Genomic DNA, 57,671 nt, shown 5'->3' with positions numbered 1-57,671 from the left:
CAACAGGATTTCGCCGCCGTCCGGCACCTTTCCGGTGGCGCAGGTCAGGAGGGTGATATCGAGCCGCCGCTCCTCAATGCGCTTGATGAGGTTGGAACTCATGTCGATGACGACATCGACGGCGATCGAGGGATGCGTCTTGGCAAAACGCGTCAGCACGGTCGGCAGCAGCCGCTCGCCGACATCGTCGGGGGCGCCGAGCCGCACCACGCCGGAAATGTCGGGCGACACGAACTGCGAGACCGCCTCGCGGTTGAGCGACAGCAGGCGCCGCGCATAACCGAGCAGGACGACACCGTCATTGGTCAGCGTCACCGACCGCGCATCGCGCGCGAAGACCGGTCTGCCGAGCATTTCTTCGAGCTTCTTGATCTGCATGGAGACCGCCGATGGCGTGCGGAACACGATTGAGGCGGCCGCTGTGAAACTGCCCGTGTCGGCTATGGCGACGAAGGTACGCAGGATATCGAGCTCGAGAAGCGGTGCGGGGTGATTGATCGGAGCGTTCATGGTCTTCGTTCAATTTTTTTGAATGAAACGTTGATTACTTTTCGTTTGATTGAACCAAATAGAAGCCCCATAGTCAAGATCAAGGGTCGCGACCTTCTCTGAATTTTTCGGTCTTTCGGAAACGAATACCGGCAATCTGGAAGGAGCCTGAACATGTTGAACAATGCACGTATCGAAAACCGGAACCCGTACGGCGTCACCATTGTGCCGGCGAGGCACAGGGCAGGAACCCAGATCGTAACGCGTCTTGCGAACGAAATCCGGGCGCTATGGAAGCGCCACCAGTGCCGCAGACTGCACCGGCAGACGGAGAAGGAAATCGCCAAGCTCAGCGATCAGATGCTGCGCGACATCGGCTGGCCGGCACGCTACGACAAGCGTGATTCCTGCCGCCGCCTCGGCCTTTGAACACGACCGGCGCGCCCACTGGCGCGCCGGCCCGCCTAGTCTCGCCGACACATCGACCGCAGGGCGAAATTTTACTTATTTTCACATTAAAAAAATTCGCTTCACAGGACTTACCGACTGTGTAAAGGTCGCAGCCGCAAAGGCGTTTTTGCTTAGCGGGTGGAGAGATTTAACTGAAAAGTTTCTGGAATCTCAGCGCCATAGCGGCAATGGCGGCTAGCAGTATATTGATTGGGCGCCTGCGCCGTGACAGATTCTGTACCGGTACAGACACATGCAGGGCGCGATGTTCAGGGATTGATGGCGATGGATAACAACACGCCGACGGTAAAGCGATCCTTCGTTTTCTATCTGGTTCCGGATTTTTCGCTGATCGCGTTCGCCACGGCGATCGAGCCGCTGCGGCTCGCCAATCGCATGCTCGGTTACCAGGCCTACAGTTGGCGCATCGCATCGTTCGACGGTTCACCGGTCATGGCCTCGAACGGCATCGAGGTGTCGGCGACGGCGACACTCGAAGAGGAACGGCGCAACCTCGCCGGCGAAAAGCGCCCCTCCATGGTGTTCGTATGCTCCGGCGTCAATGTCGAGACCCACGCCCAGAAGTCGGTCCATGCCTGGCTGCGCGAAGTGCACAACAGGAACATATCCGTCGGCGGGCTGTGCACGGGAGCCTATGTCCTCGCCGCCGCCGGCCTGTTGTCGGGTCGGCGCTGTGCGATTCACTGGGAGGATCTGCCGGGCTTTTCGGAGAAGTTCCCGCTCGCCGAGGTCTATGCCGACCTCTACGAGACGGATGACAATATCTACACCTGCGCCGGCGGCACCGCATCGCTCGACATGATGCTGAACCTCATCGGAGAGGACCACGACGACAACCTGGTCAACCGGGTCTGCGAACAGGCACTGACGGACCGGGTCCGCAATCCGCACGATCGCCAGCGCCTGCCGCTTCGCGCGCGCCTCGGCGTGCAGAATTCCAAGGTGCTGTCGATCATCGAACTGATGGAAAGCAACCTATCCGAACCGCTGTCCCTCCTGGAAATCGCCGATTACGCGGGTCTGTCGCGCCGCCAGATCGAGCGCCTGTTCCGCCAGGAAATGGGCCGCTCCCCTGCCCGCTACTATCTGGAGATCAGGCTCGACCGGGCACGTCACCTCCTGATCCAGTCATCGATGCCCGTCGTGGAAGTGGCCGTCGCCTGCGGCTTCGTCTCGGCCTCGCATTTTTCCAAGTGCTACCGCGAACTCTACGGCCGCTCGCCCCAGCAGGAACGAGCCGACCGCAAGCAGCTTCTCACCTCTGCCGCCTGATCCGACACAAAGGCTTTCAGGCCGTTTTGATTCACCGCGCCGTTGATACAGAAATTGCAGCGGCCGCCCGATCGTGTCGTTTACCAAAAGAAGAACTTCCGGTTCATAGCAACCAGTGGTGGTGCTATGAATCGGGTGGGACATGCTTAACGCTTGTTTAACCGCATGTTCGGTTTCGCAATAAAAACAAACGGGTAACGCGTTCATGAAACTTACAGCGTTAAACCGAAAATCCGCCATGGTCGGCTGCATGGCATTTCTGCTTGCCGCCTGTACCACATCCTCATCGCCGCCGCCTCCCGGCGAGTCGCTCGCCGGCTGGAAGGGCAATGTCAGGCGGTCGCTGCCGCTCTCGCTGACCGTTGCCAAGGGCGACTGCCCGGGGGCTCTCAGGGAATATATCGCGGCCAGCGGACACTCTGCTTACGCCTCGACCGACCTGACGGCAGCCGCTTATGAGGGAAAGAACTTCATCTGCGGCGTCGCGCTGAACAGAAAGAGCGTCGAGGAAGCCGAGGCGCTGGCCCTGAGGGGCTGCCAGAACGGCGCGCGACGATGGACCCATGCCTATTCCGGCAAGTGCGAGATCCACGCTTCCAAGTAGACAGCAGGCCGTATAGGCCGTCGGATCGCCGACGGCCGGACCAACAGCTCTAGGCCCTGAGCACACCGTTTTCGGGATCGAACGGGCTCTCCTCGATCACCGTCGCCCGGTGCAATTGACCGAGGATCCTGATTTCGAGTTCCGTTCCCGCGGCACTGAGATCGGGCCGCACCATGGCCAGCGCCAGTGATTTTCCGAGCCGCCATCCATAGCTTCCATGGGTTGCCCGGCCGATGAGTTCGCCGTTCCTGTAAATGGCCTCGCTGCCGCGCGCATCGGCGTCTGTCACGTCATGCACCTCGAGGGTGACGAAATTCCATTTGAGACCCTCTTCGCGCGCCCGCACGACAGCCTCGCGGCCGATGAATTCGCCCTTGTTCGGTTTGACGAAGCGGTCGAGGCCCGATTCATAGGCGTTGTACTCGATGGATAGTTCGCGCGGGATCAGGCGGTAGGACTTTTCCACCGCCATCGCCGTCATGGCGCGAATGCCGAACGGCCTGATACCGAATTCCTCGCCCGCCTCCATGATCAGATCGAAGATCCTGTTCTGCTGCTCCATCGGGTGATGCAGTTCCCAGCCGAGCTCGCCGACGAAGTTCACCCTGAGCGCATGGGCGCTCGCCGGGCCGACGCTGATCTGCCTGCCCGAAAGCCACGGGAAGTCCGCGTTTTCGAGGCTGGTGCGCGTGAGCTTCTGAAGAACGTCCCTGGAACGCGGGCCGGCGAGGACGAGCACGCCCAGCCTTTCGGTGATGGCGTTCAGCCGCACCGAACCGTCGGTCGGCGCGAGCTTGCGCAGGTAATCGTGGTCATGCGCCTCGAACGCGCCCGCGGACACAAGGTAAAACCGATCCGGCGCCCATTCGTAGACGGTGAATTCGGACCGCACGCCGCCATTTTTGGTCAACAGGTGGGCGAGCGCGATGCGGCCGCGCCTCTTTGGGATCGCGTTGGCGAGGATCGAATCCAGCCAGTCGCGCGCGCCGGGTCCGCTGACTTCCATCTTGGCAAAGGCGGACATGTCGAGCAGCCCGACATTCTCGTGCACGTTTTTGACCTCGTTGCCGACATGCTCGAAATAGTTCGAGCGGCGGAACGACCAGATTTCCTTGACCTTGTTGTCCGCATCCGGATTGGGATGGTTGTGGTTGGTCAGCACGTCCGGCTTGCCGATGGTGTCGACGTCGATGCCGTAGCCTTGCGGCGCGAACCAGTTGGGCCGTTCCCAGCCGTAGACGGATCCGAAGACGGCGCCAAGTTCCTCCATGCGGCCGTAGCAGGGCGTACGCTTCAACGGCCGTGCCGCGACGCGCTCTTCGTCCGGATAGTGCACGGTAAAGACGTTGGCATAGGCCTCTTCGTTTTTCTCGCGCAGATAGCCCTCGGTCGCATAGGGCCCGAACCGGCGCGGATCGACGCCCATCATGTCGATGGTCGGCTCGCCGTCGACGATCCACTCGGCAAGCTGCCAGCCGGCACCGCCGGCCGCCGTGACGCCGAAGGAATGGCCTTCGTTTAGCCAAAAGTTCTTCTTGCCCGGCGCCGGGCCGATGATCGGCGATCCGTCGGGCGTATAGGCGATCGCGCCGTTGTAGACCTTCTTGATGCCCGCCTCGCCGAAATAGGGAACCCGTGCGATCGCCGTCTCGATATGCGGCATCAGGCGCTCGAGGTCTTCCTGGAAGAGTTCGTATTCCGATTCGTCCGACGGACCGTCCACATAGCAGCACGGGGCGCCCTTTTCATACGGGCCGAGCAGAAGACCGCCGGCCTCTTCGCGCATGTACCAGGAGGAATCGGATTCGCGCAGCACGCAAAGTTCCGCCCCGCCATCGGCGCGGAATTTCTGGATCTCGGGATGCGCCTCGGTGACAATATACTGGTGCTCGACCGGGATGACGGGAATGTCGAGGCCGACCATCGCGCCGGTCTTACGGGCGAAGTTGCCGCTGCACGACACGACATGCTCGCAGGTCACATCCCCCTTGTCGGTCCGGACCAGCCACCGGCCGTCCTCGAGCTGGTCGATGCCCTCGACAGTCGTGTTCCGGTAGATGGTGGCGCCGCGGTCGCGCGCGCCCTTGGCCAGCGCCTGCGTGAGATCCGCCGGCTGGATGTAGCCGTCCTCCGGGTGGCAGATCGCGCCGATCAGCCCGTCGGTGTCTACATAGGGCCATTTTTCCTTGATCTCCTCCGGGCTCATCCGGTTGACCTCGATGCCGATCGTCTCGGCGACGCCCATGTAGTATTCGTACTCGTCCAGTCGGTCCTGCGTGCGTGCGAGCCGCACGTTGGTCACCTTCCTGAAGCCGGTGTCCATGCCGGTTTCCTCGGCGAGTTCCTGGTAGAAGCGCACCGAGTATTTGTGGATCTGGCCGACCGAATAGCTCATGTTGAACAGCGGCAACAGGCCTGCGGCGTGCCAGGTCGAGCCCGAGGTCAGTTCCTTGCGCTCGATGAGGATGACATCGTCCCAGCCCTTTTTCGCCAGGTGATAGAGGGTCGAGACGCCGACCACGCCCCCGCCAATCACTACCGCACGCGCGCTGTTTTTCATCGTCCTAGCCCTTTCCGCGACCGTATTCTCAAGCCCGGCAAATGCGTATTCCGACACCGTCGACACGTGTCGGACCGGCATTCGCCCTCGCTGTTATAAGTCAAAAGCTCTTGGTTGGCCGCAAAGATGCGGATTTCGTCGAGCCGCGCGCAAATATGAACGTCGCACGTTGCAACGTATCGCCTGTTTGCGACATGCGAAAAACGCCGGACGACAGTGCCGCCGCGTCGCCTTAAGCGTCACTTGCGGGATTTGGCCAGGTCGAAACGGGGCTTCCAGCTTTCCAGGAGCAATACGGCCGCGAGCAGGAGATAGAGGAAATAGACCCGGTCATCCGGCAGCGGGAAAGTCACGAATTTACCGCCAACGCACAAAAGCTGCGCCAGGAGCAGCGTTGCGGCGATGCCGCGCGGCTCCCGGCCCGCCCTGCGCAACACCGCCCAGCCCAGCATCAGGATCGCGCCAAGGGCCAGCCAGACATTGTCGCGAATGGCGACGAAGACCCCGCGCACCAGCGCCTTCAGGTAGGTCGCGATGCTGAATTGCGGATCGAACCCGTTCATGTTGCTCTGCATCTCGACATTGGAAAATACGAAATGCGGCCACCAGCCGGGATGCCCGCCGCCCCGGGTGATCAGGACATAGCCGGCGAGCGACAGCGCAAAGGCGATCGCCAGTGGCAGCCACCGGCCGTCGAGAAACAGATAGGCCAGCAGCAGCGCGAAAATGAGGATGATGCCGTCCGGACGGATCGCGAAAGCGACCAGCAGGACAGGCACGGCCGGCCATTCGTGCCCGGTTCGCAACAGGAAGACGGCAACCAGGAACGCCGCGAAGGTCATCAGGTCCGGAACCGCGATCTGCGCCATGGTCAAAAAGCCCATGGCAAGCATGAAGGGCGCAAGCAGAAGCAAACCGTCGGCGGCATCGGAGCGGTAAAGCCACATAAGCAACACCAAACCGATCACCAGGACCGAAACGGCGTTGACCGCCTGCGTCGCCTCGACATAGCCCATGATCGGCCCGAGAAAGCGCAGATACGCCACATAACCGTATTTGACCCGGTACATGCCGAGCTGCGAATGGAAATTCTCGGGGTTCGTGTACTGTTCGATGTTGTACTGGCTGCCTTGCGTCAGCGTATGGAACTGATCGGCACTGGCGGCCGATTCCATGATGCCCCACACACGCTTGTGCAACGCCGCCGGATCCTGGATATCCCTTTCAAGGGCAACCGCGATATAGGGTGCCATGTCCCAGTTGTGTTCCGGCTCGACCAGTGCGCTGACGGCAACGGCAATAATCACAAGCAGAAACAGAAGCGGCGCGGTTACGCGAACCACGCCCGGCGTTATCCGGTTCTCCAGAGAATTTCCGATACGCCCGAACAGGCGCGAAGCCGGCACAACAGGACCGCCGTCCATCGTCCATCATCCCCATATGATGTCGGACAACGACCCGCACCGCCCTGCCCAGGAGCAACGCCGGCCGCTGATTCGCGGCTCTATTTTACCTGGCTTGCGACGAAATCCTTAACAATGCCGACGATGCCGCGGCCAAGCAGGTCGTCCATCGCGTCGGCGAACGCATCCACGTGCTCGCCCTGACAGATCAGCGGCGGCTCCAGGCGGATGACATTGCGGTTGTATTCGGTGAACGCGACCAGCGTATCGTAGTCGCGCAGCAGCAGCGCCCCGATGAAGCCGGAAAGCGAACCTTTCAGCTTTTCGTCGAGAACCGACACGACCGGACGCAGAACCATCGGTAGCGTCTGGCTGAAATCCTGGAACTCAAGCCCGACCATCAAGCCCTCGCCGCGCACATCCTTGATGATCTTCGGGTACTTGGCCTGCAATTCCGTCAGCCGCTTCAGGAGATAGGCCCCTTGCGCGGCCGAATTTGCGATCAGTTCTTCGTCGTAAAGGAGATTCAGACCTTCGATGGCCGTCACGCACGCTTCGCCGATGCCGCCGAAGGTGGCGGGCCCGTGGATCAGCGCCGTGTTCGGCTTGCCGTAGGCCTTCATATAGACATCGCGCCGCGCGATCATCGCCGCCATGGCGCATTTTCCGGCGCCCAGCGACTTGGCCAGCGCTGTGACGTCGGGAACGACCCCGGCGTGCTCGAAGGCATAGAAGCGTCCCGAACGGCCCATGCCGCACTGAACTTCGTCGGCGACCCACAGCACGTCGTGCTTGTCGCAAAGCGCCCGCAATTCCTGCCAGAAGGTCGCCGGCGCCTTGATGATGCCGCCGCCGCCCTGGATGGTTTCGAGAACAATGACGCCGATCTGCGGGTCGGCTTCGAAAGCGTTGCGGATGGCGTCGATGTCGCCGAACGGCACCCGCACCGTATCGTCCACCAGTTTGAACTGGCCCCGGTAAAGCGGTGAATCGGTCAGCGACAAAACACCCTTGGTCTTGCCGTGAAAGGAATTCTCGGCATAGACGATGCGGCCGCGCTCGGGACCGGCAGCCCGCTCGGCGACCTTGACGGCCGCTTCCATGGCTTCGGAACCGGAGGAGCCCAGGAACACCATGTCGAGATCGCCCGGAGAGATTTCGGCAAGGTTCCGCGCCAGCGCCGCCGCATATTGCGACAGGAACGCCATGGCGATCTCGTGGCGCCTTTCCTCCTGGAATTTGATGCGGGCCTCAATCACCTTCGGATGGTTGTGACCGAATGCGAGCGATCCGAAACCGCCGAAGAAATCGAGGATCTTGCGGCCGTTCTGGTCGACGTAATACATCCCCTCGGCACGTTCGATCTTTACCTTGTTGAAACCGAGCAACTTCATGAAATGGAGCTGGCCCGGGTTCAGGTGCTCCTTGAAATATTCCGTCATCGTCGGCAGGTCGAGCGCCTTGGCGTCCTCGACCGTCAGCAGATGCGGCTTGGTGATCTTGGGAACGATATTCATGATCCTGCCTCAGGCTGTGGCGTTTGGCTTGGGCGTCGCGTGCGACCCGCTTTCGCCGGCGGAGAGACCGTCGCGATATTCGTCATAGGCGGCGATCAGCATGTCCTCGTCGCGATAGTCGGCGCTCCAGCCGAGCTGCTGCTTCGCCTTGGTGCAGTCGAGAATGCACATCTCGTCGGCGATCAGATACTGCTCCGGATCCATGATCGGCAGGTTGACGAGATCGAAGAGGTCAAGCGTGCGCTTCACGGCCCAGCCGGGCGTCGGCAGCACGAACGAGCGCGAGCCGGCGTGCCTGATGAGGTCGCCGAGCAGCTTGCGCACCGGCGGCGGGTTGTCCGAACCGAGATTATAGGCCTCGTTGGGCACACCCGATTTCCACGCGAGGCGTGCCGCCTCGGCGCAGTCGAACACGGAAATGAACTGGTAGGGATTGCGCCCCGAGCCGATCATCGGCACCGGCAGATTGTAGTCCACCAGCTTGAACAGCTTGGAGAGAATGCCGCGGCGGCCCGGCCCGATGATCAGCCGCGGGCGGAACAGCGAGATGCGCATGCCCTTCTCGCGCCACCGGGCGGCGAGGTCCTCGGTCGCCAGTTTCGACAGGCCGTATTCCCCGAGCGGGTTGGCCGGATGCTCCTCGGTCTGCGGATAGGTGAAGGTGTGGCCGTAGATCATGTCCGTGGTGTAGTGCACCAGGCGGTAAGCCTCGCTCTCGGCCATCTTCTCGATGATGTTCTCCGTGCCGTAGTAATTGACCGGCCAGAAGAAGTCGTGCCGCCTGGCACGGATCTGCAGCGGCGACAGCATCTTGGCCGACAGGTTGTAGACCATGTCGTCGGCGCCGATTTCAACCTTGTCGAACTGCGCCCTGTCGGTCACATCGAGATGGATGAATCGGCAATTGGCGTAGTGCGGCAGGTCACCCTTGGCGATGTCGCAGACCACGACCTCCTCGCCGTCCTTGACAAGACGGGCTGAAAGCACCCGGCCGACGAAGCCGTCGCCGCCGAACAGAACATGTTTCATGTGTCGAACTCGCTGATGGTTTGGGGTTGTTTGCCGTGATTTGCGGCGATCTCGCGCGGGTCGTTGCGTCCGGACTGGGCGATCAGAACGGTTCCGACGCAGATGAATGCGATGCCCGCGATCCGCCAGGCATTGAGATCCTCCTTGAAGACGAGATAGGCGAAGACGGCGACGGCCACATAGGCCAGGCTCAAGAATGGATAGGCGAAGGAAAGCTCGACCTTGGACAGGACATAAAGATGCGAGGCCATTGAAATGACGAAGGTCACAAGGCCTGCGAACACCCACGGATGAAAGACGATCTGCAATGTCTTCAGGACAATGTTCTCGCCGGCGAACTCAAGCGGACCGAGGCTGAGCATGCCCTGTTTGAGCATCAGTTGCGCCGCCGCGTTGGTCAGCACCGTGAATAGGATAAAAGGGATGTAGTTCATGATGGCTCCCCGCTTCGCATCCTTGTTACGCGAAAAACCCGTATTTTCCGTGAATTCAAAGGGTTAAGAGACAATTGCAACAATAGTTAAAATTGAATCAAACGGCTGCGGCCGCCATCGCCGGACGGGTGCTTTGCCGCGGCAGCACCATCGCCGTGCGCTTCCAGAAATCGGACATCATGGCCGGATCGCGGTGCGCCTCCAGTTCCCGCCAGCCGGGAAACGACGCCTCGAATGTGGCGGCGCTCATGCGGGCGTCCTTGTAGGGGTTCACGGCGCCGCCCGCGGAAATGACGATATCGTCCAGCGCGTCAAGCAGCCTGACCGTCTCGGCGCCCTGGTTGGCAAAGTCCAGCGTCAGCGTGAAACCGGGACGCGGAAATGACAGAAGACCCGGCGACCGGTACGCGCCGAAGCGCTTGAGCACGGTCAGGAAGGACGCGTGTCCATGCACCTGCGCACACTCCATGAGCCGCACAGTGGTGTCGTGACCGTTCATCTCCGGATAGACGCTCTGGTGCTGGAGAAGGCCGCGCGGACCGTAGAGGCGATTCCAGTGCCCGATGGAGTCGAGCGGGTAGAAGTAACTCTGCCAGGACACCTTGCGCCATTGCTCCCCAGTCCGTTCCTTGCGGAAGAACAGCTCGTTGAAGACCTTCAGCGTCACCCGGTTCACCAGATTGACGGGCGGTACGAAGGGCACGGACAGCAACGGCTTCGACGCGGGTCTGGATGCCGGCGACTTGTCGGACGGATGATCGGCGCCCAGGAGCAGGCCGCGTCCGAATTTCCGGCCCCTGGCCATCTGGTCGATCCAGGCGACCGCATATTCGTGCATGTCGTCAAACTCGGCGCAGCGGGCGAAATAGTCGTCGATCCCGTCGAAGCGCAGCGTGCGCTGGCGTACGTCCGCCGAACCGACCCGCATGAGCCGGATCCGTGCCCGCGTGATCAGCCCGGTCAGCCCCATGCCGCCGATCGTCGCCGCGAACAGGTCGTTGTTCTCCGTCGGCGAGCAGGTCAGCAGGCCGCGATCGCTTCTGAGCAGGTGGAGACTGTCGACATGGGCGCCGAAGGTGCCGCGCACATGGTGGTTCTTGCCGTGGACGTCATTGGCGATCGCGCCGCCCACCGTGACATAGCGGGTGCCGGGCGTGACCGGCAGGAAAAACCCACGCGGAATGGCATGTTCCAGGACATCCGAGAGCAGCGTCCCGGCCTCGCAGGTCATCACGCCGCTGACTTCGTCGAAGGACAGGATGCGGTTCGCGCCGCGCATATCGATAAGACGGCCGCCGCTGTTGTGGCAGCTGTCGCCGTAGGAGCGGCCATTGCCGTAGGCCAGGAAACTGCCGCCTGCCAGGATGTCCGGGGTCAGCCGGTCGGGCGTGCGCGCCACGCGCGCAATGCTGTTGTTTCGGCCCCAGCTTTCGTAGCTCATAGCGGATTGACCGCCGCTGCCAGAACAAGGATCGCGCCGACGGCCGCGACCAGCTGGCTGCGCCAGTCGCTGATGATGAAGACGACGGGATCGTCATGCATCTGGCCGCGCCGCGCCAGCATCCAGATCCGCAACAGCATGTAGACAATCATCGGGCAGAGCGGCCACAGGAGCAGCGGCATGGCATACATCTGCTGGACTTCGTCGCTGTTGACATAGAGCGCCAGGACCAGGGCCGCGCCGAACGCGGACGATATCCCGGCCTGGCCGATCATCTCGAAATCGACGGCATAGTAGCCACGGCCCAGTTTCTTGGAGCCCTCCTCGGAGGTGATTTCGGACAGTTCCACGTAGCGCTTGACCAGCGCCAGCGACAGGAAGAAGAAGATCGAGAATGCCAGCAGCCAGAACGACAGGTCTGACGCGATCGCCGCCGCACCGGCGATAATACGCAAGGTGAAAAGACCCGCCAGCGTGAAAACATCAACCAGCAGCTTGCGCTTCAGCACAAAGGAATAGGCCGTCGTCGCGGCGATATAGATTAACAGAACGCCCATATAGACGAGCGGCAACAGCAGCGCCAGCGCCAGCGAAGCGGCCAGAAGCACACAGGCCAGCCCCATGCCGCTCGGAATCGCCAAACGGCCGCTGGCGAGCGGGCGCTCCTTTTTCCGGTGGTGCAGCCGGTCGTTTTCCAGATCGGCGAGATCATTCAGGATGTAGACGAACGAGGCGGCGAAGGAGAACGAGAAGAACGCCACGATGACGCTGGCGAGAAGGCTGATGTTCAGCAATTCGTGGTGCAGCACGAGCGGCACCGCGAGCAGCGCGTTCTTGAGCCACTGGTGCACCCGCATCGCCTTCAAGAGCAGCCGCGCATTGACCTCGCGCTCCACGGCAATCTCGGCGCCGTGTGCCGTGGCCCAGCGGTGGGCCGCGCGATCGGGGGCGACGACGATGGCCTTACGGGCCGATTCGAACACGGCGATGTCGTCGCCGCTGTCGCCGATATAGTCAAATCCCGCCTCGCCGAACCGTTCGACAAGGGCGCGTTTCTTCCGGCTCGCCGTAAGGTTGGTATCGGGCGTGGTGTGGAGGACTACGTCGAACAGGCCAAGCTGCTTTGCAACGCCGTCCGCGACCTTCTTTGGCGCACCGGTCGCAAGCACGATCCGGCGGCCATTCTGTTTTTCCCGGGTGAGAAGATCAACGATCTCGGCGCGGTAAGGCCACGAGGCCGGGTCGCGGTCGGTTCTCGCAGCCACTTCGTTCTTCAGTGCCGCCTTCCCCCGCAGCACCCACAGTGCGGCGGCGAAGACCAGCAACGGATTGCGCATGATCAACGCGACAAGGCTCTCCCAGAGCGTATCGGTCTTCAGCAGCGTTCCGTCGAGGTCGACACACAGCGGAACGTCCCGCTGTTCGCTGCGTGCCTTATTGTCGTCCACCCGGATATCCATGGGCGCGACGCTAGCGCAACAAACTTCAGATCGGGTGAACATGTGCCCGGATTCGCGGTCTGGCGCCGCCAAATTGGCGGGAAGGTAAACAAACCGCTAACAGACGGTTGCGAGATATTCGGCGCTATTCGTCCGGGTCCATGCGCGGTGCCGGTGGTTTTTTGTCGGCCGCGCGCGTCTCTGCTTTCGGACCTGTATTGTCCGTGTCTTCCTGCGCTGCACCGGCCGGTTGCGGTGCCTTGATATGCACGTCGGTCTGCGGGAAGGGAATCTCGATCCCCTCTTCCCTGAAACGCTCGAAGATCTTGGTGCGCAGGTCGGTCGCCACCGACAGGCCGGAAAGCACATCGCTCAGGTAGACGCGCAGCTCGAAATCGAGCGAAGAGGCGCCGAAATCGGTGAAAACGACAAACGGTGCCGGATTGCGCAGAACGATATCGTTGGTCGGGGCGATCTCCTCGAGGATCTCGATCACCCGCCGCGGATCGGAATCGTAGGACACGCCGACCGCGATCTGTACGCGGCCGAGGTGGTTGCGGTGGGTCCAGTTGCCGACCGGCGTATTGATGAATTCCGAATTCGGCACGATCACCGACTGCCGGTCGAATGTCTCGATTTCCGTGGCGCGCACCGAGATGTGGCGCACGAAGCCCTGGGTCGATCCGGTCACCACCCAGTCGCCGACCTTGAAGGGCCGCTCGGCCAGCAGGATCAGCCCGGAAACGAAATTGTTGACGATGTTCTGCAGCCCGAAACCGATGCCCAGAGACAGGGCGCCCGCAACCAGCGCGAGATTGGACAGGTTGAGCCCGGCGACCGATGCGCCGATGACGGCGGCGATGATGATGCCGGCATAGCCGACTGCGGTGCGCACCGAGTTGCGCAGACCGTCTTCCATGCGGCTGCGGCGCATCACATTGTCGTCGAGCCAGCGCTGGAACCAGCGCGTGATGAAATAGCCGATGGCGAAGGCGGCAAGTCCGATCAGGATGCCAGACAGCGAAATCGTCACGCTGCCGATGGTGACCTGGCTGAAACTGTCCGCCACCCAGCCCTGGATGTCGCGGATCTGGAATCCCCACACCAGGAAGATGATCGGCACGCCCACCACGATCACGAAGACATAGATCAGGATGCCGCAAAGCAGGCCGATCTGCTCAACCGCAATCTGTCCGAAGCCGTAGCGCTCCGACAGGATTTTTCCCAGCGCAGAGGCGGAAAACTCTGTCGGTTCGGAGACCGCCTTTGCCGAAAGGAAGCCGAGATACATCGTCACGATCAGCGCGCCGAGCACGACGACTTGCGTGGCGATGAAGCGCGCCAGGCCGACATAGCCGAAGAGCGGCAGCACGATAAGCGCAACGCCGAGAACCGTCAGCGGTACCGAAATGGAGCTTGGCCAGGCGCGGCCGCGGCCTTCGCGCTCCTGCATCGGGCGGATACGCGAAAGCACGACGAGCAGCACGCCGATGATGATGGCCGCCAGCATGCTGCGCGCGATGGTCAGGATGACGGGCGAATCGAGAACCTCGGCAATGCTGCCGGCCAGGTAGTCGGCGGCATTGACGAGGGTTGCCGCCATGATCAGCCACCACAACGTGTGCGCACCGCGGTCGGATACCGGCACCAGGCGCCAGTGGGGATGTCGCGGGGCCAGAACGGCGTCGGCGAGCCGGCCGACGAAGAAGAGGATAACGACAAACTGGAAGAACGGCGCCAGCATGCGCGAGATATCGCCGCGCAAGACATTGAAATTATTCAGGAAAAACCACGTCAGTGTACAAAAAATCGCAACGCCCACTGTCGGCAGGAATGTCGACCAGAACGCCGAGGTGTGCTTGCTGAATTCCGACGGGTCGGTTTCGCTCTTGTCGTGCTGGGTGTACCGCGAAAACAGCCGGTATTCGCCGATGATGAAAAGCACCCCGGTCAGCAGCGACAGCAGGAGCGCCGAAAGGAAGGCTCCGCGTTCATGCCTCCATGTAAACGACAGCCAACTGGATATACGCGTGACGATTTCCCGCGACTCCTCCGCCAGTGCAGCTTGCACGGCGTTCAGCCTCTCGGCGGAAAGGTCGGCCCTGCCAAGCAGGGACTGGCGGAAGAGCGTGCGCCGGTAGCCGGCAACCGAGTCGGCCAATTGGCGCGCTTCCTGGGCGATCGCCTGAACCAGTCCGATTTCCGAATTGATACTGGCCCGATCCTTGGCGAGCTGCGTGCGTTCGTCGATAAGCGACTGCGGTTCCGCCGGTTCGCCTTCGTCCGGCGGTTCCCCGATTTCCGTCTCGCGCGCCTTGATGGCCTCGAGCCGCGGCTGCAGGGTGTCATGGATCGACTGCATTGCGCTGGCGATGTCTTCCAGCCGCTGCTGCAATTCGACCAGCCGCTCGTCATCGTAGCGGGCGGTCTCATCGTCCTTTTTGAGTTCCTGAAGTTCCTCGCCGGCGCCGTCGATCGCCTTGCGTGCCGCTTTGACCTGATCCGAACCGGATGTCTCGAGCCCGCTGTCCGTTTGCGCAAGGGACAGTGCACCCGTGGCCAGAAACGCCCCGAGGCAGAGTGCGCCCAAAAGAACCAAACGCAACAGGATCGAATTCACCTGGATTCCCCGCACCGATTCGGTCACTGGTATACGACGGATTCACATCCGATAACAAACAGCGCCAAGGCACAAATCCACAGCCGGCTGCCGGTCGTTCCGGGAAATCTCCCGGACCGGGCGCCTATCGTGGAACCGGCCGACCTAGAACCCGGAACCCGGCTGCGCCAGGTAGGCTGTTTCCTCGGCTGTGTTCTCGCGCCCCAGGATCGCGTTTCTGTGCGGAAAACGGCCGAAGCGGACGATGACATCCCGATGCGCATGCGCGTAGCGCAGATACTCCTCGTCATTCATCCGCGAGACCAGTTCAACACAGCGGTCCTGGTCCTCGAGTGCCTCAGAATGTTCGAACGGCATGTAGAAAAAGATTTGCCGATCGGCATCCACCAGTTGATCCAGCCCCGCATCGACCGCCGACTTCGCCTCCTTGAGCGCCAGGCAGTCGGTCGCGAATGCCAGCGGCGTATCCCGGTAGATGTTGCGTGGAAACTGGTCGAAGACGATGATCAATGCCAGGACGGCGTCCGCGGATGCCCACCATTCCTGCGGGACCTTGCCGGCCAGCGCCAGGTGCGTCGGGCCGAAGCGCTCGGCGATGTCGTGGTCCAGCGCGTCGCTCTTGGTGAACCAGTCCTCCGGCGTCAGTTCATCGAACCAAAAAGATATCACCGCGTCGGGCGGGGCGATTTGCACCTTGCTCATCCTGTCTCCTGCTTGTCGCGTGCGTCGCGGCCGGCGGCATACGGGGCCCGCCCGCCAAGACTGCGGTTGCTTGAACGGGAACCCTGCCCTTTCGGGACCGAATTGTCACTCATCAAATTGCGTTCATATGATGACGGGTTTTTGCCGGGGATCGGTCCCGGGAACGAATCGGGCGGTCAAAGGGTCGATTTTTTCGCTTTCCATTCGGATTTCGCGGTATTCGAAGCCGAATTTTTCGGAAATTGTCCCATTGAAAACGAATCATCGAACCGGGCGGAATGGTCGCGCGGTTTGAAGTACAGCAAAAACTGGGCACTTAACCTATTGAAATTTAGGCAAAAAAGAAGGCTGCTTGTCAAGCAGCCCGAGTCTAGGGAGGAAATAGAATTCTGTATACAAACGATATATTACAAAGCTTACGCAAAACTTACGATATTGCAACAACAGACAACTTTTACATGTGAGAAACATCGATTTTAGCGCCGATTTCGCGAATTTGTGGCGCTTGGGGCACGGTTGCGCGAATTTGCGGTGCGACACTTGCAATGTCCGCTGCATCCTGCCTTTCTGCGCCGGACGAAAAAGGAAACGCGCCCGGGCATGCCTGTGAATTCGTCCGCCTACGTAACCTATTCAACGCCCGAACAGCCGCGTCTTCAGCGAACGACAATCCGCGCCATTGAAACTGCAACGGGAAAGCTCAGGCTTGAGCGGCTTTACCGCAGGTACCGCGACGAGAAGGATCGGCCCGACCGACGCGGCGAGAGCTTCTTCGACGCCGCCCTGCGTTTGCTGGAAGTGGATGTTCGCTATGACGCCGAGGCGTTGACGCGTATTCCGGGCGACCGTCCGGTCCTGTTCATCGCCAACCATCCCTATGGCGTCGTCGACGGCATCATCCTGTGCTGGCTGGCCCTGAAGGTTCGCTCCGATGTCAAGGTCATGGCCAACAGCGTGCTTTGCCGCGCCCCGGAGGCAAAGCCGCATGTCCTGCCGATCGAGTTCTCGGGCACGACAGAAGGCAACGCAACCACCATCGCATCACGGCGCCGCGCGCTGGATACGCTGCTGGGCGGCGGTTCGGTCGCGATTTTTCCGGCAGGCGGCGTTGCCACCGCATCATCCCTCTTCCGGGGGCCGGCATTCGATCTTCCGTGGATTTCATACACCGCGCGGCTGGTGCATGCAGCACGGCCGGTGATCGTTCCGATCTACTTTTCCGGTCAAAACAGCCGTCTTTTCCAGATCGCCAGCCTGCTGAGCCCGACGCTGCGATTGTCTCTGTTTTGCCGCGAGACGGTGCGCCGGATCGGCAGGCCGGTGGACGTTTCGATCGGCGACCCGATAACCGGTGACAAGGTTGCGGACCTGCGCCCCCGCGAGACCCTCGTCGCCGAACTGCGCGCCCGCACCTTTGCGCTTGCCGGGCGGCCCGATATCGACTGGATGCAAAGCGTCACGCTGCCGACATAGCCGCGCTGCCCTAGCCCTCCTCCGGCTCCAGCGCGAGCAGCAGGGCTCCGTCCGCGACCTGATCGCCCTCCGACACCAGGATCTCGGCGACAACACCATCCCGTGGAGCCGACAGCGTCAACTCCATCTTCATGGCTTCCATGACGATGAGCGGCGCGTTCTGCGCGACCTTGTCTCCGGTGACGACCTTGATCATCTTGACGACACCCGGCATCGGCGCGACGAGCCTGTCGCCGCCCTCGGCGGTTTCGACCTCACCGGCAAGCGCATCCGGCAGGCCGAAGCCATAGGTCGACCCGTTTCTGATCAGGGTCAGCGAGTCCGTATCGCGAATGCAGCGGACGGTATAGACCGCACCGTCCGATGAAACGCGCAGCAACCCGTTGCGGCTCGATATCAACTCGAAGGTCTGCGGCTCGAAGCCGTTGTCGCCGTGATAGGCCGAAACACTCCAGACATTGTCCGATTGCCGCGATACAGCCAATTCGTATTCGTCCTCTTCGTGGACGAGGTGGACAACCCGCTTCGGCGGCGTCCAATGCGACCAGAGGCCAAGCGCCGCGAAAGGATCGGATGCTGAGACAGGCGATCCGGGATCGAGGCAGGCGAGAGCCGCAAGTGCGACAATCTCCTGCGGAACCGGCTCTTCCCTGTTGAGCTGTTCCAGTTCACGTTCGATCAGTCCGGTATCGACGTCGCCGCGGGCGAAATCGGCCTGCCGGCACAGTGCGGCCAGGAATGCGGTGTTGGTTGTCGTGCCCACGGCCTCGGTCCGCATAAGGGCCGTCTCGAGGCGATTGAGCGCGGTGTCGCGGTCCGGACCGCGGACAATCAGTTTGGCGATCATCGGATCGTAGAATGGAGTGATCGTATCGCCCTCGCGCACGCCCGAATCGATGCGCGCGATATCGTCCGGAAACTGCAGATGGGAAAGCGTGCCCGTCGCGGGCAGGAATCCCTTTTGCGCATCCTCGGCATAGATGCGCGCCTCGAACGCCCAGCCGTCGATCCCGAGTTCGTCCTGTCCCAGCGGCAGGGCTTCTCCCGCGGCGACCCGCAACTGCCATTCGACGAGGTCCAGCCCGGTGATCATTTCCGTCACCGGATGCTCGACCTGCAGCCGCGTGTTCATCTCCATGAAGTAGAAACGGTCCGGCCTGAGCCCGTCGGTTCCGTCGACGATGAATTCCACAGTTCCGGCACCGCTGTAGCCGATCGCCTTCGCCGCCTTGACCGCCGCCTCGCCCATGGCCTGGCGCATCTCGTCGGTCATTCCGGGCGCCGGTGCCTCCTCGATCACCTTCTGGTGTCGGCGTTGTAGCGAGCAGTCCCGCTCGAACAGGTGCACGGCATTGCCGAACCCGTCGCCGAAGACCTGGATCTCGATATGACGCGGCGAGGCGACAAACTTTTCGACAAGCACACGGTCGTCCCCGAACGACGCCTTGCCTTCGCGCTTGGCCGCCGAAAGCGCTTCGCCGAAATCTTTCGGATCCTCGACGAGCCGCATGCCCTTGCCGCCGCCGCCGGCGCGCGCCTTGATCAGAACGGGAAAGCCGATCTCGTTGGCCTTGCCGGCGAGAACGACGACTTCCTGCGCCTCGCCGTGATAGCCGGGGACTACCGGAACATCCGCCTTTTCCATCAACGCCTTGGCGGCGTCTTTTAAACCCATGGCGCGGATCGCGGATGCGGAGGGGCCGATGAAAGTAAGCCCGGCCTTTTCCACCGCTTCGACGAATTCCGGGTTCTCGGACAAGAACCCGTATCCCGGATGGATCGCCTCGGCGCCGGTCGCGAGCGCCGCTTCGATGATCCGGCCGCCGTTCAGATAGCTTTCCGCCGCTGCCGCGCCGCCGATATGCACGGCCTCATCGGCCATTTCGACATGCAGGGCATTCTTGTCCGCATCGGAGAACACCGCGACGGAGGCGATGCCGAGGCGGCGCGCCGTGCGGATGACCCGGCAGGCGATCTCGCCGCGATTGGCAATGAGTATCTTCCTGAACATGACGCCCCCTACATCCTGAACAGGCCGAAATCGGTGTCGCCGACCGGCGACTTCAGCGCAACCGCCAGCGAAAGCGCCAGCACGTCGCGGCTCTTGCGCGGATCGACAATGCCGTCGTCCCAAAGCCGCGCCGAGGCGAAGAGCGGCTGGCCCTGCGCCTCGAACTGCTCGAGGATCGGACGCTTGAATTCCGCCTCTTCCTTGTCGCTCCAGCTGGCGCCCTTGCGCTCGATGCCCTCGCGCTTGACGGTCGCGAGGACACCCGCTGCCTGCTCGCCGCCCATCACCGAAACCCGGCTGTTGGGCCAGGTCCACAGGAACCGCGGGCTGTAGGCCCGTCCGCACATGCCGTAATTGCCGGCGCCGAACGAGCCGCCGATGATCAGGGTGATCTTGGGCACCGCCGTGGTGGCGACCGCCGTCACCAGCTTGGCGCCGTCCTTGGCGATGCCGCCGGCCTCGTATTTCTGACCGACGATGAAGCCGGTGATGTTCTGCAGGAAGACAAGCGGAACCTTGCGCTGCGAGCACAGCTCGACGAAATGGGCGCCCTTGACCGCGCTTTCCGAAAACAAGACGCCGTTGTTGGCGATGATGCCGACAGGCATGCCGTGCACATGGGCAAACCCGCATACCAGGGTCGTGCCGTAACGGGCCTTGAACTCGTCGAAGCGCGAGCCGTCGACGATGCGCGCGATGACCTCGCGAACGTCATAGGGCGTGCGAAGGTCGGTGGGAATGACGCCGACAATTTCCGCCGGATCGTAAAGCGGCTCTTCCGGTGTCTGCAGGTCCGCATGCAGCTCGCTGCGATTGTTGAGATTGGCCACGGCCCGCCGCGCCAGGGCAAGCGCGTGCGCATCGTCATTGGCGAGATGGTCGGCAACGCCCGACAGGCGCGTGTGCACATCGCCGCCGCCGAGTTCCTCGGCACTGACCACCTCGCCGGTGGCCGCCTTGACCAGCGGTGGCCCCGCCAGGAAGATCGTGCCCTGCTCGCGCACGATGATCGTCTCGTCCGACATGGCCGGCACATAGGCCCCGCCGGCCGTGCACGAGCCCATGACGACGGCGATCTGCGACAGGCCCTTCGCCGACATGTTCGCCTGGTTGTAGAAGATGCGGCCGAAATGCTCGCGGTCCGGAAACACCTCGTCCTGGTTGGGCAGGTTGGCACCGCCGCTGTCGACCAGGTAGATGCAGGGCAGATTGTTCTGCTGCGCAACCTCCTGTGCACGCAGGTGCTTCTTGACCGTCATCGGATAGTAGGTGCCGCCCTTGACCGTCGCATCGTTGCACACGATCATCACGTCCCGGCCCGAAACGCGGCCAATGCCGGCGATCAGGCCGGCGCTGGAAATGTCGCCGCCATACATGTCGTGGGCGGCGAACTGGCCGATCTCCAGAAACGGCGAATTGTTGTCGAGCAGGCGCCGCACACGCTCGCGCGGCAGCAGCTTGCCGCGCGACAGGTGCCGCTCGCGCGCCTGTTCCGAACCGCCGAGTTCGACCGCCGCGGCGACCTCGCCGACCCGGTCGATCAAACCGCGCATATGCTGTGCATTGTCCTTGTAGGATTGCGAGGACGGCGAAATCTGCGATGAAAGGACAGCCATCGATCTCAGGCCGTTTCCGCGAAGATTTCGCGACCGATCAGCATGCGCCTGATCTCCGAGGTGCCCGCGCCGATCTCGTAGAGCTTGGCGTCGCGCAACAGCCGGCCCGTGGCATACTCGTTGATATAACCGTTGCCGCCGAGCGCCTGGATGGATTCGAGCGCCACCTGGGTGGCCTTCTCGGCCGCATAGAGGATACAGCCGGCCGCGTCCTTGCGGGTGGTCTCGCCGCGGTCACAGGCAGCTGCCACTGAATAGACATAGGCGCGGCAGGCATTCATCGTCGTGTACATGTCCGCAAGCTTGCCCTGCATGAGCTGGAACTCTCCGATCGGCGTGTCGAACTGCTTGCGTTCATGAACGTACGGAACAACGATGTCGAGGGCGGCCGCCATGATGCCGACCGGCCCGGCCGCCAGCACCACGCGCTCATAGTCGAGGCCCGACATCAGGATCTTGACGCCCTGCCCCTCCTCACCGAGCACGTTCTCGTAAGGCACCTCGCAATCCTCGAACACGAGTTCGCAGGTGTTGGAGCCACGCATGCCGAGCTTGTCGAGTTTCTGCGCCGTCGAGAAGCCGCTCATGTCCTTTTCGATCAGGAAGGCCGTAATGCCCCTTGGCCCGGCCGCCATGTCCGTCTTGGCGTAGACGACAAGCGTATCGGCGTCGGGACCGTTGGTGATCCACATCTTGTTGCCGTTGAGCACGAAGCGGTCATTGCGCTTTTCGGCGCGCAGCTTCATCGACACGACATCCGACCCGGATCCGGGCTCCGACATCGCCAGTGCGCCGACATTTTCGCCGCTGCACAGTTTCGGCAGGTATTTCTGCTTCTGCTCGCTCGAGCCCCAGCGATTGATCTGGTTGACGCACAGGTTGGAATGGGCGCCGTAGGAAAGGCCGACAGAGGCCGACGCGCGGGAAATCTCCTCCATGGCCACCGCATGGGCCAGATAGCCGAAGCCGGTGCCGCCGAAATCCGGGTCGGCGGTCATGCCGAGCAGGCCGAGCGCCCCCATCTCCTGCCACAGATGCATGGGGAACTGGTTGGTCTCGTCAATTTCGCCGGCAAGCGGCGCGATCTTGTCCTGGGCGAAGCGGTGCACCGTCTCGCGCAGCTGCTCGATATCGTCGCCCAAGCCGAAATTCATGCCGGTGGTAAACACGCTCAGCTCTCCTTCATACCGACGGCACCCGATATCATGCCGACATAGAGTTCCTCGATCTGGTTCAGCGAAAGACGTCCTTCGGGCTTGTACCAGGCGGTGACGCCCGTCAGCATCGCGATTACGGCCATTGTGGCGACGCGCGGGTCGCTGACGGCGAAGACTTTCGCCTTGCTCCCGGCCTCGAGAATCCGCCCGAGGCTCTGTTCGTAGCGACGGCGCAATTCCTCGATTTCGGAAAAATTCTCTTCCTCGAGATTGCGCAATTCCATGTAGGAAATGAAGACCTCGTCGCCGCATTGGACGTGATAGCGTATGTGGAAACGCACGAAAGCGATCAGCGCCTCGCAAGGCGGCAGGCTGTCGTCCCGCTCCGCTTCCCATGCCGACAGAAGCCGTTCCATATGCTCGACCATGAGGCCGCGCAGCAGGTGCTGCTTGGTCGGGAAATGGTTGTAGATGGCGCCCGCCTGCAAACCGATCTCACGGCCGATCTGGCGCATCGATACGGCCGCATAGCCGTAGCGCGCAAACAGCGAAAGGGCGGCAAGGCGCACCTTGTCCGCCGTTTCCGCGCCGATCGATCCAACCTTGCGTGCCATCCTGCTCCCACCGGACCGTCGTGTCGGTCGCCTTCCCCCTCATCGCCCGCGATCGCGCCGTTTCGCGGACCAGTAAAGAAATGAACGTTTGTTTAATTAACAGGCGCCTCGGGCACCGTCAACCGCGATGCATCCTGTGTCGCCTCCAACACGTCATCCCTCATATTCGCGGTGCCGTCCCTGCGGCACCGTCAGGCAAGCCAGCGCTTGCGCCGCTTGTAGTGTTTCACGTCGCGGAACGATTTGCGGCCCTCTCCCCCGACGCCGAGATAGAATTCCTTCACGTCCTCGTTCTCGCGCAGTTCCGCAGCTGCGCCGTCCAGCACGATACGGCCCGATTCAAGTATGTAGCCGTAGGTGGCGTAGCGCAGCGCGATATTGGTGTTCTGTTCGGCCAGCAGGAAGGAAACTCCCTCCTGCTCGTTCAGTTTGCGGACGATTTCGAAAATCTCCTCCTGCAGCTGCGGCGCCAGCCCCATGGACGGCTCGTCGAGCAGGATCATCTTCGGCCTTGACATCAGCGCCCGGCCGATGGCCGTCATCTGCTGCTCGCCGCCCGACGTGTAGCCCGCCTGGCTGCCGCGGCGCTCGCGCAGACGGGGAAAATAATCGTAGACCATTTCGAGGTCATTTTTGATCGCGGCATTCCCGTCGCGGCGCGTGAATGCGCCGGTCAGAAGGTTCTCCTGGATCGTCAGATGGCCGAAGCAGTGTCGGCCTTCCATCACCTGGATACACCCCTGCCGCACCAGTTCGTTCGGCGTCAGGGATTCGACTTGCTTTCCCTCGAACTCGATGGAGCCCTTGGTCACCTCGCCGCGCTCCGCGTGGAGCAGGTTCGAAACCGCCTTGAGCGTCGTCGTCTTGCCGGCGCCGTTCGCCCCGAGCAGCGCGACGATGCCGCCGCGCGGGACCGTCAGCGATACCCCCTTCAGGACGAGGATCACATGGTTGTAGATCACCTCGATATTGTTCACCGAAAGGATGGTGTCTTCGGCCGGTGCCGGCTGTTCGGTCGTCTCAGCAATGCTCATGGCGCGGGGGTCCCGTCTGAAATTGTCAGGCGACCGCGCCCCGGAAGGGCGCGGCCGTGGACTGCATTAGTTGCAGCGTTCCGGAATGTTGTTTTCCTTGGCGAAGGCCAGGGAGTCTTCCATGATCAGCGGATCGATGACCGCGCGGTCCGCCGGACCGAAATCATTGATCAGCGTCCAGGTGCCGTCCGAGGCGTTCCACTGCTGGATCGCGCCGAGGCCCGGTCCGCCGTGGTTTTCGCACGACACGTTGATTTCAGGACCGAAGCCCGGAAGGCCCAGTTCCTCGAGGCGGGCGGCGTCGATCTTCAGCGCCTCCATGCCGTCGCGCATCTGCGCCGGGGTCAGGTCCTTCGTGTTGTGCAGGGCCTGGGCCGTGCGCGCGGCTTCCGCGGCGAGCATGGCGGCATAAAGGCCGCGGTTGTAGAGAACCGTGCCGATCTGATCGCCAGCACCGGCGGCCTTGCCGGTGTCAACGACGTGTTTCTTGATGTCGTCGAAGACCGGGAAATCGGAACCGACGCCGTGGAAGGTCACGGCCTTGTAGCCGTTCGCGCCTTCGCCGGCGGGCAGCACGTCGTTTTCGGAAGCGGACCACCACACGCCGATGAAGTTCTCCATCGGGAAGCGGATGTTGGCGGCTTCCTTGATCGCGACCTGGTTCATGACGCCCCAGCCCCACATCAGGACGTAGTCGGGACGCTCGCGGCGGATCTGCAGCCACTGCGACTTCTGCTCCTGACCCGGATGGTCGACCGGGATGAGCGTCAGCTCATAGCCGTGCTTCTTGGCCAATTCCTCGAGCGTGCGGATCGGCTCCTTGCCGTAGGCCGAGTTGTGGTAGACCAGCGCGATCTTCTTGCCCTTCACGTCGCCGCCATTCTCGTCGAGAATGTGGTTGACGATGATCGAGGCCGCGTCCCAGTAGGTTCCGGGATAGTTAAACACGTGGCTGAAGATCTTGCCGTTAGCGGCGGACGTACGGCCGTATCCCATGGAATGCACGGGAATACCGTCAGCCGTCGCCTTGGGGATCAGCTGGTAGGTGATGCCGGTTGAAAGCGGCTGGTACAGAAGCGAACCCTCACCCTTGGTCGATTCGTAGCACTCGACGCCTTTCTGGGTGTTGTAGCCGGTTTCGCATTCCAGCACCCTGGCCTCAACGCCATTGATGCCACCGTCACGCTCGTTCAGCAGCGTGAAATAGTCGGCGTAGCCGTCAGCAAACGGAATCCCGCCTGCAGCATAAGGACCGGTCCGGTAGCTCAGCGACGGAAACACCAGATCGGCCAAAGCCGGTGTGCCTCCGACCATAGCGGCCGCAACGGTCACCATTGCCAGTTTGCTCAGTTTCATGTCTTTCCTCCCTGGGTAAAACAGACACGCTTCACAACCCCTTACGGGGCTCAATTGCCCTCGGCCGTCCTAGTAGGGGAACGGCCAAAGACGCAATTTTTCCTTCGCCAGCCGCCAGAGCTGGGCCAGCCCGTGCGGTTCGACGATGAGGAAAAAGACGATCAGTCCGCCCACGAGCATGATCTCGAAATGGGCGGCCAGGTCGGTTGGCCATCCAAGGCCGCCAACCATTACGTTTTTCAAAAGCACAGGCATCAATGTCAAAAATGCGGCGCCCAGAAACGATCCGAGGATCGAGCCCAGCCCGCCGATGATGACCATGAACAGGACCAGGAACGAAACGTTGATGCCGAAGGCCTCCGTCGGTTCCACCGCGCCCAGCCAGACGGAAAAATAGAGCGCTCCTGCGACACCGATGTAGAAGGAACTCACGGCAAAGGCCGAAATCTTGGCCTTCAGCGGCTGCACACCGATGATTTCGGCCGCGATGTCCATATCCCGGATCGCCATCCAGGACCGGCCCAGCGTACCGCGCGTCAGGTTGCGCGCGATCCACGCAAACAGGAACACCAATGTCAGACAGAACAGGTAAGTGGCCCAGGGCGGCGCGCTCGCGCCGGTCACGGCGATCCCGAAGATGGTGCGTTCGGGTGCGGTGATCTGGCCGGAGGCCGAGTAGTTGTAGAACCACGGCACCTTGTTAAAGAGCCACACAAGGAAGAACTGGGCCGCCAGTGTCGCCACCGCCAGGTAAAATCCCTTGATGCGCAGCGATGGCAATCCAAACAGCATGCCGACAAAGGCTGTCACGCCGCCTGACAGGATGACAACGATGAAAATGTTGAGATCCGGAAACGCGGTCATCAGCTTGTAGCAGGCATAGGCGCCCACGGCCATGAAACCGCCGGTGCCGAGGCTCACCTGACCGCAATAACCGGTCAGAATATTGAGCCCCAGTGCCGCCATCGACCAGACGAGCAACGGAACGAGGACAGACTTTTCCCAGTAGTCGTTGATGAAGAACGGCACCACCAGGAAGGCGATGACCATGGCACCCCAGAACAGGTAGCGCTCCGACCTGATCGGAAAGGTCTGCTGGTCGGCAGCATAGCTGGATTTGAAATCACCGGTCTCGCGATACAGCATCTCGGTTATATCCTCTCGATGATTTTTTCGCCGTACAGCCCCTGCGGCCGGAACAGCAGGAACGCCAGCGCCACCATGTAAGCAAACCAGTTTTCGACGGCGCCGCCGACGAGCGGTCCGACATAGGCCTCGGCGAGTTTCTCGCCGACGCCGATGATCAGTCCGCCGACAATAGCGCCCGGGATGGACGTGAAGCCGCCCAGGATGAGCACCGGCAGGGCCTTCAGCGCAATCAGCGACAGCGAGAACTGCACGCCCGACTTGGCGCCCCACATGATCCCTGCCACCAGCGCCACGAAACCCGCGATGGACCACACAATCACCCAGATGCTGCGCAGCGAGATACCGACCGAAAGGGCCGCCTGGTGGTCGTCCGCCACGGCGCGCAGGGCGCGGCCGGTGGCCGTGTATTGCGAAAACAGCGTCAGCGCGACCACCAGGACGACGGCAATGATCGCGGCCGATACATCCAGCGTGTCGATATACATGCCGAAATAGTCCGAACCTGCCGGCGCCCAGTTCCGGGTCACGTCCTCCCACCAGAATGAGCCGCCGCTTGGCAGACCGACATCTAGCGCCTTCACATCAGCGCCCCACATCAGATCGCCGGTGCCTTCCAGGAAATAGGCAAGGCCGATGGTCGCCATGAACAGGATGATTGGCTCCTGGTTGACCAGATGCTTCAGCACAACCTTTTCAATCAGGAAGGCCAGCGCAATCATCACCAGCATCGTGACCAGAATGGCCAGTACCGTGGGCAGACCGGGCCCCCAATGGTGTACATCGGTGCCCAGGACGGCATTGATCAGATGGGCAAAAGGCACCTGTCCGGTCTGCAGGCCGACGAGAGTCAGCGCCGCGAACAGCGCCATCACGCCCTGCGCGAAGTTGAAGATGCCCGAGGCCTTGAAGATCAGCACGAAGCCGAGCGCCACGAGCGAGTACATCACCCCGGTCATCAGCCCGTTGAGAACGGTCTCGATAAAGTTCAAAAAGTCAGGACTCACGCCTCGTCCCCCATGTCATGCGGTACTCGAGCTGCGACTGGCCGGTCAGTCATGGCTGACCCCCAGATAGGCATCGATCACGTTCTGGTTGTTGCGCACCTCGTCGGGCGTTCCGTCGCCGATCTTGCGGCCGTAGTCGAGAACCACCACACGGTCGGACAGATCCATCACGACGCCCATGTCGTGCTCGATCAGCGCGACCGTTGTGCCGAACTGCTGATTGACGTCGAGCACGAAGCGGCTCATGTCCTCTTTTTCTTCCAGATTCATGCCGGCCATCGGCTCGTCGAGCAGCAGCAGCGCCGGATCGGCGGCCAGCGCCCGGCCGAGTTCGACTCGCTTCTGCAGCCCGTAGGGCAGCCGCCCGACGGGTGTCTTGCGGATGTGCTCGATCTCCAGGAAGTCGATGATCTTCTCGACCGTCTCGCGGTGGGCCAGCTCTTCGCGTTGCGCCGGGCCGACCCACAGGGCCTGGGTCAGGAGATTGCCGTGCATCAGCGTCATCCGGCCGGTCATGATGTTGTCCAGCGTCGTCATGCCCTTGAACAGGGCGATGTTCTGGAACGTGCGGGCAATGCCCTGGCTGGCGGCGGCGTGCGGCTTCATACGGCGACGCTTTTCACCGCGGAACGTGATGGTGCCTTCCTGCGGGTGGTAAAAACCGTTGATGACGTTGAGCATCGAAGTCTTGCCGGCGCCGTTGGGCCCGATGATCGCGCGGATCTCGCCTTTCTTGATGTCGAAGGAGACGTCGGAGATCGCTTTGACGCCGCCGAACGAGAGCGAGATGTTGTCGACATGCAGCAGCATGCCGCCTTTCTCGATGCCGTCGTCGGCCCGAAGGCTGCCTGGATCGATATGCTGGTTCATTCCGCAGCCTCCTTGGTCGCGCCGACCGCCGGATGGGTATGCATGTCGGAAATCTGCACCGTCGCCGAGATGCTTCCCTTGCGTCCGTCCTCGAAGGTCACTTCGGTCTCCACGTATTTTTCGGCGGAGCCGTCATAGAGCGCCTCGATCAGAGGCGTGTAGCGTTCCTCGATGAAGCCGCGGCGCACTTTCTGGGTGCGCGTCAACTCGCCGTCGTCGGCGTCGAGTTCCTTGTGCAGCACCAAAAAGCGTGCGATCTGCGATCCGGCCATCAGTTCCTCGCCCGAAAGGTCGCGGTTCACCTGGTCCACGTGCTCGCGCATCATCTCGTAGACCTGCGGCAGTCCGGCAAGCTCCTGGTAGGACGCGTAGGAGATATTGTTGCGCTCGGCCCAGTTGCCGACGGCGGCAAGATCGATGTTCAGGAACACGGTCACGAAGTCCCGGTCGTCTCCGAACGCCACGGCCTCGCGGATATTCGGGAAGAATTTCAGCTTGTTCTCGATATATTTTGGAGCAAAAAGCGAACCGCTTCGGAGCTTGCCCACATCCTTGGCGCGGTCGATGATCTTCAGATCGCCGCGCGCATCGAAGATGCCGGCATCGCCGGTGCGCACGAAACCGTCGTCGGTGAAGGTCTCCTTCGTCTTTTCCGCGTCGGCATAATATTCGACGAACATGCCCGGCGACTTGAACAGCACCTCGCCGTCGTCGGAAATCTTGATTTCCACGTCCGGCACGGCCTTGCCGACGGTGTCGGCATGGATCTCGCCGTCCTTCTGCGCGGTGACGTAGAGAAACGCCTCCGTCTGCCCGTAGAGCTGCTTGAGATTAATGCCCAGCGCCCGGAAGAAGGAAAACAGGTCCGGCCCGATGGCCTCGCCCGCCGTGTAGGCGGTGCGGATGTTGGAAAAGCCGAGCGTGTTCTTCAGCGGCCCGTAGACCAGCATCTCCCCGAGCCAGTAGCCGATGCGCCCGCCGAGCGGCACGGAACGTCCCTCGAGGATTGCCTCGCCATACTTGTTGGCGACGTCCAGATAGTGGCGGAACATCCACTTTTTGATCGCCCCCCCATCCTCCATGCGGATCATCACATTGGTGAGCAACTGCTCGAAGACCCGCGGCGGCGCGAAATAGAAGGACGGACCGATCTCGCGCAGGTCGTGCGCCACCGTCTCCGGACTTTCCGGACACGCCATGCAAAGGCCGGAAACGTAACCTTGCGCGTAGTTCAGGTAATGGTCGCCCGCCCAGGCCAGCGGCAGATAGGCGAGCACGTTGTCGTTTTCGCTGAGATGGTCGAACTCGGCAGTGTCGCAGGCCGCCTTGACCGAGGTCCGCGCCTTCAGCACGACGCCCTTCGAGCGCCCCGTGGTACCGGAGGTGTAGAGGAAAACCGAAACCTCCTCGCCGTCCGAGGCCTCGATCGCGTCGGCCCAGGCCTTGGCCCGGCCGGAATCGGCCTCCATGGCCTCACGGCCCGTCTTCTGGACCTCGGCGAACTCGCGCAGATGCGTGTGGTCGTAGTCGCGCAGGCCACGCGGCTCGTCATAGACCACGTCCTTGAGCAGCGGGATCTCGTCGGAGAACGACAGGATCTTGTCGACCTGCTCCTGGTCCTGAACAACCGCGAGCCGCACGCCGGCGTGGTTGAGCACATAGGCCATTTCCTCGGCCACCGCGTCGGCATAGACCGGAACCGGAATCGCCTTGAGCGCCTGTACGGCGCAGAAGGTCCAGTAGAGTCGCGGCCGGTTGGTCCCGACAATGGCCACCTTGTCGCCCTCGCCGACACCGATCTCCTGCAGACCGATCGAAAATGCCCGGATTTCCTCGAACTGCTGCTTCCAGGTCCAGCTCTGCCAGATTCCCAGATCCTTGTGGCGCGTTGCCGTCCGGTCGGCAAAGCGGCTGGCGTTCAACAGCAGATATTGCGGAAAAGTCACCGGCTTACGGCCGGCATCGCTGCCCGTCGATGGCATTCCCCAGATTCTCCTCCCAAGCCCGGCAGAGCCTCCATCCGCCGGCGAAGCGCATGCGCTTCTTCATTTTTGCGCTCAATAAAGAAATGAACGTATGTTCTTTTAATCAAATGTTTCGGCCGCGCGCAAGCGACTTTAGTAGAACCTATTCAAATCCATGCATTTTTCAAACGGTTTATTCCACCGCGGCGGGCATCGGCGAAACAATATTGCGCCCGCCCAACCCGTTCATTTGTCACGCAATATCGCCGTTAAGGCCACAGCCGTGAAGGCTGCGACATTTTTTCCGCTCCGGCGGGCTCCGATCCGCGTTTCGCGCTCGACATTGCCTAAAATCAAGGCAACTATTGAACGTTCGCCGCCGCATCAGGCGCGTCCAGTCGACGATCAGGAACCACATATGCGTCACATCACAATCACCGACATGCGCGTGCGCATTGTCAATGTTCCGGTCAAGGCCACGCATTCGCACGGCAGCGGCGATGTCAGCGCCATCCGCAGCGTCGTTCTCGAACTTGTCGCCGACAGCGGCCACACGGGCTGGGGCGAAGCCTCGCCATGGCCGGTCTTCACCGGCACGGCCGAAGCCAGCGCGGCGGCGCTGAACACCCATTTGCGCCCGCATGTCGTCGGCGCCAACGCGCTGCGGCGCGAGCAGATCATGGCAGCCGCCGACCGGGTCGTCGTGCGCTGCAGCGAGGCGAAGGCGGCACTCGAAATGGCGCTGCTCGATGTTGTCGGCAAGACGCTCGGCCTGTCCGTCGGTCAGCTCATCGGCGGGCGCCGCCGCAACAGCGTGCCGGTCAGCTTCACGGTGGCCAACCCCGTCTTCGAGGAAGACATGGAGATCATCGCCCATCTCTACGGCAGCGGCGTGCGCATCTTCAAGCTGAAGACCGGCTTCCGCGATCACCGCTTCGACATCATGCGGCTGGAGAAGATCCGCGAGACCTATGACGAGGGCGTCGATCTGCGCATCGACTACAATCAGGGCCTGAAGGCGGTCGACGCGATCCGCACCCTGCGCGACATGGAGCCCTTCCGGCTCGGTTTTATCGAACAGCCGACGCCGCGCGACAATCTCGAGGCGCTGGCGGCGATCTCGGCGGCGATCGACACGCCGGTCATGGCCGACGAATCCGTCTTCAATCCGCGCGAGGCGCTGGTTGCGGCGCAGATGCGGCTAACCGACATCTTCTCGCTGAAGGTGATGAAAAGCGGCGGCATCGCACGCGCCCAGGAAATCGCCGCGATCGCCGGAGCGGCCGGGATCGGGGTCTATGGCGGTTGCATGTTCGAGACGGGTCTTGCCCATCTCGCCGGCGCCCATCTGGTCTCGGCCCTGCCGGAGATCGATCTCGGCTGCGAATTCTACATGCCGACCTACTACGCCAAGGACGATATCCTCACCGAGCCTTTCCCGATCAGAAACGGCGCGGTCCACATTCCCGAGGACCCCGGTCTCGGGATCGAGGTCGACACGGACAAGCTCGACCAGTACACCGTTGAAACGCTTGCTGCGCCCGCATGACGACTTCGGCAGGCGGTGCGGCCGCTCGCCCGGCGCCGAGAGGAGACGCGACGTGAGAATTCTGTTGGCCATGATCAGAGGCGCGATCGCACTTGTTACCGCACTTGCGCTTTACGGCGCGGCTTCAGCCGCGGATGTCGTGCACTTCCGGAGCGCTGAACTGGCGAGCAAGGCAAGCGGGCAGGACGACCGGAATAAAGGCAACGGCTTTCCGATCTGGGGTCACCTGGCCCGGCCGGACCGGGAGGGAAGCCTGCCGGCCGTCGTTATGATGCATGGCTGCGGCGGGATGCAACAAGCCCATTTCGAGTGGGCGTCACTGCTGAACGAACTGGGTTACGTGACCCTCGTCGTCGACAGTTTCCGGCCGAGGAGCGTGATCCGCGTCTGCACCTCCGACGGCCGGCCGACGGCGCCCGCGCAACGGGCGCTCGACGCCTACGGAGCGCTGGCCTACCTGCAGGGCCTGCCCGGCATCGATCCCGATCGCATCAGCCTCATCGGTTGGTCGCACGGCGGGATAGCGGCGCTCGAGGCGGTCAATGCCAAGGGCATCTCCCGGCAGTTCGACAGCGGGTTCAACTCCGCCGCCGCCTTCTATCCGTACTGCATCCCCGACCGTGAGTTCGATATTCCGGTGCTGGTCCTGATCGGCGAGGCCGACGACTGGACACCGCCCGAGCTCTGCAGGACGCTGGCCGACCGCAACCGGGCATCAGGAATGCTCGAACTTGTTACCTATCCGGACGCATTCCACGGTTTCGACAATGAGGATTTCAGCGAGGGTTTTTTCGTAAGCGGCGCATCCGGCGGCAGGCACTGGCTGCAATACGACCGCACCGCGCACGCCGATTCCGCCAAGCGTATCACGGACTTCCTGGCCGAACACCTTATGAGCCGCTAGCTGGCGTCTCCAGGAATGCGGCATAGTCTTCGGCAACCGCTTTGGTCGCCGCATCGAAAAGCGCCCTGCCCTGTTGCGGCGTCGCCAGTCCCGAATGCGATCCCACCCGGCCATCGGGAAAGCGGGCGCGGTGCGCGTCGGGCGCCCCGTGACGGTCGCCGGCATGATCCCTGACATATCGCGCCGAGAGCTTCTCCGGCGGATCGAGGTCCTGCGCCTCGACGACCCGGTGGCGGTATTGTGTGATGGCAACTTCCGAAGGGGTCGCATGCATGCCCTCCCAGTCGCCGTAATAGTCGCGGCGCAAGGCATTGACCGGGGTAAAGTCCCACCAGCTGCGGATGCGGACCGCGGCAGGTTTCGATCCGGTGGCCGCCTGCAGCGGCTCCAGGTTGGCGCCGTGGGCGTTGAGGATGTAAACGTGCCGGAATCCGTGCTGAACGAGGCCGTCGATTACCTCGCCGACCACCTGCCCGAACGTTTCCGCCGACACCGACAGCGTGCCGGGAAAGGCCATGTTGAAAGGCGCCGGCGTATATCCGATGACCGGCGCCACCATGGCACCGCAGAGTGCCCCGGCGCCCTCCGCGATATCCTGCGCACACAGGCTGTCGGTTCCGATCAGGCCGATCGGACCGTGCTGTTCGGTCGAACCGGTCGGCACGATGACCCCGTTGCTGCCTTGCAGATAAGCCTCGACCTCGGGCCATGTGCAAAGATCCAGCCTCATGCTGGGGTTCCGGTCACCGATCCGACCCAGGCTGCAAGTGCCGGCCGGTAGCTGTCGAGCTCCCATGCGATGCTCGGCTCGCGCTTCAGCGCCTCGAAATAGGCGGCGACCGCATCAGGCAGAACGACGCCGAGATCCATCGGCCGGTTCAGCATCTCGAGAAAGGTCAGCGTGATCGGATAGCCGCAATCCGCGAGGCTGAGGGTCTCGCCGGTCAGCAATGGCGACGGATTTGCCATGCGTTCGAGCTGCGCCAGCCGGTCGGCGATCACCAATGCCTGCCCGGCCACGAAATCCGTGTCGCGTCTGTCCGGATCGACATGGGCAAACAGCGCCCGCACCGCCGGCTCGAGCCTGGTGTCGTGAAAGCGCGACAGCGCCCGCGCCTGCGCCCTTTGCCCCATGTCGCGCGGCAACAGGGCCGGCTCGGGCACGAGCTCGTTCAGATATTCGTTGATCGCCTCGGATTCGACCAGGAGGAAGCCGTCGTGTTCGATCGCCGGCAATGTTCCCGACGGGACGATCTCCCGGTAGGCGTCACTGCCGTAGCCGCCGGGCGGCTGGATGTCCTCGAAGGCAAGCCCCTTTGCCCGCAATACGATCCGCACTTTGGCGCTGTAGAGGCTGGGTGGAATGGAATAAAGTCTGATCATGGGCGCCTCAAACGAAGGGACCGCCTGTGCGGCGGTCCCCCATTATGCCTTGTCTCGCGTCGCGCGCTAGTTCGAAAGCTGCCACTTCTTTCCGAGCGCATCGAAGAAGCCGCGCTCTGCCTTGAGCTTGATCCAGGTGTTGACATAGTTGATCCAGATCTGGTCGGACTGCGGCATCAGCATGGCGATCGGTGTCGGTGCCTTAGGCGCGGAGACCGTTACAACAGCCATCTGCGGATATTTCGCCACAAGCTTGTAGGCCTCCACATTGGAGGTGATGTGCGCGTCCGCGCGTCCGGCCAGCACTTCCTGGAAATCACGCGCCGGCGCCTCGACGATCTGGTGCGTTGCATCCGGGAAGAACTGCTTGACCTGCTTTTCCTGGGTTGTGCCGAGCGTTGCGGCGACCGTTACCTCCGGCTTGTTGAGGTCGTCCCAGTCTTTGAACTTGCCGGCATTCTCGGCAAGGATCAGCGGCACGGTGGCAAGCGAGAAATAGCTGTCGGAATAGCCCGCCGCCTTGGCGCGGGCCGGCGAGATCGAAGCCGATCCGGTGATGTGGTACTTGCCCGAGACAACCCCGTTGACCAGGGTTTTCCAGTCGGTCGGGACGAATTCCACTTCAACGCCCAGGTCCTTGGCGAGCTCGTTCATGACATCGATGTCGTAGCCCGTGTAGCTGTTGGTCGCCGGGTCGCGCATAGTCATCGGGTTCCAGTCGCCCGTTGTGCCCACCTTCAGAACGCCGTCGTTGAGGATTTCCTGCAATGCCGATTGTGCGTTGGCTGCCGCGGCTCCGGCAACGAGCATGACCGCCACAAGGCATGTCTTCACCAGTCTCATGGGTTTTCTCCCTTTGATGTTCCCTCAATTATGTGCCTCTCGCGGTGTCCTGAAACAGCGCAAAAATTGCAATCGAATAAATTTGTTGCACGACAATAAACTCAATGATACTCAACGGAGTCAACAAAAATAACGCAAATCACTATCACCGATTGGGGCATTTGCCCCGCTTCGCGGATAGCGGGAACGCAGCGCGGCGGGCCGGCCGCAGCGACGGCCGCACGGCGCCGCCCATGAGGGAGAAGGCCATCGTGACGCAAGTTGACGGTGCAGCCGCAGGCGCTCCGATCATCGAGATGAGCGGCGTCTGCAAGTGGTTCGGGGAATTCCAGGTCCTCAAGGACATCGACCTGCTTGTCCGTACCGGCGAGAAGTTCGTCGTCTGCGGCCCGTCCGGGTCCGGCAAGTCGACCATGATCCGCTGCATCAACCGGCTGGAGACGCATCAGCAGGGGCGCATCGTCGTCGACGGAACCGAGCTCACCGATGACGCGCGCGACATCAGCGCCGTACGCAGCGAGGTCGGCATGGTGTTCCAGCAGTTCAACCTGTTTCCGCACCTGACGGCAATCGAAAACCTGATGCTGGGTCCCGTCCGCGCCCGCAAGATGTCGCGCAAGGACGCCCGTGAGCGGGCCGAGTTCTACCTCGAGCGCGTTCATATTCCCGAACAGGCCGACAAGTATCCGGGCCAGTTGTCCGGCGGGCAGCAGCAGCGCGTGGCGATCGCCCGTTCGCTGTGCATGGAGCCGCGCATCATGCTTTTCGACGAGCCGACATCGGCGCTCGATCCGGAGATGATCTCGGAGGTCCTCGATGTGATGACCGAGCTGGCCGAGAGCGGCATGACCATGATCTGCGTGACCCACGAAATGGGCTTCGCCCGCCGCGTCGCCGACACCATGGTGTTCATGGATGCCGGCGAAATCGTCGAGACGGCCGATCCGGAGACCTTCTTCGGCAGCCCGCGCAGCGACCGCTGCAAGAGGTTCCTGCAACAGATCCTCGGGCATTGACGGGCGATCGCGAAGGGAGGGAAAGGCAAATGGCGTTCTTGAAACCCGGTGCAGTCAGAATTGCCGCAGTCTGCATGCTCGCTCTGCTGGTGACCGGATGTTCGGCCAATTGGGGCTGGTACGTGGTCTCGCCGACCACCAAGACCGGGATGTCCAACCTCCTGTTTCTGCTCGGCGGTCTCAGATACACGCTGCTCCTGTCGTTCACGGCGATCCTGATATCCATCGTGCTCGGCCTTCTCGTCGCGCTGCCCGGCCTTTCCGACAACCGTTATCTCAAGCTCTTCAACCGCACCTATGTCGAATTCATCCGCGCCATTCCGATCCTGGTGATGATCCTGTGGGTCTATTACGGCCTGCCGCAGCTCGGCGACATCAAGATCGGCGTGTTCTGGGCCGGCGTCATCGCGCTGGCACTGTCCGACAGCGCCTTCCAGGCGGAGATCTTCCGCGCCGGCATCCAGTCGATCCACCGCGGTCAGTACGAGGCCGCGCAGTCGGTTTCGCTCAACTATGTCGACACCATGCGTTTCGTGATCCTGCCGCAGGCGATCAAGCGCATCCTGCCGGCGCTCGGCAACCAGCTCGTCTACATGCTGAAGATGTCGTCGCTCGTCTCCGTCATCGGCATGCAGGAACTGACGCGGCGCGCCAACGAGCTTGTCGTCACCGAATACCGCTCGCTGGAGATCTACACGATCCTGGTGCTGGAATATCTGGTTCTGATCCTCATCGTGTCGGCCGGCGTGCGCTGGCTCGAGCGCCGCATGCGCGCCGATGAGCGGGGCTGAGGCAAATACAAGAAGACAAGGAGGCCGGAGAAAACGATGTCAGCCTGGATCGAGATGATCGACGACAAGGATGCCGGGGACGACCTTCGGGACGCCCTGGCGCTGGCGCGGACGCCGCACGGAACGGTGGACAATGTCATGCGGGTGCATTCGCTGCGACCCAGCACCATGCGCGGCCATGTCATGCTCTACCGGGCGGCACTGCACGACGATGCCAACACCCTGCACCCCTGGCTCCAGGAAACCGTCTCCTCCTACGTCTCGCTGCTCAATGGCTGCGCCTATTCGTTTGCCAACCACTGGGCCAATGCCCGCCACCTGATTGCCGATGAAAAGCGCGCGGACGCGATGGAAGCGGCCCTGCGCGCAGACCGGCTGGAAACGGCCTTTGGCGCCGACGAGATCGCGCTGCTGGCTTACGCGCGCAAGCTCACGCGCGAACCCGCCGCCATGACCGAGGCGGACGTCGAGCGCCTGCGCGCCGCCGGTTACGACGACGGCCAGATCCTCGAGGCCAACCAGATCATCGGCTATTTCAACTATGTGAACCGCAGCCTGAACGGGCTCGGTGTGACGACCGAAGGCGACGTCATCGGCTATTACGCAGAAAATTCCGTGGGCTGATATTGCATGATAGTAAATTAATTGCGTATAGTGCATCGACAACGATGATGGAGGAATACGCATGTCCCATCCGGCGCCAAGACAAGTTGAACGCGAACTGATCCCGGTGATCGATATCGGCCCGTTGCGTGACGGGTCGGACCCGGTCGGCGTTGCCAGGCAACTGCATCGCGCCAGCCGCGAGGTGGGCTTCATCTATGTTTCCAACCACGGCATACCCGAGGAGGCCATCGAGGCCGCGCGGTCCACGGCCATGGAGTTCTTCCGCAAGTCCTTTGACGACAAGAACAGGGTCGCGGTCAGCGGCGCGCATCGCGGTTTCCTGTCCGTCGGCGGCGCAAAAATGCAGGACGATGCCAAGGCCGACCTCAAGGAGAGCTTCATATGGGGCTATGAGAACGCCGAGGGCGTGACGCCCGACGACCACAGCCTGCGCGGCGCCAACCGCTGGCCCGGTTTCATGCCTCGGATGCAGGCGGTCTCCATGGAATATTTCAATCGGGTCCACGAGGTGGCGCATCATCTCATGCGCGGCTTTGCGCTCGGGCTTGACCTGCCCGAAGACACATTCCTGAAGACCAACGACGCGCCGCTCAGCCGCGCGTCCTACGTCTATTATCCGCCGCAGGAAAACGGCAACTCGGGCCAGTTCGGTGTCGGGCCGCATACCGATTTTGGCGTCCTGACGGTGCTGTGCCAGGATTCCGTCGGCGGCCTGCAGGTGGAGACGCTGGACGGCGAATGGGTCGCCGCTCCGCCGGTTCCCGGCACGCTGGTCGTCAATGTCGGGGATCTTCTGGCGCGCTGGACCAATGGCGAATACCGCTCGACACCGCACCGCGTCATCAACACGTCCGGCAAGGAACGCCTGTCGCTGGTCCTTGCCTATGACCCGGAACCGCGGACCATGATCGACCCGCGCGACATATTCGGGTCGGACTGCGCGATAAAGGAAGAGCCTATTTCCTGCGGCGACTATCTGCAGTGGCGTTTCGCCAAGGCCTTTTCCTACCGCAGCGACGATGGCAAATAGAAACGCAAACAAAGGAAACCGGACGCGCCGCTGATGACCGACCAGGTAGTCAACAAGAAACCGCTATCCGAATTCGGTGTCGACGAGGCCGTCGGCAAGGCCCTGCGCGCCCTGCGCGAAGCCAACAACCTGACGGCCCGCGACCTCGCCGCCAGTTCCAATGTTTCGGCTGCCATGATCTCGCGCATCGAAAACGGCCAGGTCTCCCCTTCCCTGTCGACGCTCGAGGCACTGGCCCGGGCGCTCGAGGTGCCGATCGTCAGCCTCCTGCGCGAAACCGGAACGGCAACCGCCGATATCACCCACGTCAAGGCCGGCAAGGGCCTTGTCTCGACGCGGGTCGCCGGCCGCCACTCGCACGACTTCGTCGCCCTCGGCTTTCATCGCCGGACGGGGCTTGAATTCGAAGCGCTGATGGTCACGCTCGATCGCCGCGACGACTCGCGCCCGCCGATCTACAACGGGCACGGATGCCTGTTCGTCTACGCCCTCGAGGGCGAGGCGATCTATCTTTACGGCGACCGCGAGATCCACCTATGCGCCGGCGATTCGCTGAGCCTCGATGCGGAGTTGCGCTACGGTATCAAGGAAGTGCTGACGCCGGTGTTCCGCTTCCTGTCGGTCCAGGCATCGGGGCGCTAGGGGATGGTGCATGCGCAAACCGACGATCTTGCCGAGGCGGCCCGCAACCTGCTGATCAACTGTGCCAGGGCCGAGCCGGGCGATTCCGTACTCATTCTGCACGAAGACCCGGATCTCGGCTGGTACGACCTCGAGGCGCCGCGGGCAGTCGCCGCCGAGGCGCAGCGGCTCGGCATGACGGCGACGCTGCGTTTGGTCGGCGGACCCGACGAGAGCGGCAAGCTTCCCCAAAGCATTCTTGAGGCCATGGCGGCGCACGACCAGACGGTGTTTTTCGCCAGGATCGGCGACCAGGGCCGGTTTTCCATCCGCCAGTCCGGACGGCCGGCGGTCATGTCCTACGCGATCAATGGCGAAATGCTTGCGTCGTCCTTCGGCCGCTTCGACTATGCCGCCTTCCTCGATCTGAAGGACGCGCTCAACCGGACACTCGACGCGGCCCGGCAAATCCGCATCACCTGCCCGAACGGCACCGATCTCGCCGGCCGTTCCATCATCGACGCGGCGGAAGCCGATGATGTCTCGGTCAAGCGCTTCCCCATGGGCGTCTACAAGCCCATCCGGATGGAGGGCTTTTCTGGGCGGGTCGCCATCACCCGCTATCTGACACCGACCAATTCACGCCCCTATTCTCCGGCCTGGCTCGCAATGGACGACACCGTCATGGCGACGGTCGATGGCAACCGCATAACCGGCTTTGAAGGGGATGCCGCATCGGTCCGCGCCGTCGGGGACCACTACCGCCATGTTTCCGAGACATTCGCCATCAAGCCGATGTTCGTGCACTCCTGGCATTCCGGCATGCACCCGGCCTGCGCCTACCGGATGCCGGCAAAGGACAATCCCGACCGCTGGTCCAACACCGCCTTTCCCAATCCGAGGATCCTGCATTTCCACACCTGCGGTGCCTATCCGCCGGGCGAAATCTGCTGGATGGTGTTCGACCCGGTCGTGACCGTCGACGGCACTCTCCTTTGGAGCCGTGGAACGCTGAACCGTGAAATCAACGACGGTATTGCATCGGTCTTTGCGCGGCACCCCGGCCTTGACGCCCTCTTCGACGATCCGTCGCGCGAAATCGGGCTTGACACTCCGTAAGCAGAAACTTACGGTAAGTCGTGACTTACGAAATAGCCTTGACCGCGCTTGCCGATCCGTCGCGCCGGCGCATATTTGAGTCGCTGCGCCACCGGCCGCGAACCGTGACGGAAATTGCCGCCGGTCAGCCGATCAGCCGCCCGGCCGTGTCGCAGCACCTGAAGACACTGCAGGACGCCGGCCTCGTTGCCGCGAGGCCGCAAGGGACGGCACGCTATTACAGCATCCGCCGCGAGGGACTTGCCGAACTGCGGGCCTACCTCGACGGCTTCTGGGACGATGTCCTTGCCGCCTATGCGGACGAAGTGAAGAAAACAATGGGAGAATAACATGGTCGATCCGATCAAGAAGCTGATTGTCGTTCAGTGCGATCCACACACCGCCTTTTCGGTCTTTGCCGAGCGCACCACCGACTGGTGGCCGCTGGACAAGCATTCGCTGACCGCGGGACGCACCGGCAATCCGGCGAAATCGGTGACCATGGAGCCGGGTGTCGGCGGCCGGATCATCGAGACGACGCCCGAGGGCGAAGAACTGCATTGGGGCTCGATCAAGGTCTATGAGCCCGGCAAGGTCCTGTGCTTTTCCTGGCATGTCTCGGAGCCGGTCGAGAGGGCGACGGAAGTTGAAATCCGCTTCGAGGAAGTGTCGCCGCAGCAGACGCAGGTCACGCTCGAGCACCGCAATTGGCACGTCCTCGGCGAAGGCGGCGAAGAGAGTCGCGGCCATTACAACAATGGCTGGGTGCATGTGTTCGAGGACTGCTTCGGCGGCGCCTGCCAGGCGCAGCGGGCGCGCGCCTGAGGGGCGCAAGGCGCCCCGCAACTCAGCTTATCTCCGGGCACGGCTTCCGCTTTACGCGCGAAAAATTCGAATACGCGTCCGTGCAAATGCCGTGCAACTATTCGTAGCATCCGCCGAGCGGGAGCGCTCGACAATACTTATCCACAGGCTAACTATCTGTGATAATTAGATCACAGGTCGGTTTCATCTTGTTTCAGGGCGACGATCCGGCATTTCAAAGCAATTAATAATCTATTAATATTTGTAAGTGCGGCGCGATTTTTTGGGGCAGGGACTATCGTCATGAGTATTCGCACAATTCTAGCAGCCGCAATGGCTTCATCGTTGCTGGCAGTCGGGGCACATGCAGCAGACGTTGCTGTAGAGGAAGTGGTGGTCGCACCGGCCCCACCGGCGCCCGATCGCTGGACCGGACCCTATGCCGGCCTGCACGCAGGCTATGGCTGGGGGGACGCCAACTGGAGTTTCGCGCCAGGTTCGTTTTGGACCACTGGACCTGGGGCTACAGGGGCAACGGGCGGCACCCTGTCGCCGGACGGCTTCATAGGCGGCGGACAGGTCGGATATCTGCACCAGAACGGCGACTTCGTATTCGGTGTCGATCTTTCCGGGTCCTACGCCGATTTGGATCAGACCATCGCTTCACCTGCATTTCCCGCATTTGACACCTGGTCATCCGAAATCAACTTCCTGGCTCTGGCGCAACTGCGAGGGGGATTCGCCTACAACGACTGGCTGATTTTTGCCCAGGGCGGCTATGCCGGAGGTCACGCCGAGGCGACGGGCACCGCCTTGTTCGGCATTGGCGCAACCGATTCGAAGTGGCACAACGGATGGACCATTGGTGGCGGCGCCTTGTACAAACCAACCCAGAACTGGTCCTTTGGCGCCGAGTACAACTATATCGACCTCCAGTCGAAAACGTATGACTTTGCTGTGGGCTTTGGTGCCGACCCGCTAACCGTCGACTACGAGATTCACGCGGTCAAGGCGACGTTGAACTTCCACTTCAACTGAACCAACTGCGAATGGCTGAAAAAGGCGGGCAACGACAGCCCGCCTTTTTTGTTGCCCGCACACATCGGTCATCGCAAATGACACGCGCGTGACGATCACTTAGTGTAACGCCGGCTTAACATCCGGTCACAAACAGTGCTGCGGCCATCAAATCGCCGCCGTTCATTTCGACGCTCGGTTTTTTGACCCAGCCCGAAGAATTGCCATGCGCCTTCCGATCATCATATTCATTCTCGCCGTCGCCATCGGCGCCGCCGTCACGGCTTACATTGCCCCGAACGAACGGCTGAACAGCCTCGTTGAAAAGATGCCGGAGGGCCTTCGCGTGGCCTGGGCCAAGACCGAGGTCATCGAGGACCTCTTCACCCACAGGGCCGTGACCTTTTCGCCGTCTGACGAGGACGAGGTCGAGCCCGTGGCGCAAAGCCCGATACCGCCCGCCGCCGGGATCACGATCGGTCACTGGCGCTACAATTGCGACGAGCAAGCGCGCCGGCAGGCCGACTGCTCGATCACCCACCAGGTGGCGGAGGAGGATGGCAATGTGCGATTTTCCTGGCGGATCGCGGTCGAACCCGGCGGCGGCTTCCGCTCAACCTGGCAGACCGCGACGGGCGTGCGCGTCGACCGGGGTATCGTCTTTGAGGCCGGCGACGAACAACCGCTCAACCTGTCCTACTCGTCCTGCGTGGACCGGTATTGCGAATCCGCCACCGAACTGGACGAAAAGTATGTCGAGGCGCTGCTGCAGGCCGACCGGGCGAGCGCGACGGTCCGCGATCCGCAGGACAGGCCGGTCAAATACACCATCAGCGTCAACGGGCTCGCCGCGAGCCTGCGCATGCTTGGCGACGAGAGCAATAAAATCTAGCGATCGGCCGGCCGCGGCTGTCCACAATTTATTCAGAAAGACTGTGCTTTTGTGACACAAGTCGTTGGCGATACATCAGTTTGTACTGTGCCGACGACTTGACCTTGTCAGCGGGAGTTTCGATACTGCTTGCGCGGCGCCGTTGTGAAACAGAGGACGGCAACTGGCAACGCAGTGACGACGTGCCGTTGCGCCAGCACCGGCACATCGGGGACGGCAAACACAGGAGTAGATCGATGAGGGCATTGATAATTGCAGTTCTCGCGGCCGCGACACTGACGGCTTGCACGACTGCCGAAAAAACTGCGTCCGGCGCGGGCATAGGCGCCGTGGTCGGCGGCGCGGTCACGAACAGCGCCGGCGGCGCGGTGGTCGGTGCGCTGATCGGCGGCTTTGGCACCTATCTCGCCGAAACCGGTGACGGCATGTGCCAGTACCGCAATTCGAGAGGACAGGTCTACACGGCCCGCTGCCACTGGCTGTAGGGTTGTTTGAACTGCACCGGGAACCGAATGGCTCCGGAGGCGGGCCACTCCCGGCGGCCCCGAAACAACTCCGGACCTGATGAGGGATCGGTACCACACGTCGGGCGCAACACTGTTCTGACTTCCGTGCAGACCGGATTGCGCGACACACCGACAACAAAAGGATGGATAAATGAGAGCTCTGATTATTGCAGTAGTCGCCGCCGCTTCACTGTCGGCATGCACGACGACGGAGAAGACCGCGACCGGTGCGGGCGTGGGCGCGGCGGTCGGCGCCGTTGCGACCAACAGTGTCGGCGGGGCGGTTGTCGGCGCATTGATCGGCGGTTTCGGCACCTATCTCGCAACGACCGCGGACGGCCGCTGCCAGTACCGCAATTCGCGCGGGCAGGTCTACACCACGCGCTGCCACTACCGCTAGCAGCCGGCAATCAGAAAATACCGGAAGGCGGAGAACCCGTCTTCCGGACAGCCCGCGTGGCCACTATCCAGTCGGCCGGGCTCTCAGATGTTCGACTTCTGAAACGGCACAACAAGCCGAAGCGGCGTCAGTCCAATTGATCCGCCAAAGCCTGCGCTTCTTCCCGAGAGAACAATCCCGTAATGTGGACGTATTCGCCGGAAATCGGCTCCAGTATCGTCGGGTCGGCGACAACAGCCCCGCCCACGACAATGCGCATTGTCCTGCCGGTATTGAGCGCTGTAATGCGTTCAAATTCGTCCAACCGGCTCGGCGGCAATTTGATCTGAACAGCGTGGTTCCCGCCGAGAGACTCAACGACTTCGACTGAAATTTCTTCACTGTCGAAATCGAGTTTCGATACCACCTTGTCTTTGTCGACAATCTGGAAACTGAGATCGGCCGCGCACACGGCGGCGGGAAAAACGACAAACGAAAGCAACGCCGCGACAAGCGTTCTCATCATAGGCCGAGCGTTCACAACCAGCTCTCCACCTGAGTTGACAGCCATGTGCCGACACAAGGCTCGGCGCTAGTTCGGGTAGAGCTTGAACTTGGCACCCAGCCGGATGGTATGGCTCGACGGCTCGATCGTCGCCAGGGTGCCGATGTCGACATCCTCATAGATCGTGTAGCGGTATTCGACATAGGCGCTGGTGCGTTCGCTCAGCGCCAGTTCCGTCCCGCTGCCGATCGACAGCGCATTCACCTCGACATCGGTTGAAAGGGCAGGCACCGACAACGATGCCGACAGGCGCTGCCACGTGTAGCCCCCGATGACATAGCCGAGCGTGTAGTCATTGAACTTGCGGCCCACCCGCACCAGCGCGTCGAAGCCGAAATCGTCGGCTTCGGCGGTGATTGTCGCCCCGCCGAATGTCGCGCTCGAGGATGCGCCGATATATTCCGCGGCCAATACGACGCCGGCCAGCCAGCGCTCTCCGAACTCGCGGTCGTAGCCGATATTGATCTCGCCAAGGTAGCCTTCCGTTCCGAAGCCGTCGAAGGTCGAACCGCCGACGGTCACCTTGTTCAATGAAGCGCCCACACTGACCGCAGCGCCGATCTTGACGCCGGACCATTCGTGAACGAAGGGGGTCCGGCTGTACTCGGACGGGCCGCCGCCGAAGCGGTAGTTGATGCCGGTATGAAAGGTGTGCGCCACCGGATCGATGCTGGCGCCGCCGAGCGCGGCGACGGCGTTTCCGGAATAGCTCGAATAGCGGTACCCCGAACTCCAGGTCCAGTTCTTGCGCAGGGCCGTTTCGGTGCCGACGCCGACGACATAGCCGCTGTCACTCCAATCGGTGGAGAAGGCGGGCAGCGTGGAACTCAGCTCGAAATGCTGCCAGCTGTAACCGCCCAGCACATAGGCCATGGTCCGCGGCGTGACGGCATAACCCAGCCGCCCGATGACGTCGAAGCCGTAATCCGCCTTCAGTTCGGACGAAAAGCCGACACCCGGGATGGTCCAGGACGTGTCGATATCGCCGTAGCGGCCGACGACCGCGCCCCCGACGACCAAACCGTTCGAGAACATGTGGTCGTAGCCGGCGGTGACCGAGCCGCCGAACCCGCTTCCGCCGACGCCTGAAATGGATGTTCCGAGCGCCGGAACGGTGACTTCGTCGATAACGTAGCCGGTCACTGCGCCGACGCCGGCGTAAAAACCGCTCCAGTCGTAGACGCTGGTCTGGCTGGTGAGCACCTGTGAAGGCGAGAATGGGAAATAGTCGGCCTTGGCCGTTGCCGTTGCCGCCGCAAGGGCAAAACAGATAATCGGGAAATGAGTTTTCATCGCCGCCGCACGCTTGTGTAAATGTTGGTGCCCCCGCGCCATTGATAACCCGGCAAACGGCCAATGCATAGGGTCATTTGTTGCACGATGGCAACGATTTCCGGCAATCGTCGATCCCGATCAGTATTTTTGCGGCACGTAAAGCTCGTGCGGCAACACCTTGCGCTCGTAGTCCGGATTGAAAACCCGGTCGGGAAGCGACACCTCCTCATGCGGCACGTCCGTGTAGGGAATCTGCTGCAGGAAGTGGTCCATGCAGTTGAGCCGCGCCCGCTTCTTGTCATTGCCCTCGACGATGTACCAGGGCGCTTCCGATATGTTGGTGCGGGCGAACATTTCCTCCTTGGCCTTGGTGTAGTCCTCCCAGCGCACCCGCGACTGCAGGTCCATGGGGCTGAGCTTCCACTGCTTGAGCGGATCGTGGATGCGCATGAGGAACCGAAGCTGCTGTTCCTCGTCCGTGATCGAGAACCAGTATTTGATCAGGATGATGCCGGACCGCACCAGCATGCGCTCGAATTCCGGAACGTCCCGGAAGAACTGTTCCACCTCGTCTTCGGAGGCGAACCCCATCACCCGCTCGACGCCGGCCCGGTTGTACCAGGAGCGGTCGAACAGCACGATCTCGCCGCCGGCCGGCAGGTGCGGCACGTAGCGCTGGAAATACCATTGCGTCTTCTCGCGGTCGTTCGGAGCGGGCAACGCTACGACGCGGGCAACGCGCGGGTTGAGACGCTGGGTGATGCGCTTGATGACACCGCCCTTCCCGGCCGAATCGCGCCCCTCGAAGATCACCACGATCTTGGATTTCGTGTACGACACCCAGTCCTGCAACTTGATCAGCTCGGACTGCAGCGTGAGCAACTGGCGGAAATACTCGGCCCGCGGAATCGTCGGCGGATGCATCTGCCGGTAGATGCGGCGGATCTCCAGCGACAGCGCCGGTTCCGACATCTCCAGCTCGTAGTCCTCGTCAAGCGTGTCGGCCAGCTCCGCCTCCAGCCAGTCCATGTTCTCTTCGTCGTGTTCCGGCGCCATTCCGTACTCCCTTCACATGGTGGACCGAAAGCCCGTGCATTTTCAGCCGCATGACCTCGTCCCATGCTAACCCGGTAGCATCACACAAATGCAACGGTTTTGCAGCGGTTTCAACAGGATCGCGGAAAGGGCCCGGAAGCGTCGGACGGCACGCCTCCGGACCGTGCGGCGATATCAGATGAAAAGCCCGGTTTTCTGAAATTTCGTGACATCGACGAGGCCGAGATCCGATATGCGCAACTCGGGAATGACCACCAGTGCCAGCAGGGAGTGCTGCATGTAGGCATTGTTCAGCGTGCAGCCGCAGGCTTCCATCGCGGAGACCATCGCCGATGCCTTCTGGGCGACGATTTCGGAGCGTTCGTCCGACATCAGCCCTGCGATCGGCAACTCAACGGTCGCAAGTTCCTCGCCGTTGCTGAAAACGGTGATTCCGCCGCCCACCTTGCCCAGGTGATTTGCGGCAAGCGCCATATCGGCCCTCGACGTGCCGATAACGATCATGTGGTGGCTGTCATGGGCGACCGTGGATGCCACGGCGCACGGCCTGTTGTAACCGAAGCCCGAGACGAAGCCGTTGACCACCTCTCCGGTCGAGCGATGGCGTTCAACAAGCGCGATCTGGCAGACGTCATTTTCCGGGTCCATCTGAACGAGCCCGCCATCAACCCGCAATTCGGCCTCCAGCGCCCTGGTCGGCGCCTGGTTCTCGATCACGCCGATCACCCGCGCTCTAACTTGCGCGGTGCCTTCCGGTGCCGGGATGTCAAAATCCGCCGCTTCGATCCGCTTGCCCAGCCGGACGGTGTTCCTTGCAAAGTCGGGATAATTCGCCTCGGGAATATCGGCGACCAGCACGCCGTCCCTGGCCAGCACCTGCCCGCGCGCGATCACCATCTCAACCGGCAGCGTTGGCAGATCGCTGGTCAGGATGATGTCGGCGCGGCGACCGGGCGCAATCGAACCGAATTCCCGCTCCATTCCAAAATGCTGAGCCGTATTCAGCGTCGCCATCTGGATGGCCGTTACCGGCTTCAGCCCCTGTGCCATGGCATGGCGCAGCACGCGATTCATGTGGCCGTCATTGACCAGCGTGCCGGAATGGCTGTCATCCGTGCACAGGATGAAGTTGCGCGGATCGATCCCGTCTTCCGTGACCGCCTTGATCTGGGCCGCCACATCGTACCATGCCGAACCCAGCCGCAACATCGCCCGCATGCCCTGCCGGATCCGCGCAACCGCATCTTCCTTGCGCGTGCCCTCGTGGTCGTCGGCCGGCCCGCCCGCCGCATAGCCGTGAAACATCAGGCCAAGGTCCGGCGACGCGAAATGGCCGCCCACGGTCTTACCGGCGATCTGTGTGGCGGCGATCTCGCCGAGCATTTTCGGATCGTTCATCGCGACACCAGGAAAATTCATCATTTCCCCGAGCCCGCAGGTGTTGGGCCACGACAGCGCTTCCTTGACATCGTCGACGCTGAATTCCGCTCCGGCATTTTCCAGGCCGGGCGCCGAGGGAACGCAACTCGGAACCTGCACCAGAACGTTGATCGGCAGACTGGCGGCGTCGTCATGCATGAGCCTGACGCCATCGAGCCCGAGCACATTGGCGATTTCATGCGGGTCGATGAACATCGTAGTCGTCCCGTGCGGAATAACCGCGCGGGCAAATTCCGTCACGGTCACCATGCCGCTCTCGACATGCATGTGCCCGTCGCAAAGCCCGGGAACGAGATAGCGTCCATCCGCCTCGATCACCTGCGTGTCCGGACCGGTTGCGTGCGATGCGTCCGCTCCGACGAAAGCGATCCTGCCCGCGGCGATGGCGACATCGGTATTGTCGACGATTTCGCCGGAATACACATTGACCCATTTGCCGCCGCGAATGACGGTATCGGCCGCCGTGCGGCCCATCGCGACATCGATCAGTCTGGGTGCGCACTCGCTCCAGGTCGGCATTGTCATGGGTCTTTCCTCCAATTCCATTTGCGGGCGAGACGCGCATCGTCTGCGCGGTCAGCCCCAGCATACGGCTATGTTAGCCGATCCGCAGCACGGCAACAGGCCGCTTATCGGTGGCATACGGACCGTCGTGAGCCCTGCCCAAAAAAGCAAGGCCGACAACGCTTTGCAGCGTTGCCGGACCAGGCTCGGCGGAGCCCCGACCGAAAAGCCGGGGCCCGGATTTCTCTTAGTTGGATTCGTCCGGTTTCGGGATCGAACCCTGCATATGGCCGGACATGCCGCCCGACACCTCCTCGACCGACTCATCCGCCAGTTCCTCCGGCAGGATCAGGTTGAGCACGATGGCGATCAGCGCCGCCGGCAACAGCCCGGACGTGAGCAGGATGCGCACCGTCTCGTGCGTGTATTGCACGGACTTCGGATCCAGCTGAAGACCGAGGCCGATTGACAGCGCGATGGCGAAGATCACCATGTTGCGGCGGTTCCAGTGGACATCCGAAAGCATCGAGATGCCCGCCGCCACGACCATGCCGAACATGACGATCACGCCGCCGCCGAGGACTTCGATCGGGACCGTGCGGATGACGGCGCCGACTTTCGGTATCAGTCCGCAGACGATCAGGAAGATCGCCCCGAAGGTGACGACATGGCGGCTCATCACACCGGTCATGGCGATCAGCCCGACATTCTGGCTGAACGACGTGTTGGGCAGGCCGCCGAAGATACCGGCAACGGCGGATCCGACGCCATCGGCATAGGTGGCGCCACGGATCTCGTGGTCGGTCGCTTCACGCCCCGCACCACCTTTGGTGATGCCCGAAACGTCACCGACGGTCTCGACCGCCGATACAAACGCCATCAGGCAGAAACCGATGACCGCGGCGATAGAGAACTCGAAGCCGTATTTGAACGGCTGCGGCAGCGCGAAGGCCGAGGCATTGCTCCAACTGGCCGCGATGGCGTCCGTGGAAATGATGCCGACCAGCAGCGCATAGACATAGCCCGCAATGATGCCGAGCAGCACCGCCGAGACGGCCAGCATGCCGCGCGCGTAGAATTTGAGGCCGAGCGTCACGATAATCACGACGAGCGCCGCGGACCAGTTGAGCAGGCTGCCATACTCGGGATGATCGACGGCCGGAACGCCGCCGACCGCGTACTGGATGCCGACCTTGACGAGCGCCAGCCCGATCATCATCACAACCAGCCCGGTCACCAGCGGCGGTAACGCGAAGCGGATCTTGCCGATCACCGTTCCCAAGAGTGCATGGAAGATGCCGCCGATCAGCACGCCGCCGAACAGCGCGGCGAGCCCGTCGACACCCTTACCCGCGACGATCGGAATCATGATCGGCAGGAACGCGAAGCTGGTGCCCTGGACGACGGGCAGCGCGGCCCCGATCGGTCCGATCGTGATCGTCTGCAAAAGGGTCGCTAAGCCGGCGAACAGCATCGACATCTGGATGAGATAAAGCAGTTCCGGGAAATCGGGCGAGTTGGAACCGAAGCCGAAACCGGCCGCGCCCGCCACGATGATGGCCGGCGTCACGTTGGAGACGAACATCGCCAACACGTGCTGAATACCCAGCGGAACCGCCTTGTAAAGTGGCGGCGTATAATTCGGGTCTTTGAGCTGTTCCGGGGTCCCCAACCCCGTGTGGGCATCAGCCATGGCAAATCCTCCCATTGTCGGCCAGACAAAACGATTCTTGGCCGCAGCAACGGAAAGGCGCTCCGCCGTGGCGACGTCCAATGGCTGGATAACCGGGTTGTGGACCCTACTCCCCTCGGATCCCGTTCCCCCTGAACAAATGGGCTTAAATCAATACGGCCGGTCGATCCGGCGCCCGCGCGTCCGCAGCCATTCGACTCTGCAAGAATCACTCCCGGTGAATAGTCTACCGGATGCACACGGTGCCATTTTCAAAATTCGGTTGAATTACTTTCACGCACACAGTGCGTTTGACGCCCTACCGGGCAGAGACCGGCCGGTGGATCGAACCCGAAGAAAGGGGCAAATTGAGCGGGTCTGCCGTATCACCGGCTTGTTTCCAGATCTCAAGCTGTTATCGATGAGGAGAAAGCGGTGCGGGGGGCCGGCAGATGAGTCTTGAGCAGATTGAGCTATTCGCGCTCTTCGCCGCCGTCTTCGCCATGCTGTTCTGGGGCCGCTGGCGCTACGATCTGGTGGCCTTCAGCGCCCTGCTGGTCGCATTGGTGCTCGGCCTTGTGCCCACCGATCAGGCGTTTTCCGGTTTCGGCCACCCGGCGACGATCATCGTCGCGCTGGTGCTCGTCGTCTCGCGCGGGCTGCTCAATTCCGGCGCCATCGATATCATCACCCGCCGGCTGATCGACGCCGGCCGGAGCACGGCGGCGCATATCGCCGTCATGAGCGGCGTCGGCGCGGTGCTGTCGGCCTTCATGAACAATGTCGCCGCCATGGCGCTCCTGATGCCGGTCGACCTGCAGGCCGCCAGGAAGGCCGGCCGCCCGATCCGCCGCACGCTCATGCCTCTGTCCTTCGCCACCATTCTCGGCGGCATGGTCACGCTGATCGGAACGCCCCCCAACATCATTATCGCCTCCTTTCGCGAGCGTGCCCTCGGCGCGCCCTTCGGCATGTTCGATTTCACCCCCGTCGGCGGCACCGTCGCGCTGATCGGCATCGCCTTCGTCGCCCTCATCGGCTGGCGTCTGATTCCGAAGGGCGAAGGCGACGACGCACCGTCGGAGAACCTGCGCGCCTTTGAAGGCTACCTTGCCGAACTCGTCGTGCCCGAAGGCTCAAAGGCCGTCGATCAGGAGGTCCGTGACCTCTACCCCATCGGCGACGAGGACGATGTCGCCATTCTCGGCGTCATCAGGAACGGCAAGCGGCTGGGCGGTTTTTCGTCGACCGTGGTTCTGCGCGCCAACGACATGCTGATCGTCGAGGCCAATGCCGAGGACATCGACCGTTTCCGCGGATCGCTCGGCCTTGAGTTCCTGGGCGAACGACCGAGCGAGAAGGCCGCCGCCGGCGACCTTTCCCTGATAGAGGTGGTGGTGCCGCGCGAGTCGCGCATTGCCGGCCGTTCCGCCATTTCCATGCGGCTACGGGCGCGCCGCGGTGTCACGCTTCTGGGCATTTCCAGGGGCGGCAAGCGCTTCGCCAAGCGCGTCCGGCACGAGACGGTGCGGGCCGGCGACATCCTGCTGCTGCTCGGTCCCGAGGACCGCCTGCAGGATATGGCAAGCTGGCTGGGCGTCCTGCCTTTGGCCGAGCGCGGTCTTAATGTCACGCAGCACCGCAAGGCCTGGCTGGCGGTCGGCGTCTTTGCCGCGGCCATCGCCGTTTCGGCCTTCGGCCTGCTTTACCTCGCCACCGCCCTGGCGATCGTCGTCGCCCTTTATGTCGTCCTCGACATCGTGCCGATCCGCAATGTCTACGACCATATCGAATGGCCGGTGGTGGTGCTGCTCGGCAGCATGATCCCGCTCGGCGTCGCGCTTGAGAACGCCGGCGGCACCGAGCTGATCGCCGGCGCCATTGTCGATCTCGCGGCCGGCCTGCCCGCCTGGGTGGTGCTGACCGTATTGATGGTAGTCGTCATGACGCTCTCGGATATCTTGAACAACACGGCAACGGCGATCATCGGCGCGCCGATTGCCGTCGACATCGCGGCGCGTCTCGACGCCAATCCCGACGGCTTCCTGATGGCCGTCGCCGTCGCCGCCTCCTGCGCCTTCCTCACCCCGATCGGCCACAAGAACAACACGCTGATCATGGGCCCCGGCGGCTACAAGTTCGGCGACTACTGGCGCACCGGCCTGCCGCTCGAAGTGGTGGTGGTTGCGGTTTCCGTGCCGGTCATCCTGGCGGTGTTTCCATTGTAGGGTCGTGTAGAGCAGCGGTTACGGCGCCGACCCCCGATGTCGCTCACCTCGGATCAGTAAACCCCGGCATTGAGCCTGGAAGCCGGCCGCGCGGAACATTCGAACGGACTAATCAGGATCGTTGAGATCGACAAGTCCGAAGAAAGTGAACCGGCTTTTGACCAGCCAGGAAACGCCGAACGAAACCAGTGCGATCGCCTCGAAGACGAACGTCAGATTGTAGTCGTTCCACCAACCCGGATCGAAGACGGCCTTGTACAAAAGAGCGACGATGCTAAGCACGATCAGCGCTCCTGAAACGGTGTAAACCATATTCCGCCAGTATTTCACCGGTGTCAGCTTTGTGTCGGAAAGGCGCTGTGTCTTGGTCTGATCGACCCGCGTGAAGACGTAGAGGGTGTAAAAGGCGATAAACCCGAAAACGACTGCGGCGCAGGCATAATGCACGGTGCCGACCTGCGAGAACAGCACGTAGGGATCGGAGCTCGTGAACGCGCGCCCAGGATACGATCCGGGCATGCAACCGTCACCGGTCGTCGGGAAGATCGCGACGCCAATGGCGGCCACTCCGGTGATATTGGCCAGGTTGCTCTCCCTTCTGGATTCGCCGCGATAGGCGATCAGGAAAGCGCCGATGAAGGCCAGGCTGCCGACAAGGACGTCCCCCAGCACCTGGTAGTAGTAATAGTGGCTGATGGAAAACAGAAAACACCCCTCGGAATCGAACAGCGAATAGATGAGCAGCACGAACGGCAGCCCCACCGCTATGATCCCGACCCAAAGGGCCAGCTTCCTTTGGTTGAGCTCGTACTGCGGGCGATCCTGCGCCATGTATTCAGGGTCCGGCTGATACCGGTCCGGCCCGATTTCAAAGGGACCGAATTTCGATGTCTGCGTCATCTGAATTCCTCCTGTATCTCAATTCACGGCAATCCGATGGGAACTATTGCCGCCGCGGCTCACGGAATGGCGATCGCAATGACGCCGTTTGCGTTCCGTTCGAGCCTCTCGAGTTCAAGCTTGTCCAGCACCTGGTCGACACCGTTTTGCTTCAGCAGCAGGAACAGTGAATGAACCTCCATCCTTTGGCCGGAAAGGCCGACGGTTCCGGATGTAAGGCTCAGCCCGCTTGATGCCGGAGCAAGCGTAAGGGTCGGTTTCGCCGAGCCGGACACGGTTGTGGTGAACTTGATCTCGTCCTTGAGGTCCTGGCTCGCGAACGCCTTGAAGGTGGTATCAATATTGGGAATGGCATCTTTCGGGACGCCGCTTGTTTTGGTCCTGACGATGACGCCGGCGAAAGTCGAGAACGTATCGAGCAGGTTGATCTTGCCGTATATGGGGTAGTGATAATTCGGCTTGTATGTGATGTCATGCTCATTGCACATGACCTTGCTGTGCTTTTGCTGAACATTCAGCTCCGGATCAAGAACGATCGCCTCGATCGTCTCTACGAGCTTGAATTTTCTTTCGTTTTGTCTTTGCCTCTTGTACTCGCCGCCGATACCGAACGTGGTTTTTCCGTTGTTGTTGAGCGGCCAGTTGAGATTGAGCAATCCACCCGTCAGGTCGTTGTCGACCGTCGATTTAAATGTGAATAGATATCCGACACCCGAATCGGCAAACTTCTCCACAACACCGAGTTCCTGCGCCAGCGAAAAGCTTTCGTCTTCGCGCTTGGGCAGGTATCGGCTCAGTTCCGGATCGAATTTTCCATTGTGGTAGTACGAGGAAATGATCCGGTCGAAACTCAGCCTGCCCTGTTCGTCGATGACCTTGTAGTAGACCTGCTCCTGCTCCGGCGTACGGCCCGGCTCGAAGAGCGGTTGCATGTCGTCCCTTATGAAACCCATAGTCACCTTGGCGATCGCCTGCCGGGCCTCGCACCGGATGCGCTGGACGATGGCCGTGGTGGTGGTGATTTCGCCCTCGTCTTCCGGAGTAATGCCCATGGCAAAATCCTCCGGAACCGGGCGGATCGCGCAGCTTGCAAGCGTAACGGAGAATAGGACGACCCCGATCTTGGATTTCAGCATCGTGGCTCGTAACATAGATTTGCCCCCCCAATATTAGCGACCATCCGTGCAGCATCGAATGGCTGTCCGGAATTGATGCGATGGCAGGGGAACCCCTCCCCGGGCCCCGGCGGCACACCAACTCTCGATTGAACAGAGCATCCGCTCCGTGATTTGTGCGTGAATCGTGACGGCCGGCGGGAATGCGGGCCAGCGGCCGGGAATGGTCACGTGTTGGAAAGGAGGCGGAAAATCACCTGACCTGACGACGGGCTAGTCAAAGCGTGCGGGTCAAATGGATAGAAATCAGCCCTTGCACAGACTATCCGACCAAATCGAAGACAGCGCCAAATACCCGAGATTTCTCAAATCTGCCTTCGATTTCTTCACTCACGATTATGCATCGCTCAAGTCGGGCAACACGAAAAAAGGTGCATATACGGCGTAGAATTTGTGTTTATAACCGACTTGGAAACACAACGAAAATCACCTGCGCGATCATGAGCAGCGTAAACTTCAAAGTCGGATCACGATTCGTCAACACACGTACCCCCGCATGAGCACCCAGACCCCCGACGCACCAACGCCGAGACCGGACATTGTCAGCAAAATCGGCATGGCCCTTGGCCCCCTGCTGTTCGTCGCCACTCTTTTGATCGGGCCGCCCGAAGGCTTGTCGCCGACCGGTTGGTCGATCGCCGGTCTGGCCGCCTGGATGGCGACATGGTGGATTACCGAGGCCGTCCCCCTGCCGGCGACGTCGCTTCTGCCGATCGTCATCATCCCCCTGGTCGGCGCCGGCACCGTGAACGAGGCGACCGAACCGTTCGCCAACCGCGTCGTGTTTCTTTTTCTCGGCGGCTTCCTGATCGCCATTGCGATCGAACGATGGGAGCTGCACCGCCGCCTGGCCTTGACCATCCTGACCCGGCTGCCCGGACGTCCCGATCTTCTGGTCGGCGGCTTCATGGCCGTATCCGCTTTCTTGAGCATGTGGATGTCGAACGTCGCGGCAACGCTGATGATGCTGCCGATCGGCCTTTCCGTTATCCGGCTGATGAACGATAACGGCGTCTCGGCCGGCCGCGACTTTTCGATGGCGCTGATGTTGGGTTTGGCCTACGCCGCCAGCGTCGGCGGGGTCGGCACGTTGATCGGTTCGGTGCCCAACGCCTTTGCCGCCGGCATGATGGACGAGGTTTACGGCATCCATGTCGGTTTCGGCGCGTGGATGGTCGCCGCCCTGCCGCTCAGCCTTTGCCTCCTTGCAATCACGTGGTTTCTGCTGTGCCACGTTATTTGCCGCCTGCCCAAAGAGGAACTGCCCGGCGCGCGCGCCATGATCGCGGAACGTCATGCCGAGCTTGGGCCCGTGACCACAGCCGAACGCCGTGTCGCGCTCGTCGCCGGCCTGACGGCTTTCCTGTGGATCTTCCGTCCGCTGATCGCCGACCTTCTGGGAACGTCCGCCCTGACCGATACGGGAATCGCCATCGGTGCGTCCGTCCTGCTTTTCGTGACACCGGCGGGCCACGGCAACGGAGACCGCCTGCTCGACTGGCCGACCGCCAAGCGCGTTCCGTGGGATATCCTGATCCTCTTCGGCGGCGGCCTGTCGCTCGCCGCCGCCGTTCAGGCGACCGGGCTGGCAGGCTGGATCGGCGCCGGCATGGAGGATCTCGCCGACTGGCCCATGATCATCGTCGTAGGGATCATCGTCGCCACGGTCATCTTCATGACCGAAATCGCCAGCAACACCGCGACATCGGCGACCTTCATCCCGATTGCCGCCGCATTGGCCCTGGTGTTCGCCGTCAGCCCCTTCGACCTTGCCGCGCCCGACGCGATCGCGGCCAGCTGCGCTTTCATGCTGCCGGTCGCAACGCCCCCCAACGCCATCGTCTACAGCAGCGGGGCCATATCGATCATGCAGATGGTCAGGGCCGGCATTCTGCTCAACGTTGTGGCGGTGATCCTGATCTCCGTCTACATGCCGTGGGCGATTGCGCTGGTCTTCGGCTAGCCGCGAACGGTCCGCATCCAATAGTGCCGATAATCAGACGGACAAGCGTCTAGTGCCGCGACACAAACGGGCGTTTTTGAACAAACTCCGACTTGTCGCCCCACCGCCTTTTCCAATCCATATTGATTTCGACACGCGCCCCCGAAGTGTTGTCCCAAGTGACCTCAAATCCTTCTTCCCGCAATGCAGACGCCAGAATCTGCCCGACTGCAACATAGTCACTTTCAGACGCGTCCATGTCGGTCGCTCCGAAGAAAAACAGAAGGCCGTCTCCCTCAAGCGCAGATGTCGTGTCTTGCTGGTGGTAAAAGACATACCCTTTCGGGGCCTTGCCCTTTGCGGCTTCGTCCTCGATTTCATCGACCATTTCCGCCGAACCGCATTGCGCGCAGCAGGTGAAGTCGTGGCGCGGTAAAACACCTTTTTCATAAAGTTCCTGAAACACCTGCTCCAACCGGTCGAAATCGGTCACTTCTGGCCAGGATTTTTGCTCTTCCAGAAGAGCCGCGATTTCCCTGTCTGCCAGTTCCGCCGGTGACACCTGGTCGGCATAGTCCTCACCTTCAATGTATTTGCCGATAAGGCCGACAATTTCATCGCGGTCGCTAAATCCCGCCCGAACGAGCTCCCTTGCATATTCCTCGACCCATTCGATCTCTTCTTCGGCCATAGGTGCTTCCTCTCCCCTGCTGCAACATGGTCATGATTACCAACATTTCGGTTATCAAAGGTCGATATTCAAGGCGCGTGCGGCGCAACGCAAGCGGTCGGCGCACCCGACCTTCCGATTTGTACTGCAGCAGCAAGACGGGGCAGTGTCGGGACGCAACACAAATTTGCGCAACTGACTGAGAACGAAAGCGGAAAACCCTGTTCGCCCGGAATTACGGTGACAGTTTACTAAATCCCCAATTCCTAAAGTTGATCCAGCACTACCGATCCAGCCGCCGGAAAACCCGACACCGGCACGACGAAGTGCCGATCGCAATGTCATGCAATGAAAAAACTCATGCCACGGAAAAACTGGTGGGTGAGCAGGGACTCGAACCCTGGACCCGCTGATTAAGAGTCAGCTGCTCTACCAACTGAGCTACACACCCACGAATTAAGAGAGGCCGGATATAGCCGCCCTGCCCTTTCCTGTCCAGTCGAATTTTCCCGGCCGATGTCAGTCGATCAGGAGCGCGCCCTCGGCAACCTTGAC

The 57,671-nt window shown here is 61.8% G+C and carries 52 protein-coding genes and 1 tRNA gene (2 of these 53 running past the window's edge); 20 read left to right on the top strand and 33 right to left on the bottom strand.

The window, feature by feature from the left end:
• Positions 1 to 510: the 5' portion of a LysR family transcriptional regulator gene (locus tag E4M07_RS01015; protein WP_136656425.1), read on the bottom strand. The gene continues 402 nt to the left of window position 1, outside the view; only the first 510 of its 912 coding nucleotides appear in the window; it begins with the start codon at positions 508 to 510; its stop codon lies off the left edge, out of view.
• Positions 511 to 663: 153 nt separating this feature from the next.
• Here E4M07_RS01015 and E4M07_RS01010 point away from each other — a divergent pair, with 153 nt between their 5' ends.
• The 3 genes from E4M07_RS01010 (at position 664) to E4M07_RS01000 (ending at position 2,836) form a co-directional block, all read left to right on the top strand.
• Positions 664 to 918: a hypothetical protein gene (locus E4M07_RS01010; RefSeq protein ID WP_136656424.1), complete on the top strand. Its 255-nt coding sequence runs from the start codon at positions 664 to 666 to the stop codon at positions 916 to 918.
• A gap of 306 nt (positions 919 to 1,224) precedes the next feature.
• Positions 1,225 to 2,232 (top strand): GlxA family transcriptional regulator, encoded by a 1,008-nt coding sequence (locus tag E4M07_RS01005; RefSeq protein WP_136656423.1) that lies wholly within the window; start codon positions 1,225 to 1,227, stop codon positions 2,230 to 2,232.
• A gap of 205 nt (positions 2,233 to 2,437) precedes the next feature.
• Positions 2,438 to 2,836 (top strand): hypothetical protein, encoded by a 399-nt coding sequence (locus E4M07_RS01000; RefSeq protein ID WP_136656422.1) that lies wholly within the window; start codon positions 2,438 to 2,440, stop codon positions 2,834 to 2,836.
• A 49-nt stretch (positions 2,837 to 2,885) separates the two neighbouring features.
• Here E4M07_RS01000 and E4M07_RS00995 read toward each other — a convergent pair whose 3' ends face one another.
• The 9 genes from E4M07_RS00995 to E4M07_RS00955 all read right to left on the bottom strand — a co-directional run bounded on the left by E4M07_RS00995 (position 2,886) and on the right by E4M07_RS00955 (position 15,981).
• Complete coding sequence (locus tag E4M07_RS00995; RefSeq protein WP_136657456.1) at positions 2,886 to 5,396, bottom strand: FAD-dependent oxidoreductase; 2,511 nt, start codon at positions 5,394 to 5,396, stop codon at positions 2,886 to 2,888.
• A gap of 239 nt (positions 5,397 to 5,635) precedes the next feature.
• Positions 5,636 to 6,820 (bottom strand): hypothetical protein, encoded by a 1,185-nt coding sequence (locus E4M07_RS00990; protein WP_136656421.1) that lies wholly within the window; start codon positions 6,818 to 6,820, stop codon positions 5,636 to 5,638.
• 80 nt (positions 6,821 to 6,900) lie between these two features.
• The gene (locus E4M07_RS00985) at positions 6,901 to 8,316 is read right to left on the bottom strand and encodes an aspartate aminotransferase family protein (RefSeq protein ID WP_136656420.1); all 1,416 of its coding nucleotides are present in this window, start codon (positions 8,314 to 8,316) and stop codon (positions 6,901 to 6,903) included.
• 9 nt (positions 8,317 to 8,325) lie between these two features.
• Positions 8,326 to 9,345 (bottom strand): NAD(P)-dependent oxidoreductase, encoded by a 1,020-nt coding sequence (locus E4M07_RS00980; protein WP_136656419.1) that lies wholly within the window; start codon positions 9,343 to 9,345, stop codon positions 8,326 to 8,328.
• Complete coding sequence (locus E4M07_RS00975) at positions 9,342 to 9,779, bottom strand: EamA family transporter (protein WP_136656418.1); 438 nt, start codon at positions 9,777 to 9,779, stop codon at positions 9,342 to 9,344. The genes E4M07_RS00980 and E4M07_RS00975 overlap by 4 nt, the downstream gene beginning before the upstream one ends.
• A gap of 97 nt (positions 9,780 to 9,876) precedes the next feature.
• Entirely contained in the window at positions 9,877 to 11,220 is a 1,344-nt protein-coding gene (locus E4M07_RS00970; RefSeq protein WP_136656417.1) for an FAD-binding oxidoreductase, read from the bottom strand.
• Complete coding sequence (locus E4M07_RS00965; RefSeq protein ID WP_246660331.1) at positions 11,217 to 12,668, bottom strand: UbiA family prenyltransferase; 1,452 nt, start codon at positions 12,666 to 12,668, stop codon at positions 11,217 to 11,219. The genes E4M07_RS00970 and E4M07_RS00965 overlap by 4 nt, the downstream gene beginning before the upstream one ends.
• 136 nt (positions 12,669 to 12,804) lie before the next feature.
• The gene (locus tag E4M07_RS00960; protein ID WP_136656415.1) at positions 12,805 to 15,279 is read right to left on the bottom strand and encodes a mechanosensitive ion channel domain-containing protein; all 2,475 of its coding nucleotides are present in this window, start codon (positions 15,277 to 15,279) and stop codon (positions 12,805 to 12,807) included.
• Positions 15,280 to 15,423: 144 nt separating this feature from the next.
• On the bottom strand, positions 15,424 to 15,981 hold the full coding sequence (locus tag E4M07_RS00955; RefSeq protein ID WP_136656414.1) for a DUF924 family protein: 558 nt from the start codon (positions 15,979 to 15,981) through the stop codon (positions 15,424 to 15,426).
• Between the two features lie 600 nt (positions 15,982 to 16,581).
• On the opposite strand from E4M07_RS00955, the gene E4M07_RS00950 reads away from it, so the two are divergent.
• Entirely contained in the window at positions 16,582 to 17,454 is an 873-nt protein-coding gene (locus E4M07_RS00950; RefSeq protein WP_136656413.1) for a lysophospholipid acyltransferase family protein, read from the top strand.
• Between the two features lie 10 nt (positions 17,455 to 17,464).
• On the opposite strand, the gene E4M07_RS00945 is transcribed toward E4M07_RS00950, so the two are convergent.
• From E4M07_RS00945 to E4M07_RS00900, 10 genes are all read right to left on the bottom strand, one after another.
• Positions 17,465 to 19,465, bottom strand: a complete 2,001-nt coding sequence (locus E4M07_RS00945) for an acetyl/propionyl/methylcrotonyl-CoA carboxylase subunit alpha (RefSeq protein ID WP_136656412.1) — start codon at positions 19,463 to 19,465, stop codon at positions 17,465 to 17,467.
• 8 nt (positions 19,466 to 19,473) lie between these two features.
• The gene (locus tag E4M07_RS00940; protein WP_136656411.1) at positions 19,474 to 21,081 is read right to left on the bottom strand and encodes a carboxyl transferase domain-containing protein; all 1,608 of its coding nucleotides are present in this window, start codon (positions 21,079 to 21,081) and stop codon (positions 19,474 to 19,476) included.
• 5 nt (positions 21,082 to 21,086) lie between these two features.
• Positions 21,087 to 22,235, bottom strand: coding sequence for an isovaleryl-CoA dehydrogenase (locus E4M07_RS00935; protein ID WP_136657455.1), 1,149 nt, complete (start codon positions 22,233 to 22,235; stop codon positions 21,087 to 21,089).
• 17 nt (positions 22,236 to 22,252) lie between these two features.
• A complete protein-coding gene (locus E4M07_RS00930; RefSeq protein WP_136656410.1) occupies positions 22,253 to 22,852 on the bottom strand; it encodes a TetR/AcrR family transcriptional regulator in 600 nt (199 codons plus the stop codon).
• Positions 22,853 to 23,043: 191 nt separating this feature from the next.
• Positions 23,044 to 23,886, bottom strand: a complete 843-nt coding sequence (locus E4M07_RS00925) for an ABC transporter ATP-binding protein (RefSeq protein WP_136656409.1) — start codon at positions 23,884 to 23,886, stop codon at positions 23,044 to 23,046.
• A gap of 66 nt (positions 23,887 to 23,952) precedes the next feature.
• Entirely contained in the window at positions 23,953 to 25,242 is a 1,290-nt protein-coding gene (locus E4M07_RS00920; protein WP_136656408.1) for an ABC transporter substrate-binding protein, read from the bottom strand.
• Between the two features lie 69 nt (positions 25,243 to 25,311).
• Positions 25,312 to 26,388, bottom strand: coding sequence for a branched-chain amino acid ABC transporter permease (locus E4M07_RS00915; protein WP_136656407.1), 1,077 nt, complete (start codon positions 26,386 to 26,388; stop codon positions 25,312 to 25,314).
• A gap of 5 nt (positions 26,389 to 26,393) precedes the next feature.
• A complete protein-coding gene (locus E4M07_RS00910) occupies positions 26,394 to 27,395 on the bottom strand; it encodes a branched-chain amino acid ABC transporter permease (protein ID WP_169054044.1) in 1,002 nt (333 codons plus the stop codon).
• Positions 27,396 to 27,440: 45 nt separating this feature from the next.
• Positions 27,441 to 28,265: an ABC transporter ATP-binding protein gene (locus tag E4M07_RS00905; RefSeq protein ID WP_136656406.1), complete on the bottom strand. Its 825-nt coding sequence runs from the start codon at positions 28,263 to 28,265 to the stop codon at positions 27,441 to 27,443.
• Positions 28,262 to 30,247, bottom strand: coding sequence for an AMP-binding protein (locus tag E4M07_RS00900; RefSeq protein ID WP_136656405.1), 1,986 nt, complete (start codon positions 30,245 to 30,247; stop codon positions 28,262 to 28,264). The genes E4M07_RS00905 and E4M07_RS00900 overlap by 4 nt, the downstream gene beginning before the upstream one ends.
• A 400-nt stretch (positions 30,248 to 30,647) precedes the next feature.
• Between E4M07_RS00900 and E4M07_RS00895 the strand changes: the two genes are divergently transcribed.
• Positions 30,648 to 31,778, top strand: a complete 1,131-nt coding sequence (locus E4M07_RS00895; protein ID WP_136656404.1) for an enolase C-terminal domain-like protein — start codon at positions 30,648 to 30,650, stop codon at positions 31,776 to 31,778.
• 52 nt (positions 31,779 to 31,830) lie between these two features.
• A complete protein-coding gene (locus E4M07_RS00890) occupies positions 31,831 to 32,682 on the top strand; it encodes a dienelactone hydrolase family protein (protein WP_136656403.1) in 852 nt (283 codons plus the stop codon).
• Here the strand turns inward: E4M07_RS00890 and E4M07_RS00885 are convergent.
• From E4M07_RS00885 to E4M07_RS00875, 3 genes are all read right to left on the bottom strand, one after another.
• Positions 32,669 to 33,412, bottom strand: coding sequence for a creatininase family protein (locus E4M07_RS00885; RefSeq protein WP_136656402.1), 744 nt, complete (start codon positions 33,410 to 33,412; stop codon positions 32,669 to 32,671). The two genes, E4M07_RS00890 and E4M07_RS00885, sit on opposite strands and share 14 nt — an antisense overlap.
• Positions 33,409 to 34,065 carry a glutathione S-transferase family protein gene (locus E4M07_RS00880; protein ID WP_136656401.1) on the bottom strand — a complete coding sequence of 219 codons (657 nt, stop codon included), beginning with the start codon at positions 34,063 to 34,065 and terminating at the stop codon, positions 33,409 to 33,411. Before E4M07_RS00880 ends, E4M07_RS00885 begins: the two co-directional genes overlap by 4 nt.
• Positions 34,066 to 34,131: 66 nt before the next feature.
• Entirely contained in the window at positions 34,132 to 34,908 is a 777-nt protein-coding gene (locus tag E4M07_RS00875) for a transporter substrate-binding domain-containing protein (protein ID WP_136656400.1), read from the bottom strand.
• 233 nt (positions 34,909 to 35,141) lie between these two features.
• On the opposite strand from E4M07_RS00875, the gene E4M07_RS00870 reads away from it, so the two are divergent.
• The 12 genes from E4M07_RS00870 (at position 35,142) to E4M07_RS00815 (ending at position 43,710) form a co-directional block, all read left to right on the top strand.
• Positions 35,142 to 35,924: an amino acid ABC transporter ATP-binding protein gene (locus E4M07_RS00870; RefSeq protein WP_281404972.1), complete on the top strand. Its 783-nt coding sequence runs from the start codon at positions 35,142 to 35,144 to the stop codon at positions 35,922 to 35,924.
• 29 nt (positions 35,925 to 35,953) lie between these two features.
• Entirely contained in the window at positions 35,954 to 36,715 is a 762-nt protein-coding gene (locus E4M07_RS00865; protein ID WP_136656399.1) for an amino acid ABC transporter permease, read from the top strand.
• Between the two features lie 36 nt (positions 36,716 to 36,751).
• Entirely contained in the window at positions 36,752 to 37,339 is a 588-nt protein-coding gene (locus E4M07_RS00860; RefSeq protein WP_136656398.1) for a peroxidase-related enzyme, read from the top strand.
• 61 nt (positions 37,340 to 37,400) lie between these two features.
• Entirely contained in the window at positions 37,401 to 38,372 is a 972-nt protein-coding gene (locus E4M07_RS00855) for a 2OG-Fe(II) oxygenase family protein (RefSeq protein WP_136656397.1), read from the top strand.
• A gap of 33 nt (positions 38,373 to 38,405) precedes the next feature.
• Positions 38,406 to 39,014 carry an XRE family transcriptional regulator gene (locus E4M07_RS00850; RefSeq protein ID WP_136656396.1) on the top strand — a complete coding sequence of 203 codons (609 nt, stop codon included), beginning with the start codon at positions 38,406 to 38,408 and terminating at the stop codon, positions 39,012 to 39,014.
• A gap of 3 nt (positions 39,015 to 39,017) precedes the next feature.
• Entirely contained in the window at positions 39,018 to 40,112 is a 1,095-nt protein-coding gene (locus E4M07_RS00845; protein ID WP_136656395.1) for a hypothetical protein, read from the top strand.
• A gap of 20 nt (positions 40,113 to 40,132) precedes the next feature.
• Positions 40,133 to 40,441, top strand: a complete 309-nt coding sequence (locus E4M07_RS00840; protein WP_136656394.1) for a metalloregulator ArsR/SmtB family transcription factor — start codon at positions 40,133 to 40,135, stop codon at positions 40,439 to 40,441.
• A gap of 1 nt (position 40,442) precedes the next feature.
• Positions 40,443 to 40,916: a hypothetical protein gene (locus tag E4M07_RS00835; protein ID WP_136656393.1), complete on the top strand. Its 474-nt coding sequence runs from the start codon at positions 40,443 to 40,445 to the stop codon at positions 40,914 to 40,916.
• Between the two features lie 282 nt (positions 40,917 to 41,198).
• Positions 41,199 to 41,933: an outer membrane beta-barrel protein gene (locus E4M07_RS00830; RefSeq protein WP_136656392.1), complete on the top strand. Its 735-nt coding sequence runs from the start codon at positions 41,199 to 41,201 to the stop codon at positions 41,931 to 41,933.
• A 205-nt stretch (positions 41,934 to 42,138) separates the two neighbouring features.
• Entirely contained in the window at positions 42,139 to 42,804 is a 666-nt protein-coding gene (locus E4M07_RS00825) for an invasion associated locus B family protein (RefSeq protein ID WP_136656391.1), read from the top strand.
• A 236-nt stretch (positions 42,805 to 43,040) separates the two neighbouring features.
• Positions 43,041 to 43,289 carry a hypothetical protein gene (locus E4M07_RS00820; RefSeq protein ID WP_136656390.1) on the top strand — a complete coding sequence of 83 codons (249 nt, stop codon included), beginning with the start codon at positions 43,041 to 43,043 and terminating at the stop codon, positions 43,287 to 43,289.
• A gap of 172 nt (positions 43,290 to 43,461) precedes the next feature.
• Complete coding sequence (locus E4M07_RS00815) at positions 43,462 to 43,710, top strand: hypothetical protein (RefSeq protein ID WP_136656389.1); 249 nt, start codon at positions 43,462 to 43,464, stop codon at positions 43,708 to 43,710.
• A 127-nt stretch (positions 43,711 to 43,837) separates the two neighbouring features.
• Here the strand turns inward: E4M07_RS00815 and E4M07_RS00810 are convergent, their stop codons facing one another.
• The 5 genes from E4M07_RS00810 to E4M07_RS00790 form a co-directional block, all read right to left on the bottom strand.
• Entirely contained in the window at positions 43,838 to 44,260 is a 423-nt protein-coding gene (locus E4M07_RS00810; RefSeq protein WP_136656388.1) for a hypothetical protein, read from the bottom strand.
• Positions 44,261 to 44,281: 21 nt separating this feature from the next.
• Complete coding sequence (locus E4M07_RS00805; RefSeq protein ID WP_169054043.1) at positions 44,282 to 45,547, bottom strand: outer membrane beta-barrel protein; 1,266 nt, start codon at positions 45,545 to 45,547, stop codon at positions 44,282 to 44,284.
• A gap of 120 nt (positions 45,548 to 45,667) precedes the next feature.
• The gene (ppk2, locus tag E4M07_RS00800; RefSeq protein WP_136656386.1) at positions 45,668 to 46,585 is read right to left on the bottom strand and encodes a polyphosphate kinase 2; all 918 of its coding nucleotides are present in this window, start codon (positions 46,583 to 46,585) and stop codon (positions 45,668 to 45,670) included.
• A gap of 174 nt (positions 46,586 to 46,759) precedes the next feature.
• Complete coding sequence (gene ade / locus E4M07_RS00795; protein WP_136656385.1) at positions 46,760 to 48,550, bottom strand: adenine deaminase; 1,791 nt, start codon at positions 48,548 to 48,550, stop codon at positions 46,760 to 46,762.
• Between the two features lie 226 nt (positions 48,551 to 48,776).
• Complete coding sequence (locus tag E4M07_RS00790) at positions 48,777 to 50,222, bottom strand: nucleobase:cation symporter-2 family protein (protein WP_136656384.1); 1,446 nt, start codon at positions 50,220 to 50,222, stop codon at positions 48,777 to 48,779.
• A gap of 431 nt (positions 50,223 to 50,653) precedes the next feature.
• On the opposite strand from E4M07_RS00790, the gene E4M07_RS00785 reads away from it, so the two are divergent.
• Positions 50,654 to 52,429, top strand: a complete 1,776-nt coding sequence (locus E4M07_RS00785) for an SLC13 family permease (protein ID WP_136656383.1) — start codon at positions 50,654 to 50,656, stop codon at positions 52,427 to 52,429.
• 108 nt (positions 52,430 to 52,537) lie between these two features.
• Here E4M07_RS00785 and E4M07_RS00780 read toward each other — a convergent pair whose 3' ends face one another.
• Together E4M07_RS00780 and E4M07_RS00775 are read right to left on the bottom strand one after the other, a co-directional pair.
• Entirely contained in the window at positions 52,538 to 53,329 is a 792-nt protein-coding gene (locus E4M07_RS00780; RefSeq protein WP_136656382.1) for a hypothetical protein, read from the bottom strand.
• Positions 53,330 to 53,388: 59 nt separating this feature from the next.
• A complete protein-coding gene (locus tag E4M07_RS00775) occupies positions 53,389 to 54,480 on the bottom strand; it encodes a hypothetical protein (protein WP_136656381.1) in 1,092 nt (363 codons plus the stop codon).
• A gap of 520 nt (positions 54,481 to 55,000) precedes the next feature.
• Between E4M07_RS00775 and E4M07_RS00770 the strand changes: the two genes are divergently transcribed.
• Positions 55,001 to 56,467 (top strand): DASS family sodium-coupled anion symporter, encoded by a 1,467-nt coding sequence (locus E4M07_RS00770; RefSeq protein WP_136656380.1) that lies wholly within the window; start codon positions 55,001 to 55,003, stop codon positions 56,465 to 56,467.
• A gap of 49 nt (positions 56,468 to 56,516) precedes the next feature.
• Here E4M07_RS00770 and E4M07_RS00765 read toward each other — a convergent pair whose 3' ends face one another.
• From E4M07_RS00765 to E4M07_RS00755, 3 genes are all read right to left on the bottom strand, one after another.
• Positions 56,517 to 57,137, bottom strand: a complete 621-nt coding sequence (locus tag E4M07_RS00765) for a hypothetical protein (protein WP_136656379.1) — start codon at positions 57,135 to 57,137, stop codon at positions 56,517 to 56,519.
• 354 nt (positions 57,138 to 57,491) lie between these two features.
• Positions 57,492 to 57,567 (bottom strand) — tRNA-Lys (locus E4M07_RS00760).
• 68 nt (positions 57,568 to 57,635) lie between these two features.
• Positions 57,636 to 57,671, bottom strand: partial view of a PhzF family phenazine biosynthesis protein gene (locus E4M07_RS00755; protein ID WP_136656378.1) — the 3' end only. It continues 885 nt past the right edge of the window; 36 of the gene's 921 nt are visible here — the last part of the coding sequence; the start codon falls outside the window, past its right edge — the gene reads right to left on this strand; its stop codon occupies positions 57,636 to 57,638.

Source organism: Nitratireductor sp. XY-223 (assembly GCF_004959855.1).
Classification (GTDB): Bacteria; Pseudomonadota; Alphaproteobacteria; order Rhizobiales; family Rhizobiaceae; genus Hoeflea_A.
This window is presented reverse-complemented; position numbering and strand designations above follow the sequence as displayed.

Coding starts and splice junctions, on each gene's coding strand:
- E4M07_RS01010 (WP_136656424.1), top strand. CDS start 664: ATGTTGAACAATGCACGTATCGAAAACCGGAACCCGTACGGCGTCACC.
- E4M07_RS01005 (WP_136656423.1), top strand. CDS start 1,225: ATGGATAACAACACGCCGACGGTAAAGCGATCCTTCGTTTTCTATCTG.
- E4M07_RS01000 (WP_136656422.1), top strand. CDS start 2,438: ATGAAACTTACAGCGTTAAACCGAAAATCCGCCATGGTCGGCTGCATG.
- E4M07_RS00995 (WP_136657456.1), bottom strand. CDS start 5,396: ATGAAAAACAGCGCGCGTGCGGTAGTGATTGGCGGGGGCGTGGTCGGC.
- E4M07_RS00990 (WP_136656421.1), bottom strand. CDS start 6,820: ATGGACGGCGGTCCTGTTGTGCCGGCTTCGCGCCTGTTCGGGCGTATC.
- E4M07_RS00985 (WP_136656420.1), bottom strand. CDS start 8,316: ATGAATATCGTTCCCAAGATCACCAAGCCGCATCTGCTGACGGTCGAG.
- E4M07_RS00980 (WP_136656419.1), bottom strand. CDS start 9,345: ATGAAACATGTTCTGTTCGGCGGCGACGGCTTCGTCGGCCGGGTGCTT.
- E4M07_RS00975 (WP_136656418.1), bottom strand. CDS start 9,779: ATGAACTACATCCCTTTTATCCTATTCACGGTGCTGACCAACGCGGCG.
- E4M07_RS00970 (WP_136656417.1), bottom strand. CDS start 11,220: ATGAGCTACGAAAGCTGGGGCCGAAACAACAGCATTGCGCGCGTGGCG.
- E4M07_RS00955 (WP_136656414.1), bottom strand. CDS start 15,981: ATGAGCAAGGTGCAAATCGCCCCGCCCGACGCGGTGATATCTTTTTGG.
- E4M07_RS00950 (WP_136656413.1), top strand. CDS start 16,582: ATGCCTGTGAATTCGTCCGCCTACGTAACCTATTCAACGCCCGAACAG.
- E4M07_RS00945 (WP_136656412.1), bottom strand. CDS start 19,465: ATGTTCAGGAAGATACTCATTGCCAATCGCGGCGAGATCGCCTGCCGG.
- E4M07_RS00940 (WP_136656411.1), bottom strand. CDS start 21,081: ATGGCTGTCCTTTCATCGCAGATTTCGCCGTCCTCGCAATCCTACAAG.
- E4M07_RS00935 (WP_136657455.1), bottom strand. CDS start 22,235: ATGAATTTCGGCTTGGGCGACGATATCGAGCAGCTGCGCGAGACGGTG.
- E4M07_RS00930 (WP_136656410.1), bottom strand. CDS start 22,852: ATGGCACGCAAGGTTGGATCGATCGGCGCGGAAACGGCGGACAAGGTG.
- E4M07_RS00925 (WP_136656409.1), bottom strand. CDS start 23,886: ATGAGCATTGCTGAGACGACCGAACAGCCGGCACCGGCCGAAGACACC.
- E4M07_RS00920 (WP_136656408.1), bottom strand. CDS start 25,242: ATGAAACTGAGCAAACTGGCAATGGTGACCGTTGCGGCCGCTATGGTC.
- E4M07_RS00915 (WP_136656407.1), bottom strand. CDS start 26,388: ATGCTGTATCGCGAGACCGGTGATTTCAAATCCAGCTATGCTGCCGAC.
- E4M07_RS00905 (WP_136656406.1), bottom strand. CDS start 28,265: ATGAACCAGCATATCGATCCAGGCAGCCTTCGGGCCGACGACGGCATC.
- E4M07_RS00900 (WP_136656405.1), bottom strand. CDS start 30,247: ATGCCATCGACGGGCAGCGATGCCGGCCGTAAGCCGGTGACTTTTCCG.
- E4M07_RS00895 (WP_136656404.1), top strand. CDS start 30,648: ATGCGTCACATCACAATCACCGACATGCGCGTGCGCATTGTCAATGTT.
- E4M07_RS00885 (WP_136656402.1), bottom strand. CDS start 33,412: ATGAGGCTGGATCTTTGCACATGGCCCGAGGTCGAGGCTTATCTGCAA.
- E4M07_RS00880 (WP_136656401.1), bottom strand. CDS start 34,065: ATGATCAGACTTTATTCCATTCCACCCAGCCTCTACAGCGCCAAAGTG.
- E4M07_RS00875 (WP_136656400.1), bottom strand. CDS start 34,908: ATGAGACTGGTGAAGACATGCCTTGTGGCGGTCATGCTCGTTGCCGGA.
- E4M07_RS00870 (WP_281404972.1), top strand. CDS start 35,142: ATGAGGGAGAAGGCCATCGTGACGCAAGTTGACGGTGCAGCCGCAGGC.
- E4M07_RS00865 (WP_136656399.1), top strand. CDS start 35,954: ATGGCGTTCTTGAAACCCGGTGCAGTCAGAATTGCCGCAGTCTGCATG.
- E4M07_RS00860 (WP_136656398.1), top strand. CDS start 36,752: ATGTCAGCCTGGATCGAGATGATCGACGACAAGGATGCCGGGGACGAC.
- E4M07_RS00855 (WP_136656397.1), top strand. CDS start 37,401: ATGTCCCATCCGGCGCCAAGACAAGTTGAACGCGAACTGATCCCGGTG.
- E4M07_RS00850 (WP_136656396.1), top strand. CDS start 38,406: ATGACCGACCAGGTAGTCAACAAGAAACCGCTATCCGAATTCGGTGTC.
- E4M07_RS00845 (WP_136656395.1), top strand. CDS start 39,018: ATGGTGCATGCGCAAACCGACGATCTTGCCGAGGCGGCCCGCAACCTG.
- E4M07_RS00835 (WP_136656393.1), top strand. CDS start 40,443: ATGGTCGATCCGATCAAGAAGCTGATTGTCGTTCAGTGCGATCCACAC.
- E4M07_RS00830 (WP_136656392.1), top strand. CDS start 41,199: ATGAGTATTCGCACAATTCTAGCAGCCGCAATGGCTTCATCGTTGCTG.
- E4M07_RS00825 (WP_136656391.1), top strand. CDS start 42,139: ATGCGCCTTCCGATCATCATATTCATTCTCGCCGTCGCCATCGGCGCC.
- E4M07_RS00820 (WP_136656390.1), top strand. CDS start 43,041: ATGAGGGCATTGATAATTGCAGTTCTCGCGGCCGCGACACTGACGGCT.
- E4M07_RS00815 (WP_136656389.1), top strand. CDS start 43,462: ATGAGAGCTCTGATTATTGCAGTAGTCGCCGCCGCTTCACTGTCGGCA.
- E4M07_RS00810 (WP_136656388.1), bottom strand. CDS start 44,260: ATGGCTGTCAACTCAGGTGGAGAGCTGGTTGTGAACGCTCGGCCTATG.
- E4M07_RS00805 (WP_169054043.1), bottom strand. CDS start 45,547: ATGAAAACTCATTTCCCGATTATCTGTTTTGCCCTTGCGGCGGCAACG.
- ppk2 (WP_136656386.1), bottom strand. CDS start 46,585: ATGGCGCCGGAACACGACGAAGAGAACATGGACTGGCTGGAGGCGGAG.
- ade (WP_136656385.1), bottom strand. CDS start 48,550: ATGACAATGCCGACCTGGAGCGAGTGCGCACCCAGACTGATCGATGTC.
- E4M07_RS00790 (WP_136656384.1), bottom strand. CDS start 50,222: ATGGCTGATGCCCACACGGGGTTGGGGACCCCGGAACAGCTCAAAGAC.
- E4M07_RS00785 (WP_136656383.1), top strand. CDS start 50,654: ATGAGTCTTGAGCAGATTGAGCTATTCGCGCTCTTCGCCGCCGTCTTC.
- E4M07_RS00780 (WP_136656382.1), bottom strand. CDS start 53,329: ATGACGCAGACATCGAAATTCGGTCCCTTTGAAATCGGGCCGGACCGG.
- E4M07_RS00775 (WP_136656381.1), bottom strand. CDS start 54,480: ATGTTACGAGCCACGATGCTGAAATCCAAGATCGGGGTCGTCCTATTC.
- E4M07_RS00770 (WP_136656380.1), top strand. CDS start 55,001: ATGAGCACCCAGACCCCCGACGCACCAACGCCGAGACCGGACATTGTC.
- E4M07_RS00765 (WP_136656379.1), bottom strand. CDS start 57,137: ATGGCCGAAGAAGAGATCGAATGGGTCGAGGAATATGCAAGGGAGCTC.